Origin of the sequence: Micromonospora sp. DH14, from assembly GCF_029809455.1 — a bacterium.
GTDB lineage: Bacteria > Actinomycetota > Actinomycetes > Mycobacteriales > Micromonosporaceae > Micromonospora > Micromonospora parva.
In genome coordinates this window covers 1-55,713 of the sequence record NZ_JARVKT010000032.1, presented here as the reverse complement: position 1 = coordinate 55,713, position 55,713 = coordinate 1, and the positions used below count along the sequence as shown (strand labels likewise).

Genomic DNA, 55,713 nt, shown 5'->3' with positions numbered 1-55,713 from the left:
GCGTCCGCCGGCTGCCCGCCCACCGGTGGGCGGGCCCAGGCCGACAGCGATCGCGCCCGCCCAACAGCCACGCCCCACCGCCGTCGCGCCGGCCGTTCAGCCAGCCCGGCCGCAGGGCGCACCGAACGGCTATCCGCGCGGTGCCGCTGCCGTGCCCGCCGGGCCACCCCGGCAGGAACACCCGCCGGCGTACGTCCGACAGGCCGGCCCAGCAGTGCCGTCACCCCAGCCGCAGCGGTCCCGCCCCGGAATGGTGCTCCTCGCCATCCTGCTCGCCGTGCTGGTCCTGCTCTGCTCGGGCGTGATTTCCTACAACCTACGGAAGCAGTCGCAGGCCGGTGCATCGGCCGGGCTGGCGCCGCACACCGTGGCGTCCGGCGCGCTACGACTCGACGGAGGCGACGATCCGACCCGGACGTCGTACCGTCGGGAGGTACGACTCCAGCCGGGCGACGGCGGGACGACGACGAGCGAAGGACGACAGACGCGATGACAGCGCAGGCCCGCCTGCTCGGTGGCAGGTACCAGGTCGGCGAGCTGCTCGGCTATGGCGGTATGGCCGAGGTGCACCGCGGTCGCGACCTTCGGCTCGGTCGGGACGTCGCGATCAAGATGCTCCGCACCGACCTCGCCCGGGACGCGACGTTCCAGATGCGGTTCCGTCGGGAGGCGCAGAACGCCGCCTCACTCAACCACCCGGCGATCGTGGCGGTCTACGACACCGGTGAAGAGACCGCGCCGACCGGCGAGACGCTGCCGTTCATCGTCATGGAATTCGTCAACGGGCGGACCTTGAAGGAGGTCCTCGGAGCCGAGGGCCGGTTGCAGCCGCGCCGGGCGCTGGAGATCTGCGCCGACATGTGCGCGGCGCTGGAGTTCAGCCACCGGCACGGCATCATCCACCGGGACATCAAGCCCGGCAACGTGATGCTCACCCAGACCGGCCAGGTCAAGGTGATGGACTTCGGCATCGCCCGTGCCCTGGCCAGCGGCGCGACCACCATGACGCAGACCAGCGCGGTGATCGGCACGGCCCAGTACCTGTCTCCCGAGCAGGCCCGCGGTGAGGCCGTCGACGCGCGTTCCGACGTGTACGCGGCCGGCTGCGTGCTGTTCGAGCTGGTCTGCGGCCATCCCCCGTTCGTCGGGGACAGCCCGGTCAGCGTCGCGTACCAGCACGTACGGGAGACGCCGCCGACGCCCAGCGACATCAACCCGGACGTCACGCCGGCCGTCGACGCGATCGTGCTCAAGGCGTTGTCGAAGAACCCGCTCAACCGCTACCAGAGCGCCGGCGAGATGCGGGCCGACCTGCTCCGCGCCGCCGCCGGCCGGCCCGTGCTGGCCACCCCGGTGCTGCGTGAGGCGGAGACGGTGGCGATGGCCCCGGCCGGCGGTGGGGGCGGCTACCCGGCTTCCGGACGTGGGCCGCAGACCGGGCAGATCCCCGCCCGGGTGGGCGACCCGCGTCAGCGCAAGGCGTCCTCCTGGTTGATCGCGATGTTCAGCGCGGTCGGCGTGCTGGCGGTGATCGCCCTGGTCGCCGCCCTGCTCTGGAACATGCAGCAGGACAAGGACCTGAAGGCGGTGCCCACCCTCACCGGCAAGAGCCAGGCAGTCGCGATCGACGAGATTCGCAACGCCGGGTTCACGCCGAAGGTGGGTGACCCGGTGCTGGCCAGCGACTGCACCAAGGGCAACGTCGTCAAGCAGGATCCGGCACCGGCGAGCCGGCTGGAGCAGAACGGCACTGTCACCATCGAGGTCTGCGGCGGCGTTCCCGAGGTCCGCGTTCCGGCCGGGCTCAAGGGCAGCAAGCGGGAGAGCGCTATCGCCCGGCTCACCGAGGCGAAGCTCAAGTACGAGGTCAAGACGGTGGACGCCGAGGCGAGCGAGGACGAGGTTCTCGACGTCGACCCACCCTCGGGCGAGAGCGTCCCCGAGGGCACGAAGATCAAGCTCACGGTCTCGAAGGGCAACGTCCGCGGGGTGCCGGACGTCGTCGGGTTGAGCCAGGAGGAGGCCACCCGCGTCCTCCGCAACGCCGACTTCACTGTCGTCGTGCAGAACGGGCCGGAGGTGCCCGCCGCCGAAGCGGGGAAGGTCACCGACCAGAGCCCGAACGGCAAGGAGAAGAAGCCCGCCGGCACGAAGGTGACCATCAAGGTCAGTCAGCCGGAGCCGGAGACCGACCCGACACCGACGATCACGCCGACGGCCACTCCGACGACCACGCCGACCACTCCCGGCAACGGGGGCGGCATCGGTCTGCCGTTACCACCCCCGCCGAGCCGGCCGCAGGACTGAGCCACCCGTGGGCATCGCATGACCGAGGCTGGATCGTCCCCGGCCGAGCCGGTGCGGCGGTGGCCCCGACGCCTCCGTTGGCTGGCACTCTCGGGCCTCGTCGTGCTGGTGCTCGCCAGTTCCCCGTGGCTGTGGACGACGCTCGCCGCCCGCGGCCACCTGTACGCTGCCGCCGACGCGCCGACCGCCGACGTGGTGATCGTGCTCGGCACCGAGGTGGCCGCCGACCGACAGCGGCCCGGGGACCGTCTCGCCGGTCGCCTGGACACCGCCGCCGAGCTGGTGACCAGCGGGCGGGCCACTGTCGTTCTCGTGTCGGGTGACGGCGGTGGCGCGTCAGGTGACGAGCCGGCGGTGATGACGACGTACCTCTCCGAGCGCGGTGTGGACAGGCGTCGGGTGGTGGCCGACCCGTTCGGCCTGGACACCTACGACACCTGCGCGAGAGCGCGCGAGGTGTACGGCGTCGAGCGGGCCCTGATCGTCACCCAGTCGTACCACCTGTCCCGGGCGGTGACGCTGTGCCGCCATCTCGGCCTCGACGTCGACGGGGTGACCGCGCGCTGCGACGGTTGCGGCATTGCACTCCTCGCCGAGAAGTCGGTCCGGGACTACTTCGCCAGTGGCAAGGCGGCGTGGGACGCCGTTCGGAACCGTCCGCCCGCCGTTCGCTCGCCGGCGGATCCGGCGGTCCAGAACGCGTTGCGGAACTGACCCGGCCGGCCCGGGTGCTCACGCCACCTGGCCGAGATGAGGGCCGGGACGGTTCGGCCTCAGGTGGTGGCGAACGCGGCGCGGCGGCGGGTGTCGACCTCGGCGGCCAGCGCCGGTGCGCGCTCCAGCGCCTCCGCGTGACCGCAACCGGCCAGCCAGTTGGCCAGCATGAGGTGGCCGCCCTCGGTGAGCACCGACTCCGGGTGGAACTGGACGCCCTCGATGGGCAGCGTCCGGTGCCGCATCGCCATCACCACTCCGGAGCCGGTCCAGCCGGTGACCTCAAGCTCGTCGGGGAGCGTTTCGGGCAGAACGGCGAGGGAGTGGTACCGGGTGGCGGTGAACGGGTCGGGCAGACCGGCGAGTACGCCGACCGAGTGGTGTCGCACCTCGGAGGTCTTGCCGTGCAGCAGCTCGGGGGCCCGGGTGACGGTCGCCCCGAACGCCTCGCCGATCGCCTGGTGACCGAGGCAGACACCGAAGATCGGCAGCTCGCCCGCGTACGTCCGGATGACGTCCAGGCAGATGCCGGCCCGGTCGGGGCTGCCCGGCCCGGGTGAGAGCAGGACGCCGGCGGCGCCCACCCTGCCCACCTCGGCGACGTCGATCTCGTCGTTGCGGCGGACCTCGCAGTCCACGCCGAGCTGGCCCAGATACTGCACCAGGTTGAAGACGAACGAGTCGTAGTTGTCGATCACGAGGACGCGCATGGTCACCTGCTCGGGGAGGACGGCGCTGGGTTGTTCTGGTCGGTGTCGTACGGCAGCTCGTGATCTTCCCCGGCCGGGGTCTCCCCGGTCACCGGGTTGCCGCCGCCACCGGTCTCGGCGGGAACGCCGGACTCGACCTGCACGTCGTCGAAGGGCAGCAGGGGCTCGGCCCACGGGAAGGCGACATACCAGAGCAGCGCGACAGTGGCGGCCACCAGCAGCACCGAGCCGGTCAGCTTTCCGACCAGGCCGAAGGGGAGCTTGCGCCAGATGAACGCGTACATCGGGTCAGCCTCCCAGCTCCGCCGGGCGGCCCGCCGACTTGGGTTGGGTACGGTCCAGCTCGGCGTGGATGATCAGGCGCTGGTAGTTGTCGAACTTCGGGTTGCACGTGGTGAGGGTGAGCATCCGCTTGGTCGCCTTCTTGTTCGGCTCGCCGGGGACCGGTGCCACCACCTCCACCTGCGTCGGCTTGACGATCCGCGACTGCGACACCCGGTAGACGTACCAGTCGGTCTTGCTCTCGACCACTATCGCGTCGCCCTCGCTGAGCTCGTCCAGCCGCCAGAAAGTGGCCCGGTTGCGGTGGCCGGCGACAGAGAAGTTGCCCACCTGGCCGGGGAGCGCGCTGGCCGGGTAGTGGCCCGGGGCGTAGCGGATGTCGGCCTGGGTGACGCCCTCGACTACCACCCAGTTCTTGTCGAGCTTGGGGATGTAGAGGCCCGCGAGCGGCTTGCCGCGTACCGGAGGTGACGGTTTCACGCTCGGGCCGGCCGCCGACGGGGCGACAGTCGGGTCGTCGGTCGGGCCCCACGCCTGGACCAACTCGTTGTTGAGGTCGTTCTGGTGGGCGTCGACGATGGCCGACTTGCCCCACACCTCGTACCCGGCGAAGAGCAGCACCACCAGGCCGAAGGTGATCAGGACTTCGCCGGTGACGCGGATCCCGGTGCGCAGCCGGGAGCCGAACGACGGCCGGGTGAGCTCGGAATAGACGCTCTTGTAGCCCTCGCCGGTCTGGTGCGGCCGGAGTTGGACCACCCGCTCGCCCCGACGTGGCTGGGGAGGGTCGGCGGGGTTGCCCCCGGTCGGCTCGGCGGGGACCGCGGTGCGGGGAACGGCACCCATCAGCGCGGTCGAGTCCATGGTCGGCGGCCTGGTGGCGGGTGTGGCGGGCACGGCCGGAATCAGCGCGGTGGCGGCCGGATCCGCGCCCCGGTCACCGCCAGCGCCCGGCGGAACCCGACCAGGCCCGGTCGACGGCGCGACGCCTTCCGGCCCGGCCGCTGCCGCGCGACCGGGGGCGGCCGGTGACACGGGCATGGCCGGTGCGGCCGGGCCAGCCGGGGTGGTCGGAGGGCCGGTGGGTCGTGCGGGCCGGGCGGTGACCTGCGGAATCGGCGCGGTCGGTGAGTCGGCCAGCGGCGGCGTCGAGGGGCCGGAGGAGGCCGGCCGGCTGGGCGGGCCGGAGGTCGTCGGGCGGGTCGGCTTCGGCATCGCGCTGGGCGCGGCCGGGCGGGTCGGTGCGTTGCCGGGGGCAGCGGGCCGAACCGGGCCCTGGTTGCCGGTGGTCGGCCGGCCGGGGGTGGTCGCGGGGGGAGCCCCGGCGTTGCCGTGCGGGCCCAGCCTGGGAGCCGCGGTGCCCGGCCAGGGCGGTGGGGCTTCGACACCCGGTCGGCTCGGGGTCTCGCTCGGCTCAGGTCGGTCGGCGCTCGGTCGCGTCGGTTGGTCGGCTCGTGGAGGGTGCAGCACCGGCTCGGGCCAGTTGCCGGCCGGGGCCGGCCGGTCGGCTGCCGACCTGGGCCGGTCGACCGGGGGCAGGAAGGCGGTCGGCTCGTCGGTGTGGTCCCGGTGTCGCCCGTCGCGCCGCTCGTCCGGCCCGCTCATCTGGGCACCGTCGCCGAGCGCAGGGCGGTGGAGTCCTCGAATGCGGGAACTCGCACCGTGGAGGCCGTCTCCTTGTAGCCGAGCTGGTAGTCGTCGACCGCGTCCTTGAACAACCGGACTCCCTGAGAGCTGGCGAGGGCCTGCTGGAGGGCAGCGGGATCGCCGATTGCTACGATCTTGAACGGTGGGGAGTACACCCGGCCATGAAGTAGCAGGGTGTTACCGACGCAGCGTACCGCGCTGGTGGTGAGCACGCGGACGTTCATGATTGACATGGCCTCGGCTCCGCCGGCCCACAGCGCGTTGACCACCGCCTGTACGTCTCCCTGATGCACCACCAGGTCGTCGTTGCTGGCGTCCGACTGGGTCTGGTCGATCTGCGGCGCGTCGTTCAGCTCGACGGTGACCCCGGGGCCCGTCAGGGCGGTGAATCCGGCGTCCTGGAGGCTGCCCTGGGCGCGGTTCTGCTGCTCCTTGATCGGGACGTCGGAGCCGGCCAGTGTGTTGGTCCGCTGCTCGACCTCGCCGCGCAGCTCGGCGGCGCGGCGTTCGCTGGCCGCCACCTGTTCGCGGCGGTCCTCGATGAGCTGGTTGAGCTGGGGCCGCCGGTCCTCCCGGAGCGCGGTGCCGCCTGCGGTGGTGGCGGTGGTGGTGAAGAGCAACCCGGCCGCCGCCGCGATCAGGGGCACCCCGATCGACCAGCCCGGACGGCGCTGACGCGGTCGCCGGGGCAGCAGCCCGGCAGCGGCCCGTCGGAGGACCTTCTGCCAGGAGGTTGCGCCGGATGTGTACTCCACCGAGCGTTCCTTCCGCGTGTCGGGGATCGGTCCGTGCCGGCCGGGCCGGCGATGCGAACAGTCCCGCCTCTTTCGGTCACTCCGTGCACCGGCCTGACCCCATTCGTGGTCCAGGCGGCCAATCGGGACTACGCTAGCTCTCGAACATTATTGGCCATGGACCGTCGCCCCCGCGCCCGGTTGTCAGGCCGGACGAGGTCGTCACCCCTCTGGAGAGCGCCGTGCCCAAGTCTCAGGTCCGTAAGAAGAAGGTGTACACCCCGCCGACGGACGTCCGTCCGACGACGACGGCGTCGTCGCGCAAGCCTAGCCCGGTGTGGTTGCCGGTCACCGCGGTCGCCTTGATCGTCGTCGGGATCGGCTGGCTGGTGCTCTACTACCTGTCCGAGCAGGAGTACCCGGTCATGGCGTGGGGTTACTGGAACCTCGCCGTCGGCTTCGGCGCGATGGTCGCCTCGCTGGCGTTGCTCTCCCGCTGGCGTTGATCTGACCGGCCGTCGCGTCGGCGGTCCCACGTCACCCGTCGAGCCCCTGCCCGGCAGGATCGGGCGGGGCCCCCTATGGTGTGCGCAGGCAGCGTGGCCTACTGCGAGATGACTCACGTTACCGCTGGGTAACCTTCGCGTAGGCTGCAGTGCATGACCGAGCAGAGCGAGGTCATCAGGCAGCAGACCGGGGAGGCCAACTCGATGGGCAGCGTCCAGATCGTCACCACGATCCTCGCGGCCGCCATCACCGCCGTGGCGGTGTGGCTTGCGGTACGCGCGGTCATGAAGATGACGGCCGTCATCCGGCTCGGGCAACCCGCTCCGGAGCGGTTCTCCGACAAGGGCGCCCGTACCAGGACCATGCTGGTGGAGACCGCCGGCCACACCCGAATGCTCAAGTGGGGCGTGGTCGGTGCGGCGCACTGGTTCGTGATGGTCGGCTTCATCGTGCTGTCGCTGCTGGTGCTCGAGGCGTACTTCGAGGTGGTCACCCCGACCGGCGGGCTGCCGATCATCGGGCACTGGACCGTTTTCGGCCTGGCCACCGAGATCATCACCGTGCTGGGCCTGATCGGCATTGTGGTGCTGATGGTGATCCGGTTGCGCAACCGGCCGACCCGGCCGGGCGGGCGGTCCCGGTTCACCGGTTCGACGATGTGGCAGGGCTACTTCGTCGAGTGGATCGTGCTGCTGGTCCTGATCTTCGGTCTGCTGATCCGCGGCTTCAAGGTCGCCACCGACCACTTCGAGTACCCGCTCTGGGCCACCCCGGTCAGCCACGCGGTCGGCGCGGTGCTGCCCGACTGGTCGGACGGGGCGAGCGTCGCCGCGCTCATCAAGATCGCCATCTCGATGACCTGGCTGATCGTCATCTCGCTGAACGTCACCATGGGTGTGGCCTGGCACCGCTTCCTGGCGTTCCCCAACATCTTCTTCAAGCGGGAGCCGGCCAAGCCGGCCGGCTCCGGTCTCGGGGCGCTGCGCCCGATGACGAGCCAGGGGAAGCCGCTCGACTTCGAGGAGGCGGACCCGGAGAAGGACCAGTTCGGCGTCGCCCACGTCGAGCAGTTCAGCTGGAAGGGCCTGCTCGACTTCAGCACCTGCACCGAGTGCGGTCGCTGCCAGTCGCAGTGCCCGGCCTGGAACACCGGCAAGCCCCTGTCGCCGAAGCTGCTGGTGCTGAGCCTGCGCGACCACGCGTACGCCAAGGCGCCCTACCTGCTGGCCGGCGGCGGCAAGGATCTGACCGGCGAGGAGAAGGCCACCCAGGCCCAGCTCGCGCACCTGGACGTGCTGGCCCTCGCCGAGGCCGACAAGCCGCTGATCGGCACCGCCGAGGAGGGCGGGGTCATCGACCCGGACGTGCTCTGGTCCTGCACCACCTGCGGCGCCTGCGTCGAGCAGTGCCCGGTGGACATCGAGCACGTCGACCACATCGTCGACATGCGCCGCTACCAGGTGCTCATCGAGTCGAGCTTCCCCTCCGAGGCCGGCGTGATGCTGCGCAACCTGGAGAACAAGGGCAACCCGTGGGGCGCGCCGCAGAACACCCGCGAGGACTGGACCAAGGGCCTGGACTTCGAGGTGCCCCGGGTCGGCGAGGTGGACGACTTCGAGTACCTGTTCTGGGTCGGCTGCGCCGGCGCGTTCGAGGACCGGGCCAAGAAGACCACGCGCGCGGTGGCCACGCTGCTCAACGAGGCGGGCGTTAAGTTCGCGATCCTGGGCGAGGGCGAGACCTGCTCCGGTGACCCGGCGCGACGGATCGGCAACGAGTTCGTCTTCCAGATGCTCGCCCAGCAGAACGTGGAAACGCTGAACGAGGCGTTCGAGGGCCGGGACAGGACCAGGCGCAAGATCGTCGCGACCTGCCCGCACTGCTTCAACACCCTGGGCAACGAGTACGGGCAGCTCGGCGGCGAGTTCGAGGTGGTCCACCACACCCAGCTGCTGGCCCACCTGGTCGCCACCGGCAAGCTCACGCCGGTGCAGCCGGTCGACGGCGGGGTCACCTACCACGACCCCTGCTACCTGGGTCGGCACAACCGGGTCTTCGCGGCCCCCCGTGAGGTCCTCGGTAACGCCATCGGAGGCGGAGCCGGAGATGGCCGGGGTGACGCAGCCATCGGGTCCGGTGCAGGCCGCGACAGCGGCCTGATCGAGATGCCGCGCAACAGCGAGCGGTCCTTCTGCTGCGGTGCCGGCGGTGCCCGGATGTGGATGGAAGAGAAGATCGGCAAGCGGATCAACGTGGACCGGGTCGAGGAGGCCATGGCCACCGGGGCGAAGACCGTCGCCGTCGGCTGCCCGTTCTGCTCGACCATGCTGAGCGATGGGGTCAACGGCAAGGGCGCCGGCGAGCAGGTCGAGGTGATCGACGTGGCGAGCGTGCTGCTCCGTTCGATCAAGCCCGAGCAGCCGCAGGGCGGCAAGGAGACCGCGCCGATCGGCGGCTGAGACGCGTACCTCCGGGTTCTGAAACATCGACGGCCTACTCTTGACGACGTTGTTGCCCCTGGTCGGTTTCGTAGCGCTGACCGCGGGCAACGCGTTCTTCGTCGCGGCCGAGTTCGCCCTGGTCACTGTCGACCGCGCGGAGATCGACAGGCGGGCCGTCGCGGGCGACGAGGCCGCCCGGACGGTACGCGCGGCACTGCGCGAACTCTCCTTCCAGCTCTCCGGAGCGCAGCTCGGCATCACCATCACCGCGCTGCTCACCGGCTACCTGGCCGAGCCGGCTCTGGCCCGCCTCTTCGCCCCGTTGCTGCGCCCGATCGTCGGCGACAACACCGCGCGGATCACACCGTTCCTCGCGTTGGCCCTGGCCACGCTGATCTCCATGCTCTTCGGCGAGTTGGTGCCGAAGAACGCGGCGCTGGCCCGGCCCATGCCGGCGGCGTTGGCCACGGCCGGCCCGATGCACGCGTTCTCCCGGACGTTCGGCTGGTTGATCCGAGGGTTGAACGGCTCGGCGAACCGCCTGGTCCGGGCGCTCGGGGTGGAGCCGCAGGAGGAGTTGGCCAGCGCCCGCTCGCCGGAGGAACTGGGCCTGCTGGCGGGCATCTCGGCGCGGGCCGGCGCGCTGCCCACCGACACCGCGATGCTGCTGCGTCGCACCATCCGCTTCGGTGACAAACGGGCCGCCGAGGCGATGACTCCCCGGGTGGACGTGGTCGCGCTGCGCGTCACGGCCACCGTGGCCGAGCTGCTGGAGGCGTCGCGGCGGACCGGGCGGACCCGGTTCCCCGTGTACGAGGAGACCCTGGACCTGGTGACCGGCGTGGCCGCCGTGCCCGACGCCCTGGGTGTGCCGCTGGCCGACCGGGCGTCGACGACTGTCGGCTCGGTGGCCCGCGAGCCGGTGTACGTGCCGGAGAGCCTCAACCTGGACGGTGTGCTGGCCGCGCTCAAGGCGGCCGGGGCCGACCTGGCCATCGTGGTCGACGAGTACGGCGGCACGGACGGTGTGGTGACCGTAGAGGACCTCGTCGAGGAGTTGGTCGGGGAGATCGCCGACGAGTTCGACCCGGCGAGCGTGGACGACGACGGGTCGGCCGAGCTGACAGTGCCGGGCGGGGAGCGCACCGTGCTGGTCGACGGGGTGCTCCGCTCCGACGAGCTGGCCGAGCAGACCGGCTTCCGGTTGCCCGAGGGGCCGTACGAGACGTTGGCCGGGTACCTGATGGCTCAGCTCGGGCACATCCCGCTCGCCGGTGAGACGGTCGAGGCGGACGGGTGGGAGTTCACGGTCGTGGAGGTGGAGCGGCACCGGATCGAGCAGGTCCGGGTGGTGCGCCCGGCGGATCCGGACGACGATGACTGAGCTGCTGGTGACAGTGCTGCTGCTGCTCGGCAACGGGTTCTTCGTGGGCAGCGAGTTCGCGCTCATCGCGTCCCGTCGGACGGTGATCGAACCGTTGGCCGCCGGGTCGAAACGGGCCCGCTGGGCGTTGTCGGCGATGAACCAGATTCCGTTGATGATCGCTGGCGCGCAGCTCGGCATCACGGTCTGCTCGTTGGGGCTGGGGGCGATCGCCGAACCGGCGCTGGCGCACCTGCTGGAGCCGCCGTTCCACGCGATCGGCCTGCCGGAACGGGCGGTGCACCCGGTGGCGTTCGTGCTGGCCCTGGGTGTGGTGGTCTTTCTGCACACGGTCGTCGGTGAAATGGTGCCGAAGAACATCACACTGGCCGGTCCGGAGGTCTCCGCCCTCTGGCTGGGGCCGGCGATGCTGGCGTTCTGCGTGGCCACCAAACCGTTGCTGCTCGCGATGAAATGGGCGGCCCGGCGGGTGCTGGCGTTGTGGCGGATCGAGGCGTCCGAGGCGGTGAAGACGGTGTTCACCGCCGAGGAACTGGCCGGGTTGGTCTCCCAGGCGCGGACCGAGGGGCTGCTCGACGCGGAGCAGCACGCGCGGATCACCGGCGCGCTGGCCCTGCACGACCGCACGGCGGCGGACGCGCTGCAACCGTGGTCGACGGTGGTGACGGTGGCCGAGGACGTCTCGCCGGCGTCGCTGGAGGTGCTGGCGACCCGGACCGGCCGGTCCCGGTTCCCGGTGGTGCAGCGGTCGACCCGTCGGGTGCTCGGCTTTGTGCACGTCAAGGACGTGCTCGGGTACGCGGGGCAGGGTCGCCGGTCGCCGGTACCGGCCGACGTCTACCGGCCGCTGGCCGTGGTGCCACCGGAACGTACGCTGGCCGACCTGCTGTTGGCCATGCGTCGGGAGCGGCGGCACATGGTGCTGGTCAGCGACGGGCGACGACCTCTCGGTGTGGTCACTCTTGACGATGTATTGACCGCAATCGTTGGGTGATAGGCCAATACCCTTGGTGTGCAAGCGGTTGCACGACAGTGATGGTTACTGCGCCCGCCTTGATTACCGCTCCGCGCTTCCCTAATGTGGGGCACCGACCGCTGTGGGTCGTCTGCCTCGGCCCTTCCCTCACGCGAGGCGCCCGGCGGTCGGTTGCAAAGGAGTCGGTGCCGGTGGCAACCATGCCCCCTCATCGTCACGACCTGTTTGCGTCTGCTCGCTCCGGTGGCCTGCGCCGCGCCGCCCATCGGGTGCTGGTCCTGGTCGCTGCTGCGGCGGTCGGCGCCGGTCTGCTGACCGCGCCGGCGCATGCCGCGCCCACGGTCGACGAGATCGAGGCGCAGATCGACAAGAAGTGGGAGCAGTTGGAGCCCACCATCGAGCAGTACAACAAGGTCCGGGCGCAGCTGAAGGTCAACCGGAAGAAGTCGGCGGACCTGCAGAAGAAGATCGAGCCGCTGGCGCTGCAGAGCGAACTGGCGCTCAACCGGGTCGGCGACCTCGCCTCCCGCTACTACATCTCGGGCCCGTCGCACGACATCGGCGCGCTGCTGGTCAGCGCCAAGCCGGACACGCTCACCGAGCAGCTCACCATCCTCGACCGACTCGCCGCGCAGGAGCGCAAGGAGGTCGAGGGTGTGCTGGCCGTGCGGGCCAAGTACGACGGCGAGAAGCAGAAGCTGGACGCGCTGATCGTCACCCAGACCAAGCAGCAGAACGATCTGTCGGCCAAGAAGAAGCAGATCGACGCCGAGATCAAGCAGCTCGAGGCGTCGATGCCGAAGACCACGGTCAAGACTGCGGCCTGCCCGACCATCAACGGAGTGGTCAGCGAGGCGGCCCGTACCGCGATCAAGACCGCCTGCGGGAAGGTCGGCAAGCCGTACGTCTGGGGTGCCACCGGCCCGAACTCGTTCGACTGTTCGGGGCTGACCCAGTACGCCTACAAGGCGGCGGGGATCTACCTCACCCACCACACCGGTGACCAGTGGAACGAGGGCAAGGCCATCGCGCGGGCCGACGCCCGTCCCGGTGACCTGGTGTTCTTCTTTTCCGGCCTGAGTCATGTCGGGCTGTATCTGGGCAACAACCAGATGGTGCACGCGCCCCGCGCCGGCAAACCGGTGCAGGTGTCCAGCATCACCACCATGCCCATCGCCGGGTTCCGCAGACCCGGCTGATCCACCTGACGCGACACGACGGCCCCCGGTCACCGACCGGGGGCCGTCGTGGTTCGTCAGCGGGGCGCGCCCACCGGGGACGGCAACAGCTGCACGTCGGCGAGGTCGACGTACATGATCCGGTGGCCGAACTGGATCTGCGCGTAGCGGTTCTTGCCGCGGATCACTGTCCAGTCACCGGGCGAGGAGCCGTCGAACGTGCTGGCCCGGTAGTACTCGCCGGCCAGCACCGCGCCGACGGCGTACCGCTGCCCGGCGGCCAGGGCGTACTGCAATGGCGAGATCGTCTGGTAGGGCACCCCCTCCGGGTACGCCGCCTGCTCCGGGTACGCCCGTCCGTACACCGGGATGGTGGCCCGTCCGGGTTTCGGGGTGGCCACGACGCCGACGGTCCAGCTGGCGGTCGGCGCGGACGGCGGGTTGTGGAACCAGGCCCGCTGCCCGAGGTACCAGATCGCCGTCCAGTCGCCCTGCCGGCCGGCCAGCGCGTACGTCTGCCCGGCGGAGGCCCGGGCCCCGTGGTCGGACACGGCCATCGTGTTCGGGGTGCCGTCCGGGCGGAGCGCGACGTCGTTGACCAGCGGCGCGTCCGCGGACGGTGCGCTCCGGAGCACCACCGCCGAGGAGCCGCGTGGTGCGCACGGCACGCCGGCGGTGACGCAACCGGTGAACGCCGGCTGGTTGGTGGCGTAGTCGGGGTCGATGCGGACCAGCCCGGTGGCCGGGGTGCCGGTGTCCAGTCGGGGTGCGTGCAGCAGGTCGAAGTAGTGCGTCCAGTCCCAGTACGGCCCCGGATCCCAGTGCATTCCCCGAACCGTGGAGGCGATGGTGCCGGGCACGTTGTCGTGGCCGATGATGTGCTGGCGGTCCAGTGGGATGCCCAGCCGCAGCGCCAGGTGCCGGACCAGTTTCGCCGAGGTCCGGTACATCGCCTCGGTGTACCAGGTCCCCTGCGCCGCGAAGCCCTCGTGTTCCAGCCCGATCGACTTCGCGTTGACGTACCAGTTGCCGGCGTGCCAACCGACGTCCTTGGTCTTCACGTGCTGGGCGATGTGCCCGTCCACGGAGCGCAGCGAGTAGTGCCAGCTGACGTAGGTCGGATCCTGGACGAGTTGCAGGGTGGTCGCCCAACTCGCCTCGGTGTCGTGGATGACGATGTATTCGATCTTCTGCCGGGCGGGTCGGTCGGAGAGGTCGTGGTTGCCGTAGTCCCCGTCGCCGAACGCCTCGTAGGGTGCCGGGATCCATTCGCAGGAGATGGTGCGAGGGCACTCCACCCCGTCCGGGCGGGCCAGCCGGCGCAGGCCCAGCCGGTCCAACCAGGAACGCTCGGGCTGTACCGCGCGGGCCGGCAGGGTGATCCGCTGGCCGTCGTCGGCCACCCGGGACTCGCCCGCGCCGATGGTGGTGAAGACCTCGTCGGCGAAGGCCGCGGCGGCGTCGGCGCTGTCCGCGCCCGAGTAGCGGGCCACCGCGCCGTACCAGGCCGCCGGGTCGGTGTCGGCGCCGACGGGGGCGTCCAGCTCCCGTTGGTACGCGCTGAGCAGCGCCGCCCCACCCCGGATGTTGAGGCCCGCGTCGGTGCGCAGTGCCTCGGGGGTGACTCCGGTCAGCGTGGCGGCGGCGTCCACGGTCTGCAACGCGGCGGTGGACGGCGCGGGGGCCTCGACCGGTCGGGGCGCGGGCACCCGGGCCGGACGCGAGTCGTCGCCGCGCGGGTCCTCGGCACCGGCGTCGTGGTGACCGCGCCCGGGTAGGGCGGCCACGTGCCGGGCGTCGGTCAGGTGCATCGGGCCGTAGCCGCCACTGGTGCTCGGTGTGCCGGCGTTGGTGTCCCAGCGGGACTCCAGGTAGGAGACGCCGAGCAGCACGACTGTCGGCACCCCGTACTCGGTGGCCGCGGCGGCGTACTGCTGCTGACGGCCGGTGGTGGGCGCGGCGGCGGCCGGGCCGACGGAGAGTGGCACCGTGGTCGCGGCGGCGACCACGGCGGCGGCGAGCAGTGCGCGCCAGCCGGTCGACAGGGTTGGATGGTGCATCGAACCCCCTAGATTCTCGCGGAGTGAGGTCAGGTCACCATCGCGCCGTCCGGGAGGTCAGGTCAATACCTTTCCATCTATCGAAGCATGGGGAAAGAATTCTTCACACACGGTCGGTGACCTCGTCCAATCGGTACGGAGTGTCACGGCCGTGCGGGTTGCGGATCGGTAACGAACGTCTCTACTCTGGTCATTCGTCGGGCCGACAGCAGCTCCGCCCAGCCCGGGCGGTAACGGACCGACACCGCCGAGTCGTTTCCGAGCGAACCGGGGACCCAGGTCCCTCGGGGTGAATCCGCAGCCACTGCGGTAGGGCGCCGACTTCCCGCCCGAACCCGTCAGCTAACCCGGTAGGCGGTCAGGAAGAAGGAGTACGGAACCCCGGTGGCACTCCATGCCCCGCGGCCGTCGTCCGAGCGGTCGGCACCAGCCGGCCCGACGTCGATCGTGCCGCGCCCACGCTGGTCCCGCTTCACCACCGCACTCGCCGCCCTGGCCGGCATCGCCGTCGTCCTGACCGGCAGTGCCACGGCGGCCCACGCCGACCCGTCGGTCGCCGAGATCGAGCGCCAGATCGACGCCGACTGGAACAAGCTCGAACCGATCATCGAACGGCACAACGCCACCCGCATCGACCTCGCCGCCAAGCGCAAGCAGGCCGACGCGCTGGCCGCCCGGATCGCCCCGCTGGAGCGCCAGGTCGACGCTGCGATGGACAAGGTCGGCGCCCTCGCCGCCCGTGCCTACAAGGGTGAGAACGTGTTGACCGTCAACGCGGTGCTGGGCAGCCGGTCGCCCAGCGAGGTGGTCGGCCAGCTCGAGATGCTCGACCGCTTCGCGCACAACCAGCAGAAGGACGTACGCGAGGTCGCCGACCTGCGCGACCAGCTGGCCGCGCAGAAGGCGCCGCTGGACGAGATGGTGGCCCAGCTGACCCGCACCGAGGCTCAGCTGGCGGCGAAGAAGAAGCAGATCAACGAAGAGATCGACCGCCTGCAGAAGCTGCGCCTCAAGGTGTACGGCAACGGTGGCGGTGGCCCACTGCGCCCGGCGCCCTGCCCGGGCAGCTACCCCGGCGGCGGCGCGGGCACCGCTGTCAAGTTCGCCTGCGCCCAGATCGGCAAGCCCTACGTCTGGGGTGCCGAGGGTCCGAACTCGTACGACTGCTCCGGGCTGATGCTGGCCGCCTGGGCGAAGGCCGGCGTGTCGCTGCCGCACAACGCCGCCGCGCAGAGCCGCGTCACGAAGAACGTCAGCAGGGGCGACCTGCGCCCCGGCGACCTGGTCTTCTACTACAGCGACATCCACCACGTCGGCATGTACGTCGGCGGCGGCTGGGTGGTGCACGCCTCACAGGCCGGTCAACCGGTCAAGATGAAGAAGGTCGACGACGGCCCGATCCACAGCTACGGCCGCCCGGGCTGACCCCGGGTGACGAGAGGGCCCGCCGCGATCCGTCGCGGCGGGCCCTCGTCGTCGTGGTTCAGCGGGTGGGCCAGGTGCGCCAGTGCTGCCAGGCGCGGCTCGGCGTCGGCCCCCGCTGGCCCTGGTAGCGCGAGCCGTAGACCACCGAGCCGTACGGGTGCTCGGCCGGCGAGGAGAGCCGGAAGATGCAGAGCTGCCCGATCTTCATACCGGGCCACAGGGTGATCGGCAGGTTCGCCACGTTCGAGAGTTCCAGCGTCACGTGACCGGAGAAGCCCGGGTCGATGAAGCCGGCGGTGGAGTGGGTGAGCAGCCCGAGCCGGCCCAGGGAGCTCTTGCCCTCCAGTCGGCCGGCGAGCTGGTCACCCAGCGAGATGACCTCCAGCGTCGAGGCGAGCACGAACTCCCCGGGGTGCAGCACGAACGGCTCGCCGTCGGGGACCTCGACCGCCGAGGTCAGGTCGTCCTGCTGCATGGCGGGATCGATGTGGGTGTAGAGGTGATTGTTGAAGACCCGGAACAGCCGGTCGAGTCGGACGTCGATGCTGGACGGTTGGACCAGGGTGGGCTCGAACGGCTCCAGGCCCAGCGTGCCGGCCTTGATCTCGGAGACCAGGTCGCGGTCGGAGAGCAGCATCGGACCACCATAGCCGCGTTGCCGAAACTGCCCGGATTCGGTGCCGGTGACCAGCGCGTCGAGGTCGCTGCTCGTACATTTGTTCGATAGAATGCCCACATGGCTTCCTGGTCCGAATTCGCCGCCGACGAGCCCCGACTCGCCGACGGGATCCGCGTTCTCCTCCAGCAGTACGGGCCGGGCTTCGGCTATCTGGCCACGGTCCGTGCCGACGGCGGGCCCCGCGTCCATCCGGTCTCCCCGGTCATCACCGCCGAGGGGCTGTTCTGCTTCATCATCGACTCGCCCAAGCGCCGTGACCTCGAACGGGACGGCCGCTACGCGCTGCACTCGTTCCCGGCCGAGGAGAGCGACGACGAGGCGTACGTGGCGGGGCGGGCCCGTCCGGTGACCGATCCGGTCCGGGTGGCGCAGCTGGCGCAGAGCGCCCGCGCCGAGCCGCAGGTCGACTGGCGGCTCTTCGAGTTCACCATCGACGTGGCGATGCTCACCCGCCGTGAGCAGCACATCGCGGGCGTCCCCGGCCTCGCGCCGGGTCGGCCGGCCGTGCGGGTCTGGCTCGACCCAAACGCCCCGTCGGCGGTGGCCACCCCACTGGCCGTCCCGCCGACGCGCCCGACCCGCCTCAGCCGTGACGTCCAGTGCACGGCCGCCTGACGGGGCCGGAAGATCGTCGGTGTCGGCTCCGTCCTCACGGAGCCGACACCGGGCTGTACGTGCGCCCGCCGCCGGCACCCCGCATGATCAACTCGGTTTCCGTGAAACCGCGCTATCCCGCCGCTTCGGACGCCCCGATTTTCAGCAAGCCGAGTGGATCAACCCGGGTCGGCGCGGGTCGTGCGGTATGCGGACACCTGCGGCCGGCGGGGGTGCCTGGGTGCACGGGCTCGACGACTCGGGTACAGTGGTGCCGCTTGCGGGTGTAGTTCAATGGCAGAACATCAGCTTCCCAAGCTGACAGTGCGGGTTCGATTCCCGTCACCCGCTCCACGTGCGAAGGCCCTGGCCAGGACGAGAGTCCCAGCCAGGGCCTTCGATGCTGTTGCGGCCAGCAGCTCTCGCGCCCGACAGTGAAGACCCCGAACCCCGGCCGTTCCCGCGTTAACCTCGCCGGCCTCCCAGAGCGTTCAAGTGGTGGGAGGTACACACCATGCAGCGACCGCGGGACCTGGTGCCACCGGAAGGCTTCGCCGAGTTCGTCGCGGGGCGCTCAGATGCACTGCTGCGTTCGGCCTGGCTGCTCACCGGTGATGCCGGGCGCGCCGAGGACCTGTTGCAGACGGTCCTGGCGGACGTCTGGCGGCGCTGGGCCACGATCAACAGTGCCGGGCATCCCGAGGCGTACCTGCGTCGGGCGTTGTTCACCACCTACGTCTCCTGGTGGCGGCGGCGTTGGCGCAGTGAGGTTCCGAGCCAGCCACCGGACGAGCCCTCACGGGGCGACATGGCAGGTGAGTCCGCCGACCGCGACGCGGTACGCCGCGCCTTGGCCCGGCTCAGCCGGCAGCAGCGGGCGATCGTGGTGCTCCGCTACGTCGAGGACCTGACGGTGCAGCGGACAGCGGAAGTGCTCGGCTGCTCGCACAACACGGTCAAGGTGCAGGCCTTCCGTGCCCTACGGATTCTGCGTACCGATCCGGATCTTGAGCTGTTCGCCACCTGGAGGTCGCGAAGTGACGCGTGAAGACGAGGACATCAGGCTCCTGTTGACCAACGCCGTTCCGCCGCTGACGCCGCCACCAGATCGGGTTGTCAAGGTGGCCAGACGGGTCCGCCGGCACCGGCAGCGCCTGATCGGAAGCACCGCGCTCGCCGTGGCCCTGGCCGTCGGGCTGGGCGTCGGAGGGGCGCAGATGCTCCACCGCGTCCCTTCACCCCATACGGCTGCCGATTCCGCCGGTCAGGGGCGGTGGACTTCATGCCTGGAGGCCGCACCGGAGATGATCGCGCGTGGCTTCCGTGTCCCGACCAGTGAAGCAGCAGCCCTGCCCCGTCTCGGCGATGACTTCATCCCCACCGCGGTCGTCGTCTGCGGGGTGGAGCGTCCTCCTGTCCGGTCCGAATGGCTTTTGACGGAGCGGCGCAGCGATGACGTCGCCGCCGTCGCCACCCTCGTCGCCGCCCTCCGCCGGCCCGACGCGCCGCAGCATCCCGGCTTCCCCTGCAGAGCGATCCTGCAGGAGGCACCCTGGCTCGCGCTCATCGACGCCGACGGCCGGTGGATGCGGCCCGGCATACCACTCGATTCCTGCCACGACAATCTGCCGGACGAGTTCCGGGCAGCGCTCGATGCTCTGCCGCTGACTACCGTGGCGACCCGTGCGGTCGCCGAGAGCGATTCGGCCAGAGCGGGTTGCAGCCAGCGCGAGGTCGACATGACATCCTTGGTGGCCGACCGTGAAGCCCGTGCCCTTCCAGAGCCGTTCCCCGCCGGGCAGCAGGTCCGCCTCTGCGTCTACTACGTGCCGAAGAGCAGGCAGGGGAATGGCGAGCCACTCGGCGAGTTCGCGCACGGAACGGTGCTGCCGGAGGACAGACGAGCGGCGATCGAGGGTGCGCTGCGGGCGTCTCGACCGGCGAACCCGTGCAGCACCCGTGCGAGCCGGTTCGCTCTGCTGATCCCACTGACCACCAGCGAGCCCCGCACCTACGTGGAACTCGACGGCTGTCGCCGAATCACCGTGCGAGTCGCTCCCGACCAACGGACTATCGGGCAGGGCGACGCCGCGCTGATCGAGCTGATCGACAAGCCATGACCTGTCGGGCGAGGCTTCCGGACAGGTCGGGCCACCGACAGCGCCTCGACGTCAGGCCGAGACCGTCTGGAGACCCGTACCAGGGGCGCCCAGCGGGAACTCGCCGACGGTGCGCCACGGGCTGACGTCCGGCGTTCCGGCGATCAGCCGGACCCTGTCGACGGCCGCGTGGATCGGCAGGTACCCGGAGACGGTCTCCGCCGCGTCGGTCAGCACGGGCTTGTCGGCGTCGTGACCGATGGTCAGGTGCGGCACCACGTCGCTGTGCGCCCCGCCGTACGGGGGTGCCTCAGGAAACCGTCGCCACACTGCCTCGGTGAGGTCGCGGAAGGGCCGATCTGGCTGCGGCGCGAGCCAGAGGACCGTGTCACCGAACCAGTCGACGTGCGTCAGCGCGACGTCGAACCGTGGTATCCCGGCGATGGTGTCCCGCAGCGTGGCCAAGGCCCGCTCGTCGATCTGCTCCGGAGGCAGGAACGGGTAGAGGACTGTCACGTGGGCTGGGACGCCCCACGAGGCGGCCCGGTCGAGTGATGCCCGAAACCGGCCCACCGCCTCCTCGGCCTCGGGTATCGGCACGATGAGCGCCGTCTGTGTCGGCTCCATACCCTGCGGCTCCCTATCGATAGTCGGCGAAGATTCGCCGTTGCACGCCATCGACGGTGACCGGGCCGCCGTGGGGCAGGATCCACTGTGGTCTGGTGTGGCCGAACGGGACGCCGACACAGACCACCGCCTCGGGGTTGTAGCGGGTCACTACGTCGACGACCGTGTCCCGCTGCTGCTCACGAAGCCGTGCCCGATCGTCGGCCGCGGGTCGACGGTTGTGGTCGGAGACCGGCGGACGGGCGACCACTACCGAGTCGACGGCGCCGAGGAGACCGCGTTCACCGAGCGATCGGACGATCCAGCCGACCTCGCGGGCGGGAAGGAGTTCTTCCGACGTCTCGATGAGCAGCACCCCGCCCTGAAGGACCTCGGGGGGAAACGGGAAGCGTCCCGCCGTCAGGATCCACTGGATGACCTCCAGGCAGCCACCCCAGGTACGGCCGGTGACCGCGCGCGACGGCCCGTACCAGCTCCACGGCTCGGTCGGTTCGCGCTTGCCGAAGGACTTCAACGCCTGCGGATCTGCCCAGTCGATGCCGATGTCCTCGGACTCACCCGGATCGGTGATCTCCAGCCGTTCCCCGGTGAGCAGGGCCGCTCGCAGCGACCGGACGTGGACGTCGTCGACGGCAGGCCCGGGGCCGAGGTGCACCTGGGACGACCCGCCGTAGAAGCTGGCGATGCCGAGGCCCCAGAGCCAGTGGTGCAGGTTGGTGTTGTCGCTGGTGCCGAGGAACGGCTTCGGGTCGGCTCGGGCCAGGTCGGCGTCCAGGTGGGGGATCACGGTGATCTGGTCGTCGCCTCCGATGACGGCGAGAATGCCGCGTACCTGGGGGTCTGCGAAGGCGGCGTTGATGTCCGCCGCCCGCGCTGCCGCGCTCGCGCCCACCTGGCGGGTGGTGGGGTATTCGACCGGTACGAGGCCGGTCAGGTCGGCGAGCCGTCGCATTGCCTGTTCGTGGATCGCCGGATAGGCGCCGGCCGCGGCGAACGACGGCGAGAGGACCGCGAGGTGGTCCCCGGGGCGGGCTTTTCGAGGACGAACGAGCTCATGCGCCATGTCGAGATCCAACAGTTCTGCCCGCCGGCCCGCACCTCATTTCGGGTCGGGCCCGCGGGCCCGACGGACCCGCCGGTCGTCGAGCCAGAGTGCCAGCCCACTGCGGTTGCGGTAGGCGACGATGCCGGCGACCACCACTGTGATCAGGATCGTCCAGAACCAGAACCGGCCACCCAACCCGCCGGGCGGGTCCGCGGCGCGCGTGCGGCGCTGATCACAGTGTCGGCGACGTCGACGGCGAGGATCTGCTCCGGTGCGGTCATCACTGTTCGTGGCGCGCTGGCGCCGGGCGTCAACGCCAACACCCGTACGCTGCGCACGTTGGGGTAGGCGGTGCGTTGGTCCAGCTCCAGCGGCTGGTCGAACCGGTCCGGGCTGAGGGGTTCGGGCTGGTAGGCGACCACCAGCGCGGACCCGTCCGGGCCCCAGCCGAGCAGCCGGATGGCGGTCACGCCGGTGACGCCGGGCACTGGCAGCGGTGCGGTGTCCCGGCCGGTGGCGGGGGCGACCCGGCGCACGGCGCGCTGGCGAGGGGTGAGCACGCGTAGCGCGCGCAGCAGACTCAGCCGCAGGGCTGTCGTCTCGGAGTGGTCGTCGCCGGGCCGGTCGCTGGGCTGTGCCTCCAGGCGTTCGGTCAGCCGGCGCCGCCGCCACCAGGAGACCTGTTGGTGGTACATCACCCGCCGCACGTACGCCTCGGGGTCGCCGTCGCGGATCCGCCGCCAGTGCCGGTACGTCCGGGCCAGGGCGCTCTGCAACAGGTCCTCGGCGAGTTGGTGGTCGCCGGTGAGCAGGTAGGCCGTCCGGGACAGCGCCGGCGTGCGGTGCACCACGAACTCGTGGAACGTCTCGGTCATCCCCACCCCCTCGCCAGGTAGAACGCCACCTGTCCCGGGAATGGTTGAGGCGGTTCTGGCCGGCAGATGATGACACCTGCCGGGATCGACGGCGGAGGTTCCGGCTGGACCGCGGCAGCGGCTATGGTCCGGCGTGGAGGTGGTCCGTGTTCACCGAAGCCTTTCCGATCGTGACGACACCTGACCTGCCACGACTGATCGCGTTCTACCGGGACGTGGTCGGTTTCGAGCTGACCTACCGGTTCCCGGACGAGGGCGTCCCGGAGTTCGTCGCGCTGCGACTGGGCAGCAGCGAGCTCGGCCTGGCCGCCAACCCGGAGGCTGGCGAGCCGGCCGAGTCGCACCGCTGGGAGTTGTGCGTCTACGCCGATGACTGTGACGCGGCAGTGGGTGCGCTGCGCACCGGTGGAGCGACGGTCACCGAGGAACCGGTCGACCAGCCCTGGGGTGAGCGCTCCGCCCGGGTCATCGACCCCGACGGCAACCGGTTGCTGGTGCTGGCCCGGCTGTAGCCGACAGTGCCGGCCACGAGCGCGGTCATCGTTTCCAGAACAGCAGGTGGGTGACTCCGCTGGGGCTCGGCACCGACTCGAGGTGGAATCGGTCGAGCAGTTCGTCGGGGCTGTCCCACAACCGCTCGCCCCGGTGCAGGTCGACGGGTGCGACCGCGATGTGCATCGTGTCGACCAGGTCGGCCTCGAGGAACTCGCGGATCGTCGCCACCCCGCCACCGAGGCGGACGTCCCGACCGGCAGCTGCCTGCTTCGCCCGGGCCAGCGCTTCGGTCGGGCTGGCGTTGAGGAAGTGGAACGTGGTGTCGGCCAGTGTGAACGACGGGCGTTCGTGGTGGGTGAGCACGAAGACCGGTGTGTGGAACGGCGGGTTGTCCCCCCACCATCCCGTCCACTCGTGGTCCTTCCAGGGGCCTCGTTGGGGGCCGAACTTGTTGCGACCCATGATCTCCGCGCCGATGTTGCACTCGGCGTCGCGGGTCAGGTAGTCGTCCAGGCCGCGACTGCCGCCCGGCTCGGTGCGGTACACGAAGCTGGCGGTGGCGGCACGCCAGGAGAACAGCGGGGTGGGGTCCGCGTGACCGAAGGGGCGTTCCAGGCTCTGCCCCTCTCCGGTGCCGAACCCGTCGCGCGAAACGTTGAAACACTGCACCCGCAACAGCTGTGACATGGTGATCCTCCTTTCCGGTCGGCAGTGGTTCAGTTCGCGGTTGCCGTCGGGCCACCGCCACGGCCCCGGTCGTCGAGCACGAGCGGGGCGCGACCGCGCACCGCGTACCGGATGTGGGTCACCTGCGGGGTGGCCAGGACGCGGGTGGGCGTCAGCTCGATCCCCTCCCGGTCGCCCAGGTCGAGGTCCGCGTCGAAGACCCGCAGGCCGGTGCCGAGCACCACCGGCACGACGTGCAGCTCCAACTCGTCGAGCAGGCCGGCCTTGAGCACCTGACGCACCAGGCTGCCGCCACCGGCCACCGCGACGTCCTTGCCGCCGGCCACGGCGCGCGCCTGCTCGACGGCGCTGGCCACACCATCGGTGACGTAGGTGAAGCTGGTGCCTCCGCCCTTCACCAGCCGTTGGCGGGGGCGGTGGGTGACGACGAAGACCGGTGCGCGGAACGGCGGCTCCTCGCCCCAGGGGATCTCACCCCCGTCGGCCATCCGGCGGCCCATCACGTACGCGCCGGCCGCGCCGAACGACTCGGCGATCACCTCGGAGTTGGTGTCCCGCTCCCCGCCGCTGAAGCCCTGCCGTTCGCGCCAGGCCGCGGCGTCGGTCGCCCACCGGGTGACCCGGAAGAACTTCGCGCTCTCCGTCGAGCCCATCCAGTCGCCGTTGCCGTCGAACTGTGGGCCGGCGTAGAAGCCGTCCACCGACACCGACAGTTGTGCGGTCACCTTCGTCATCGCGCCTGGTCCTCTCTCGGTCGACACCCCGTCCGGGTGCCGCTCGCCGAGAGGTCGGAGCCGAACGTGATGTCCCTACAGGGAGTCAGTGTGACGCGTGTCACTCGTCGGCTTGCTCAGGAGCCACCTTCCGGCGTGTTCCGGGTCGCGTGACCAGCGCATCCGGGGCTTCTCCTCCGGTCGGGGCCGCCAGTCCCGGTAGGGCGCGAGGGCCGCCCGCCAGGCGATCACCGCGAAGACGTAGATGCCGGGGCCGACCAGCCAGAGCAGGGCGTCGCGGCGGCGGTAGGAGGCGTACGGCGCGAGCCAGGCGGTCGCCGCCATCGGCACCGCGACAGCGCTGAGGTCGGCCAGCGGGCCTCTGCCGAACCGGAACTCGACCAGCTCGCGGAGCACGAGAGACGGAACGACCACCCCGACCAGCATCGCCCCGGTGCGGATCACGCGGATCCGGCGATCCGGGGATACGCGGGCAGCAGCCGCTTCGGTGGCCATCCCCCGAGGGTACGGACTGGTGGCGGCGGTGGACCTAGGACTTCCGGTCGCCGCCTCGATCCGCTGCGCCAGTTGGTCCACCGCCGAACGAGAGCGAGAACCCGACCCTGGTGGTGTCCCGGCTAGGGTGGCGATCATGCGGATTGGCATCGTGATCCTGCCGGACCAGCGGTGGGCGGAGTCGCAGCGTCGTTGGCGGCAGGTCGACGAGTGGGGTTTCGACCACGCCTGGACGTACGACCATCTGGGTTGGCGTGACCTGGTCGACGGCCCGTGGTTCGACTCGATGTCCACGTTGACGGCCGCCGCCACGGTGACCTCGGGGATTCGGCTGGGCACCCTGGTGGCGTCGCCGAACTTCCGGCACCCGGCCGCGTTCGCCCGGCAGATCACCACTGTGGACGACGTCTCGGGCGGTCGGCTGCTGCTCGGCCTGGGCGCGGGCGGCATCGGCTTCGACTCGGCGGTGCTGGGTGGTGAGACGTTGCCACCGCGGCAGCGGGTCGACCGGTTCGCCGAGTTCACCGAGCTGTTGGATCTGATCCTGCGGGAGGACGGCACCACCTGGCGTGGCGACTGGTTCGCCGCGGTGGACGCCCGCAACAATCCCGGCTGCGTGCAGCAGCCCCGGGTGCCGTTCGTGGTGGCCGCCAACGGGCCACGGTCGATGCGGTTGGTGGCCCGGTTCGGGCAGGGCTGGGTGACCACCGGCACCGGTGACGACAACGACCTGGCGGGTTGGTGGGCCAGCGTGTCGGCGCTGTCCGCGCGGATGGACCGGACCCTGGCCGAGGCCGGCCGCGATCCGTCCAGCCTGGACCGCTACCTCTCGCTGGACGCGGCGCCGGTCTTCTCGCTCAGCAGCGCCCAGTTCTTCGCCGATCAGGTCGGCCGGGCCGCCGAGCTGGGCTTCACCGACGTGGTGACGCACTGGCCGCGGGCCAGCAGCTGGTACGCCGGTGACGAGGCCATCCTGGTGGACGTCGCGACCCGGCTGCTGCCACAACTACGCAGCTGAGTCGCCGCGCCCGCACCCGCCGGGTCAGGTGCCGAGGTCGCCGCCGGCCACCCCACCCTCGCCGCCGGAGACCAGGCGGAAACGGAGGCAGACGATCGGGGTGTCGTCGTCGACCGGCGTGCCGAGCCGCGCCCAGTAGGCCGAGTGCCCGCCCCGCCACTCCTCGATCGAGCGGTCACCCTCGCCTTCGGCCCGGGCGAAGTCCCAGGGCACGTCGGCGAAGCGGACCACCTCGACTCCGGTGATCTCCACGACGCCGGCCAGGGCGTCGTCGTCGTCGACCAGCGCCAGGCGTTCGCCGACGTGCTCCAACTCCTCGCCCTCGTCCGCGTACTCGGCGAGTCGGCCGGCCGTGGCGGTCTTCACCCCGGCCAGCACCAGGGTGTTGAGGGTTTCCCGCAGCTCGCCGGGGGTGCCGAGAGCGAGGGCGCGCAGTTCACCGATCCGAGGCCACATCCTGCCGAGGCTAGGCCAGCACGGGCCGGGACGCTGCCGCAATACCCGTCGCCCCACTCAGATCAACTGGCCGGCGTAGCCGGGTGCGGTGAGGAGCCGGTCGTCGCCGCTGGCCGCGTACGCGTCGAGGATCGCGTCGGCCAGCTTGACCACGTGCTCGTCGCCGTGCCGGGCCGCGCGGGCGAAGACCTCCGCCGGGGCCGCCGGGGCCACCGTCGGTGGCGCGATGCCGTCGGCCGGGGCGTACACCGAGGTCATGGCCGCCGTCGCGGCCCAGGCCGCGGTGAGGCTCGGCGCCCACAGGGCCCGGTCCAGAGCCGGCAGGGTACGCAGCACAGCGGTCGGCGCGGTCACCGCGTGCACCAGCATGACCGGGTTGGTGTGCCCGAAGCGCAGGTAGTCCAGGCCGGCCCGGTGCACCAGCGTGGTGAGCCCGCGCTGCGCCTCGGCCGGGCTCCGCGCCGGTCGCAGCGCCGCGAGCGCCGGCTCCCACCGGGGTACGTCCGGCAGCCGGCCCAGCCGGTCCCGGATGCCCCCGGTCTGGTCGTCGATCCGCGGCACCCCGGCCAGCGCGGCCGCCACGTCATCGGCGCCCGACCCTTCCGGCTCTTCCGGCTCGCCGGCGAGCAGGTGGTCGGTGCCGGGGATCGGCTGCCAGCGGGCCGCCCAGTAGCCGAGGGCCTGGCCCAACTCGGCGAGCCGCAGTGGGTTCTCGTCGGCCGAGTCGAGCGCGCGTACGGCGTGCCCGACCCGGATCACCCCGTGGGTGGCACCGGCGGCGATGCCCGGCAGCAGCCGGGGCCACCAGGTGCCGAGCACCGTACGCCACGGGTGTTCGCGCAGTTGGGTGTCGAAGTAGGTCAACCAGTCGCCGGCGCGCTTCGGGTCGCCCAGCGCTGACCGCCAGTCGTCGATCGGGTGCAGCCCCCGGGGCAGTTCGTCGAGTCGGCCGAGGTAGTCGTCGAGCCAGCGGTGCACCCGTTGCTGGTGCCCGTGCCGGACCAACGCCTCGACGGCCATCGGCCCGTGGTTGGACAACCAGCCCTCGAACTCGGGGCCGGTGCGGTGCAGTCGCTCGTACGCCTCGTCGAGAACTCCGTCACTCATCAGTCGATCGTCAATGCTGAACCTCGCTTGAGGTCAAGCGGGCAGATCGGCGGCGGCGATCAGGCCGGTGATCCGGAGGTCGGCCGCGACGTCGGGCGGGCAGTCCACCGCCACCACGGCGGTGCCCAGCACTTCGGCTCCCCGTGCGGCGCAGATGTCGTAGAGGGCGCGTAGCTGCGCGCCGGTGCGCACCCAGTCGTCCACCACCAGCACCCGGTCGTCGGGGCCGAGGTGTCGGTCCCGTACGGCGAGGTCGACGCGTCGGCCCCGGTAGTCCGGTGGGCTCTGCGCCCAGGTGAGCGGTCCGGCCGGCAGCCGTCCGTCACCGGGTTTGTGGGCGGCCACGAAGCCGACCCCGAGGGCGGTGGCGGCCAACGGCCCGAGCAGCAGCCCGGTGACGGCCGGCGCGAGCACCACTGTGGGCCGGGCGGCCCGGTAGGGCGCGACCAGGGCCGGTCCCAGTTCGGCCAGCACCGTCGCGTCCCGCCACCAACCGGAGATGTCGCTGACCAGGTGGCTGGTGCCCGGGCCGGGGTCGATCCACCGGAACAGGGCGGCCAGGCGTTCGGTCAGCTCGGTGGGCATCCGCTCATCCTGCGGTACGGACGGTGGGTCTCGCCGCACCCGGGCCGACCGGCCCACCTCGGGTCGGATGATCGGCTACACGTACCTGTGCAAATGCGGGCATAGCACCATGATCACGTTGACTTCGGAAGTGCTTCTCTCGTTACGGTCCGACCCGGTTTGTTCAGACGACGAAAGGACCGGGCCGGTGGCAGGCAGGCACTCCCGTACCCGCATCTTCTCCTCCCCGGCGGGCATCGTGGCCACCGCGGCGGTCGGCGTCGCCCTCGCGGTCGGGGGCACTGTCGGTGCCGTGCAGCTGACCTCCGGCTCCGAGCAGTCGGGGCAGGTTGCTCTCGACCTCACCCCGACCACCGCCGCGAGCAGCCTCGCCCCCAGCTCCCCCAGCGTCTCCCCGAGCGCCAGCGCCTCGCCCAGCGCGACCGCCAGCCCGTCGGCGACCCGGTCGCAGCAGGCCGCCTCCCGGAGCAAGGAGCGCACCGCGTCGCCGAAGCCCAAGCCGACCGCGAAGAAGACCACGGCCGCGGCGAAGGTGCTGGAGAGCGGTTCGTGCGGTGCCTCGTTCTACTCCGACGGGCAGCTCACCGCCAACGGTGAGTCGTTCAACCCCGACGCGCTGACCGCCGCGCACAAGACACTGCCGTTCAACACCAAGGTCCGGGTGACCAACCCGGCCAACGGCAAGTCGGTGACGGTGCGGATCAACGACCGCGGCCCGTTCGTCGACGGCCGCTGCCTGGATCTCTCCCGGGCCGCCTTCGCCACCATCGCCTCGGTCGACGTGGGCGCGCTCACCGTCCGCTACGAGGTTCTCGGCTGAGCGGCGCGGACGACGCCGATTCGGCCAGCCGACTGGGCCGGCCGGACAGAACCTGCTCGGACGACGGGTCAGGTTCATTCACCGGTTCACGCGGATCAGGCAAACTGTCAGTCGTACCCACGCGACTCCTCCAGTCGGGCCGCCGCCCGCTGAGCCCCGGATCCCGCGCCGGCCTCGGCGCGGCCCTCGTTCTGCTCGCGATCGTGTCGGCGGTGGAGGTGGCGGACGGCCGGAAGGTGCACTACGTCGCGCTCCTGGCCGCCGCACCGGTGCTCGCTGCGGCCCTGGCTTCCTGGCTGGTGGTCCTGGGGGTGGGCGTCGCGGCGACTCTGATCGGCGTCGGCTTCGCGCTGGTCGCGCCGAAGGTTTCGTTGGTCACCTCGGTCAACGTTGTCGCGGTCGCGCTCGTCACCGCGTTGGCAGTGGCGGTGGCCTGGGTTCGCCAGCGGCAGGCCGAGCGGATCGTCGAGCTGACCAAACTCGCCTCGGTGGCCCAGCAGGCGGTGTTGCGCCCGCTCGGGCCGCAGGTCGGCACGCTCTCGGTCGCGGGGCGGTACATCTCCTCCACCGCCACGGCAGAGATCGGCGGCGACCTGTACGAGGCGATCGACACCCCCTACGGCGTACGCATGATCATCGGTGACGTGCGGGGCAAGGGCCTGGACGCGGTCCGGCTGGCCAGCATCGTCCTCGGTTCCTACCGGCACGTGGCGTACGAGCGGGCCGACCTGCGGGCCGTCGTCGCCGACCTGGACCGGGCGGTGGCCCGCAACGTCGGGGACGAGGACTTCGTCACGGCGGCACTGGTCGAGGAGCGGGGCGGCACCCTGACGATCGTCAACTGCGGGCATCCGCCGCCGTTGCTGCTGCGTCGGGGCGCGGTGATCCCGCTGGAACCGCCGGCCCCGGCGCCTCCGCTCGGGTTCATGCCGGTGGTCCGCCCCCGGGTCGAACGCCTGGAGCCCGGGGACCGGTTGCTGTTGTTCACCGACGGTCTCGGCGAGGCGCGGCGGGACGGCGAGTTCTTCCCCACCGCCGACCGGGCCTGGCGGCTGCTCGGCCATGGCACTGTCGCCGACGGGCTGGCGTCGCTGGAGACCGCCCTGGTCGAGTGGGTCCACGGCCGGCTCGACGACGACATCGCGCTGGTCCTGATGGAGTACGTGGGCGCCCGTACCAGCGCGGCCGTGGCCGTCCCGAGCTGGGAGGTCGGCGCCGCCGAGAGTTGAGTCGGCCGACCGGCACCGCAGGTGTGTAATCGCCGTCACTTGGGTGATCCGCTTGTCGCTGCCTACCCGCGAGTAATACAGTCTGGGTTACTGATCGGTAACACCTGTCCGGAAGCGGGGCCAGCGAGCATGACCCACTACAAGAGCAACCTGCGGGATCTCGAGTTCAACCTGTTCGAGGTCTTCGGGGCGGACCGGGCGTTCGGCCAGGAGCCGTACTCGGAACTCGACGCCGACACGGCCCGCACCTTCCTCGCCGAGCTGGACCGCCTCGCCCGCGAGGATCTGGCCGCCAGCTACACGGACAGTGACCGCAACCCGCCGGTCTTCGACCCGGCCACGCACACCGCGCCGCTGCCGGAGTCGTTCAAGAAGTCGTACCAGGCGTTCATGGACTCCGAGTTCTGGCGCCTGGACCTGCCGCCGCACCTGGGTGGCACCACCGCGCCGCGCGCCCTCTGGTGGGCCCTCGCCGAGTTGGTGCTCGGCTCGAACGCCCCCATCTGGATGTACGCCTCGGGTCCGTCCTTCGCGCACGTGCTGGAGGTCGAGGGCACCGAGCAGCAGAAGCGGTGGGCCAAGCTCTTCATCGACAAGCAGTGGGGCTCCACCATGGTGCTCACCGAGCCGGACGCCGGCTCGGACGTCGGCGCCGGCCGCGCCCGCGCCATCCAGCAGCCGGACGGCTCGTGGCACATCGAGGGCGTGAAGCGCTTCATCACCTCCGGTGAGCACGACCTCACCGACAACATCGTGCACTACGTGCTGGCCCGCCCGGTGGGCGTGGAGGGGGTCGGTGGCCCCGGCACCAAAGGCCTGTCGCTCTTCGTGGTGCCGAAGTTCCACTTCGACGAGACCACCGGCGAGCTGGGCGAGCGCAACGGCGTCTACGCCACCAACGTCGAGCACAAGATGGGCCTGAAGGTCTCCAACACCTGCGAGCTGACCTTCGGCGAGCACGGCGTACCGGCCAAGGGTTGGCTGCTGGGCGACAAGCACGACGGCATCCGGCAGATGTTCATGATCATCGAGTACGCCCGGATGCTGGTCGGCACCAAGGCCATCGCCACCCTCTCCACCGGCTACCTCAATGCCCTGGAGTACGCGAAGAACCGGGTGCAGGGCGCCGACCTGATCCAGCAGGCGGACAAGACCGCGCCCCGGGTCACCATCACCCACCACCCGGACGTGCGCCGCTCGCTGTTGATGCAGAAGTCGTACGCCGAGGGTCTGCGCGCCCTGGTCCTCTACACCGCCACCTGGCAGGACAAGGTCGCGATCGCCGAGGCGGCCGGTGACGAGAAGGCCACCAAGCTGGCCAAGCGGGTCAACGACCTGCTGCTGCCGCTGGTCAAGGGCGTGGGTTCGGAGCGGGCGTACGAGCTGCTCGGGCACGAGGCCCTGCAGACCTTCGGCGGCTCCGGCTTCCTCCAGGACTACCCGCTGGAGCAGTACGTCCGGGACGCCAAGATCGACACCCTGTACGAGGGCACCACCGCCATCCAGAGCCTGGACCTGATCTTCCGCAAGATCGTGCGGGACAACGGCAAGGCGCTGATGGCGGTGGCCGGCGAGATCCAGGAGTTCATCTCCTCCGAGGCGGGCAACGGTCAGCTCAAGGACGAGCGGCAGGCGCTCGGCAAGGCCCTCGCCGAGGTGCAGAACATCCTCGGTGTGATGACGGGCTGGCTGGGCGAGGCGCAGGGCGGCGACACCCGTGCCCTCTACAAGGTCGGGCTGAGCAGCCGGCGGTTCCTGCTGGCGATCGGCGACCTGGTGGTCGGTTGGCTGCTGCAGCGGCAGGCCGACGTGGCGCTGAAGGCGCTGGCCGGCGAGGTCTCCGCCAGTGACAAGGCGTTCTACACCGGCAAGGTGGCCGCCTCCCGCTTCTTCGCCCGTGAGGTGCTGCCCCGCATCGGTGCCGACCGGCGGATCATCGAGGGTGCGGACCTCGACATCATGGACCTCCCGGAGGAGGCCTTCTGAGCGTGCCACGGCACGTCTGACGGTTTCGGGTCGCACCACCCGGCGCCGCAACGGCCGGCGGGGCTTTCTGCCTCGCCGGCCGTCGCCATCCCACCCCGGCGGCGGGCACGTATTGGGCGAGCCCGGTCGGGTATGCCGGTGGCGTGGCGGGTAACCGTCGCGTGACCTCGAAAGGGAACGCCCAGAGCCACCGCACGGGGGAGTGCAGCGCACATGGGTGTAGGTAGCGGCATTTTTCTCATCGCGATCGGCGCGATCCTGACCTTCGCGCTGAGAGCAAACGTCTGGTGGATCGACGTACGCGCGGTCGGCTGGGTGTTCATCCTGGCCGGGCTGGCCGTCCTGCTGACCACCCTCTGGTTCTGGCAGGACCGGCGCAAGCGGGCCCGAACCCTCATCGTGGAGGAGAACCGGCTGTCTCATCCGACGGCGATGATGCCGCCACCGCCGGACCCGCCGCCACCAACCGCGCCGCCGTCCTGATCCCCACACAGGCTGGACGCGTACCGCTGAGCCACCCGCCGACTGTCGGCGGGTGGCTCAGTCGCGTGCGGCGTGGCGGGCCATGAGCGGCGCTCCCGCCCTGCTCCACTGCGACCAGCCGACCGGGCAGCGGTGCACCGCCAGCTCGGCGGTGCGCAACCCGCCGTCGTCGACGCCCTCCGGGTCGAAGAGCGCCGAGAGCAGCGAGATGCCTGGATTGTGGGCGATGAGCAGTGCCGTACGGGCCGCCGGATCCACCGTGCGGACCAGCGACAACAACTCCTCGGGGTGCGCGTCGTACGCGCCCGGCTCATAACGGACGGTCGGGCGGGGACCGGTCGGGCCACCCTCCGGCGGTGAACCGGTCATCCCCATCGCCACGCCGTGCCAGGTCTGCCGGGTGCGGCGGGCCGTCGAGCAGATCACCACGTCGGGCAGCAGCCCGTGGTGCGCCAACCAGGCTCCCGCCGCGGCCGCGTCGGCGGTCCCGCGCGCGCTCAGCGGCCGCTCGGCGTCGTCCGTCGCGTCGTTGCCCTGCTCGGCCTTCGCGTGCCGCAGCAACACCAGTGTCCGTGTGTCGGGGTCGGCGTCCGTCATGGCCCCAGCTTGCCCGATTGGCGATCTCCGTGCCGGGGTAAGTCGATGGATGCCGCACCCCTACCGACGGCCGCGGCGCGAGGTACGCCAGGTTAGAGCCGAGGAGCGAGACATGGGCATTGGTGGCAGCATCTTCTTGATCGCGTTAGGCGCGATCTTCGCGTTCGCAGTGGAGGCCGACCTGGGCTGGCTCGACCTGTCCGTGGTCGGCTGGGTGCTGATGCTGGCCGGCGTCGCCGGCCTGCTCGTCACCCTCTACTTCTGGAGCAGCCGCCGCCGCGCGGTGGTCGCCGCGCCGGTGCGCGATGAGCGCGTGGTGGCCGACCGGGTCGTTCCGGTCCAGAACGACCAGGTCGTGCAGGAGTACCGCGAGGTGCGTAGGCCGGGCCGACCGGTCTGATCCTCGCTCACACACTCCGGGGTCCCGCAGCGTGGCGGGGCCCCGGCTCGCGTGTGCGCCCGTTAGTGCGCTGCGCCTGGCCCGTTTGCAGGCCGACGGGTCGCCGTCAGCCGGCTACCCCTGCCAAGATCCGAGCAAGTTCGGTGAAACTGCTGTCTGGCGGCGCGTTGAGACAGCAGTTTCAGCGAAGTTGCGCAGATCTTGAGGTGAGGGCTCGATGTCTGGAGCCTCAGTCGACTGAAGATCGTGCTGGATCCAGGAAAGAGGGCCCTCGGGCGCGATCGCGCTGGGTGCACTCTGGCTATCCGGGTCAGGCGAACAGCGCGAAGTAGATGGCGATGTGGTGACAGAGCGCCGCCAGCAGCGTGCAGGCGTGGAAGAACTCGTGGTGGCCGAAGACGGTCGGCCACGGATTGGGCCGCCGCAACGCGTAGAAGACCGCGCCCACGCTGTAGATCGCGCCGCCGACGATCAGCAGCACCAGCGCCGCGACGCCGCCGCCGTGCAGGATCTCCGGCAGCATGGCCACCGCCACCCAGCCCAGCGCCAGGTAGAGCGGCGCGGACACCCAGCGCGGGGCGTGCGGCCAGACCACCTTGACCGCCACGCCGGCCAGCGCGCCACCCCAGACCAGGGCCAGCATCACCGTGGCAGGCCGGGGCGCGAGCAGCATCACGCAGAGCGGTGTGTACGTGCCGGCGATGAACACGAAGATCATCGAGTGGTCCATCCGGCGCATCAGCTGGTAGCCGCGCTCCGACCACACCCGACGGTGGTACAACGCGCTGGTGCCGAAGAGCCCGCAGACCGTCAGGCTGTAGATGAGGCAACTCACCAGTGGCGCCCACCCAGGCCTGGTGGCGGCGATCGAGCAGAGCACGATGCCGCAGACCAGGGCGACGAAGAAGGCGTACGTGTGGAGCCAGCCGCGCATCCGAGGCTTACCGATGTCGACCGGCTTCAGGCGAAGCGGGGCGGAGGTGGTCACCCAGTCAGGTTACGACACCGTAGGTTACTTGTAAGTAGTGGCGTTGGTGACACCGGGCACCATCACCGTGAACACCGGATCGGCGGCACATCGGCGAGGATGAGCGGATGCGGATCCGACCGGTCGGGGCGCACGCCCTGCTCCTCGACTGCACCACGCCCACCGACATCCCCGAGGCCGCGCTCGTCGAAGCATGGCGCAGCGAGCTGTGGCGGCGTCGGGACCGGGGCGACCTGATCGCCGTCGAGATCGTGCCGGCGGCCCGGACCGTGCTGCTCGACGGCCTGCCCGACCCGACCGCCACCGCCCGGCAGCTGACCCGATGGGCGTCCGCCGTCACCGCCGCGGCCACCGGCCCCGAGCACACCGGAGCCGCAGACCACAACGCAGCCGCCTACGCGGCGGACGTGGTCGTGCCCGTCTCCTTCGACGGGCCGGACCTGCCGGCGGTGGCCGACCACTGGGGGGTGGACGTGTCAACGGTGCGGCACCGGATCACCAGCACCAGGTTCCGGGTCGCGTTCTGCGGCTTCGCCCCCGGTTTTCCCTACCTGACCGGGCTGCCCGCCGAGTTGGCGCTGCCCCGGCTGGCCACGCCCCGACCCCGGGTCCCGGCCGGCTCGGTCGCGCTGGCCGGCCCGTACGCCGGCATCTATCCGAGCGCGTCACCCGGCGGCTGGCAGTTGGTCGGCCGGACCGACCTGGTGCTGTTCGACGTCGCCACCGATCCGCCGGCCCGCCTCAACCCGGGCACCACCGTCCGGATGGTGGCGGCGTGACCCACCCGGGCACCATCGAGGTGCTCCGCGCCGGCGCGCTCACCACGGTGCAGGACCTCGGCCGACCCGGCTGGGCCCACCTGGGCGTACCCCGCTCCGGCGCCCTCGACCCGGCCGCCCTGCGGCTGGCCAACCGGCTGGTCGGCAACCCGGAGCACGCGGCCGGCCTGGAGATCACCCTGACCGGCTGCACAGTGCGGCTGACCCGCGCCACCACTGTCGCGGTCACCGGTGCCGAGGTCCCGGTCCAGGCGGGCGTTCGACCCGGCGACACCGGACGCCCGCTCAGCGTGCCGGCCGGCACGGTGCTGCGAATCGGCCCCGCCCGACGGGGCGTACGCAGCTGGCTGGCGGTCGCGGGCGGCATCGACGTGCCACCGGTGCTCGGCAGCCGGGCCACCGACACCCTCTCCGGGCTCGGCCCACCTCCGCTGCGGGACGGCGACCGGCTGCCACTGGGCGAACCGGTCGCCGCACCCGCGCCGGTCGACTCGACCAGCTGCGCCCACCCCGAGCCGGAGCTGCACCTGACGCTCGGCCCCGGCCCCCGCGCGGACTGGTTCACAGCTACCGCGTTCGACCGGCTCTTCGGCAACGCGTACACCATCAGCCCGGTGAGCAACCGGGTCGGCGCGCGGCTCGCCGGCGCGGCGCTGCCCCGCGCGGTCGCCGGTGAACTCCCCAGCGAGGGCATCGTGCTCGGCGCGGTGCAGGTGCCGGCGGACGGACAACCCCTGATCTTCCTCGCGGACCATCCGACCACCGGCGGATACCCCGTCATCGGGGTGGTCACCGACGTGACAGCGCTCGCGCAGGCACGGCCAGGTACTACCGTCAGATTCCATGGACCTCAACGCTGACCTGGGCGAGGGATTCGGCATCTGGCGACTCGGCGACGACGACGCGCTGCTGGACCTGGTCACCTCCGCCAACGTCGCCTGCGGCTTCCACGGCGGCGACCCGTCCACGATGCGGCGGGTCTGCGAGGGCGCCGCGCACCGTGGGGTGGCGGTGGGCGCGCAGGTCGGCTACCGCGACCTGGCCGGCTTCGGCCGGCGGCACATCGCGTACGACTTCGCCGAGCTCCGCGACGAGGTGACCTACCAGCTCGGGGCGCTGGACGCGTTCTGCCGGCTGTTCCGCACCCGGGTCCGCTACCTCAAGCCGCACGGCGCGCTCTACCACGCGGCCAGCATCGACGAATCCCAGGCGGCGGCGGTGGTCGCGGCGGTCACCGGCTACGACCCCGAGCTGCCCGTGCTCTGCCTGCCCGGGTCGACCCTCGCCCAACTGGCCGTCGGCGCCGGTCTGCCAGTGGTGGCCGAGGCCTTCGCCGACCGTGCCTACCTGCCCAACGGGGCACTGGTGCCACGCGGCACCCCGGGCGCGGTGATCACCGACCCCGAGCAGGTCGCCGAACGGGCGGTGCGGATGGCCACGCACCGCAGCGTGGTGGCTGTCGACGGCACCGTCATTCCCTGCTCGGTCGACTCGATCTGCGTGCACGGCGACACCCCGGGCGCGGTCTCCGCCGCCGAACTCGTCCGCGCCACCCTGATCGACGCCGACATCACGCTCGCCCCGTTCGCCTGACCGGAGGGGCCCCGTGGGCCCCTCCGACCACGTCAGGCGTCCAGGCCGCGGAGCACCAGCGGCAGCCGCGTCACGGCACCGTCGACCACCCGGACCGGTACGCCCCAGTCCTGCCGGGTCAGGTGGCACGCCGCGTGCTCCACGTCCGCGTCACAGGTCGCCGCCTGAGCCGTCACCTGAAGCACGCCAGCGGTGACCTCGCCGTTGAGCACCAGCCGACGGGACAGCTCGGTGCTCGTCCCGGCACCCTCCACCAGCAGTTCCGGCGGGGACGCCGACACCACCAACCGGGTCGACGGCCCGTACGTCTCGTCCAGTTTCTGCCCCGGCGCCGGGGTGAAGACGATGTCCAGGGTGACCTCGCCGGCCGCGACATCGGTCGGCTTGCGCTCGGTGCGGTGCCGGGGACCGTCCACCGTGCTGGCCCCCGCCGCCGACAGGGCACCCGGCGCGAGCCGGGTCAACCGGTGCGCGGCCGACTCCACCACCAGCACCTCACCGGACGGGGTGAGCACCAGGTCGCTCGGCTCCGCCAACCCGTCCGCCACGGTGGAGACCTGGTTGCTGCCCGGGTCGAAGCGGCGCACCGCGCCGTTGTACGTGTCAGCGATCAGCACCGAGCCGTCCGGCAGCGCGCACACGCCCAGCGGGTGCTGCAGCAGCGCCGACTCCGCCGGACCGTCCACGTGCCCGAAGTCGAACAGGCCCTGCCCGACGGCGGTGCCCAGCACGCCGTTCTCCACGTACCGGATCGCACTGGTCTCGCTGTCGGCCACCCAGAGCCGGGTGCCGTCGACGGAGACGGAGAGCCCCGACGGCTGGGCCATCCACGCCTCGGCCAGCGGGCCGTCCCGCAGCGCCTCCACTGTGGTGCCGGCGTACATGCCGGCGGTCCGCTTGATCGGGTCGAACCACCACAGCTGGTGGATACCGGCCATCGCGATGATCAGCTTGTCGTCGTACCAGGCCAGATCCCACGGCGAGGAAAGGTCGACGGCGAGCGCGTCGTGGGCGTGGTCGTCGACCTCGGCGCGCCACTGCCGGCCGCTGCCGGCCACCGTGACCACCTCGCCGGACTCCACTCGTACGCCGCGCAGCAGGTGGTTGACGGTGTCGGCCACCACCAGGTCGTAACCGGCCACCTCGGCGACGTGGGTGGGCAGCACGCACACCCCCTGCGGCTCGGAGAACGTCGCGGTGGCCGCCGGCCCGTCCGCCCGACCCCGCTCACCCGAGCCGATCCGCCGCACCGGCGTCTCGCCGTCCGGGGCGACCTCGACCAGGGAGTGCCGGGCCGAGTCCGAGACCAGCAGGTTGCCGTTCGGCAGCAGCGTCGCCTTGCCCGGGAAGCGCAGCGCGGTCTCCGGTGCCGGCGGCGGGACATACGGGCCGTCCCCCCGGTGCAGGGTGCCCTTGGCCTCGTGGGTGACGACCAACTCGTCGATCAGCCGGGCCAGCCCTTCGGCGTGCCCCTCGCCGGCCATGGTGGCCACCACGTAACCCTCGGGGTCGATCACCGACAGGGTCGGCCAGGCCCGGGCCGCGTACTGCTGCCACATGTCCAGCTCAGGATCGTCGAGGACGGGGTGGTGCACCCCGTACCGCTCCACGGCGGCGGCGAGCGCGTCGGCGTCCTTCTCGTGCTCGAACTTCGGCGAGTGCACGCCGATCACAACGAGCACGTCGCCGTACTTCTCCTCCAGCGGGCGCAGCTCGTCGAGCACGTGCAGGCAGTTGATACAGCAGAACGTCCAAAAATCCGCGATGACGATCTTGCCGCGAAGGTCGGCGAGCTTGAGGTCGCGTCCACCGGTGTTCAGCCAGCCCCGACCGCGCAGTTCGGGAGCCCGTACTCGTGCTGTCGTTCCCATGCCTGCCAGCCTGCCACGCGCTGTAGGCCGGATCGCCGTGACCCACCCAACACCCGCCGCCGCACGATCTTGCACTTTCTGTCCCGACCAAAAGGGCGCACCATGCCAAAAGGGCAACAGAAACTGCAAGATCGGCGCAGAAAGACGGCGGGGCCACGGTTGCCCGTGACCCCGCCGTCGGTGCGGCTACTTCGCGGCCGGCTTCAGGCAGAGCACCCGGTTGCTGCCGTCACCCGGCAGCACCACGTGGGGCTGCGTCGGGTCGGTGCACTTCTCCTTGGCGTCCACCTTCGAGACGATCGTGAACGCGCCCGCCTCGCCACAGTCCGCCGCCGAGGCGCCGCCCTCCCCGGACTGCTTCACACAGGTGCCGACAGCCGGCGCGTCGTCCCCGCCGACCTTGCCGAGCAGCAGCAGCAGACCGAGCGGCACCGCCAGGATGAGCACCGCGGCGATCAGCACCGCGGCCAGCACCCGGCCGTTGCGCACCTTCGGCGCCGGCGCTTCCACCTTCGGCTCGTCGGCGTCCGGCTTGAACGCGTCGAACCGGCCCTGGTCCGTCGGGCTGGCCTCCTGGCCCCAGGACGGCGCGGACTGCGACGGCGGCGGGAACGACGGCGGGAAGCCGCTGCCCGACACCGGCTCGGTCGCCGGCGCGCCGAAGTCGGGCCCGCCGGAACCGGGGCCACCGAAGGTCGGCGCACCGAAGGTCGAGGTCCCGTTCACGGTGCCGGCAGCGGCGGCCGGCGGGCCGCCGAACTGGTCCGCCGGCTGGTCGGCACCGGCGTGCGGCCGAACGCCGTTCACCGGCCTGTTGTTACCCGGGGCGTCGACGAAGGACGGCACACCGGGCGGGAACGCCGGCGGTGCCGACGGGGCCTCGTTGAACGGGTTCGGTGCGGGCTGCCGGTCGTCGAAGCGCGGCTCGGCCGGGGAATCGCCGCCCCAGCCGGACCCCGCCTGCCGTTGCGCGTCGTGCTGCCAGTCGGGCGCGATCTGCCGCTGGCCCTCGTTCTGCCAGTCGGGCGTGGCCGGCTGCGGCGCGTCGTTCTGCCACTCCGGGGCACCCTGACGGTCGCCGCCCGGGTTGCCCTGGAACGCCTCCGGCTCGGGCTCGGGCTCGGCCTCCGGCTCCGGTCGAGCCGGGCGACCGTACACCCGGGGTTGCGGTGCGCCAGTGCCGGTCGGTCGGATCGCCTGGTCGGTCGGGGGCATCACCCGGCTGGCCAGCGGCACCGAAGCGCTCGCCGTGGCCCGGGCCGCCGCGCCGGCTGCCGACTCGGCGTCCGACACCGGTACCGCGGCACGGCCCGCTCCGGACTCCGGTGAGGTACGCGGGGCGGGCACCACCGCGGCGCTCGCGGCGGAGTCCTCGGGGCGGCCACCGTACTGCGCGGCGGCGTCCGGGGTCTCCCGCTCGGCGTAGGCGGGCTGCTCGGGGATCGGCGCGAACTGGCCCTGGGGCGCGTAGTCGGCCGGTGGGGCGGCAGCCAGGCTGGCGCCCGGCACGCGCTGCTCCTGCGGAGGCAGCGGCACCGCGTTCGCCGGTGAGATGCCCGGCGCGGGACCGGGCTGGTAGGCCGGTGCCTCGTCGGCCCGGTCCGCCTCCCAGCCGCCACGGGCCTGGGCGGAAGCCTCGGCCTCCGCGCGGCCCCACACCTCACCGGGCGCCCACGGCTCGACCTCCGCCACAGCGCCGGAGTTGCCCTGCGCGGCGTTGTCCGGGCTGGCGGCCCAGTTGGGCGCGCCGCCGCTGGTGGGCACGCTGGCGCTGGCCCGGGCGGGCAGGTTGCTCGGCTCCGGCGGGGTCCACGCTGCCTGCTCCGGCCGCTCGCTCGGCTGCTCGGGCTGGGACAGCACCCAGTCGGGCTGTTGCGGGCGGCTCTCGGCACCGCCCCAGGCGGCCGGCTGCCCAGGGGCCGGCTGCGCGGGCTGGTCCTGCCGCGCGTCGTTGCCGTCGTTCCACGCTGCGGGCTGCGCCTGCTGCTGCGCGGCCCACCCGCCGGAGTTGGCCGGGTCGTCCTGTGCGGGCCAGGCCGTCGTCGGGGCCGGGACCTGGGCGGCGCCACGGGCCGCGTTCGGCTGGGCGGCCTGACCCCAGGCGGGGGCGGGCTGCTCGGGTGCTTCGGCGGGCTGGCCCCAGGCCGGTGGCGACTGCTCGGCCGGCGTCCACACCGGCTGGTCGTCCCGGGCGGCGCCGCCAGCGGGCCAGCCGCCGTTGCCGGTGGCCTGTTCCTGCTGAGCGCCGCCGGGCCAGGCGGCGGCCTGCGGTGCGTCGGACTGGGTGGACTCGCCCCCGCGCCAGTCGGCGGCGGGCGGGTTGGTCTGCTGCGCCGCGCCACCCCAGCCAGCGGCCGGGTCCTCCTGGGCGGGCCAGGCGGCGGTGGCCGGCGGAACCTGTGCGGCACCCCGCGCGGCCGGCTGGACCTGCACCCAGTCCGGTTGCTCGGCGGGGGCGTTCGGGGTCCAGGCCGGCGCGGGCGCGCTCTGCTCGGCGGGCGTCCAACCCTGCTGCTGCGCCGCCCAGGGGTCGGGCTGCGCCGGAGCCGGGGCACCGTCGTTGCCGGGCCACGCACCGGGCTGCTGCTGCGGCGGTTCGCTCCCGCCACCGCCGGCGGCCCAGGCGGGCTGCGCCGGGTCGTTGGACTGTGGAGCAGCGGCGGCACCCCAGGCGGGGGCGGGTGGCTGCTCGGGCTGGGTCGCCCATGCCGGCGCCGACGGGTTGGGCCGTGTCGGGGGCGGGGGTGCCCAGCCCAGGTCGGGGCCGGCGGCGTTCTGGCCGTTGTCCGGCTGCGCCGGGCGGTCGCCGTACGGCGCCGGTCCGCCGGCGCCCGGTGACACCTCGTCCGGCTCTTGGCCGGAACGGTGCGGGCCCTCGGACGTCATGGGTGCGCCTCCTCCATCACATGTCGGCTCGCCGGTGCCGATCGGTCTCCTCGGCGTGGCTGCCGGCGTCACCGGCGTACCGCTGTGCCGGCTCCCCGCACGGTATCGGGTGGTGGCACGACACGTCCAAGGAGCACTGGCCGTCACTCACCGTGGCCGGTTGGTGTCGAGCAGCTTCTGTCGGCTCGGCCTCTGCCGGGTCGGCGGGCGGTGACCGAAGCCCACCGTACCGGGCGCTGCGGCAGGGCGGAATCCCGGTGGTGGGTGGCGGCTGAACGCCGATGGCCCACCCGGTGGGCCGGGTGGGCCATCGATCTGGAGGAGGTGAGGAATGTCGTGGAGCGTCAGCTCATGTGACGCTGGGCGATGACGAGGATCTCCTCGCGGACCGCCGGCGAGTTCGCCGAGCGCAGCGCGTGCTCGATGGCACGGGCGCGGCGGGTGGCGTCGCGGTGGTTGCGGATTCGCTCGATCATGCTCATTGGTGGGTCCCCCTAGCTATTCGGTTGTCAGCCCCTGATGCATCTATTCAACAGCAGAAGCCGGCGAAATTCCATCGATTATTAGGTGAGCTGAGACACCTGCCTAACAATCAAAGGTCAACAGGTCGTCTGACCGACGGTTCCGTCGCCCAACGGACACGGCCGGTGTGCCGGGCGTTAACCCGTGGCACACCGGCCGTGGCTGGTGACTCGTACGGTCAGGTCCAGGCGAGCAGCGCCGCCTCCGGATCAGTGAGGAAATCGCCGACGTCCCGCAGGAACTTCGAACCCAGCTCACCGTCGATGATCCGGTGATCGAAGCTCAACCCCAACGTGGTGACCTGGCGAACCTTGACCTTGCCCTTGTGCACCCAGGGCATCTCCCGCACCGCGCCGAACGCCAGGATCGCGGACTCACCCGGCGGCAGGATCGGTGTGCCGGTGTCCACCCCGAACACGCCGACGTTGGTGATGGTCAGGGTGCCGCCGGACATGGCCGCCGGCGAGGTACGGCCGGACTTCGCCGTCTGCACCAGATCGGTCAGCGCGTCCGCCAACTCCCGCAGCGAGAGTCGGCCGGCGTCCTTGACGTTCGGCACGATCAGACCGCGCTCGGTGGCTGCCGCGATGCCGAGGTTGACGTACTCCTTGACCATGATCTCGTCGCCCGCCCAGGTCGAGTTGACCATCGGGTGCCGTTGCACAGCGAGCAGCACCGCCTTCGCCACCAGCAGCAGCGGCGAGACCCGTACGTCACGCCACTCCCGCCGGCCGCGCAGCCGGTCCAGGGCCTTCATCGCCCGGGTCACGTCGACGGTCAGGAACTCCGTCACGTGCGGGGCGGTGAACGCCGAGCGGGACATGTTCTCGGCGGTCAGCTTGCGGACCCCCTTGACCGGGATGCGCTGCTCCCGGTCCGCGCCGAAGCTGGGCGCGGTCGTCGCCGCGACCGGCTCGGCCACGACGGTGGTCGCACCGCTCGCCGCCTGCTGCACGTCATCCCGGGTGATCGAGCCGAGCGGCCCCGACCCGGTCAACGTGCCGAGGTCGACCCCGAGATCCTTGGCGAGCTTGCGCACCGGCGGCTTGGCCAGCACGCCACCGCCGGTCGGCGCGGCCTGCCCGTTGCGGGCCGGAGCCACCACCGGCGGCGGAGTCGGCGCAGCCGGTGCGGGAGCCGCCACGGCCTGCGCGGGAACCGCGCCCTTGCGGGGGCGGCGCTTCGCGGCAGTGGTACGCGGGCCGTAGCCGACCAGCACCGCCGTCCGACCACCAGGGGCCGCACCGCCGATCAGACCGGGCTCGACCATGCCCTCGGCCGGTGCCACCTCCACCGCCGCCAGCGAAGCCGCCGACGGGGTGGGCAGGTCACCACTGGGCGTGGCGGTGGTCGACGGCGTCTCCAGCGGGCCGGCCCCCGGGTCGGTGTCGATCGCGATGATCGGCGTACCGACCTCGACAGTGCTGCCCTCCGGGTGGTGGATCGCCTGCACCTGCCCGGCCCACTTCGCCGGGATCTCCACCGCAGCCTTCGCGGTCTCCACCTCGACGATCGGCTGGTTCAACTCGATGGTGTCGCCGACCTTGACCAACCAGGCCAGGATCTCGCCCTCGGTCAACCCCTCACCCAGGTCGGGCAGGTTGAACGTCTTGATCCGGGACATGCCGCTCACCAGCCGAAGGTGCGGTCGACGGCGTCGAGCACCCGGTCGAGGTCGGGCAGGTACTCCTCCTCCACCCGGGCGGCCGGGTAGGGGGTGTCGAAACCGGTCACCCGCAGCACCGGCGACTCCAGGGAGTAGAAGCACTCCTCGGTGATCCGCGCGGCCAACTCGGCGCCGAGGCCGATGTTGGACGGTGCCTCGTGCACCACTACCGCACGGCCGGTGCGCTTCACCGACTCGTACGCCGCCCGCAGGTCCAGCGGCGAGAGCGAACGCAGGTCGATGACCTCCAGCTCGCGGCCGTCCTCGGCGGCGGCGGTCGCCGCGTCCAGGCAGGTCCGCACCATCGGGCCGTAGGCCAGCACGGTGGCGTCGGTGCCGGGCCGCACCACCCGGGCGGAGTGCAGGGGGTACGCGTCGGACAGCGGCGCGTCCAGGTCGACCTGACCCTTCTCCCAGTAGCGCCGCTTGGGCTCCAGGAAGACGATCGGGTCGTCCGAGGCGATGGCCTGCTGGATCATCACGTACGCGTCCTGCGGGTTGGCGCAGGTCACCACCTTCAGGCCGGCGGTGTGCGCGAAGTACGCCTCCGGCGACTCGGAGTGGTGCTCGACCGCGCCGATACCGCCACCGAACGGGATCCGGATGACCATCGGGATGTTGAGCTTGCCGCCCGAGCGGTAGTGCATCTTCGCCACCTGCGACACGATCTGGTCGTACGCGGGGTAGACGAAGCCGTCGAACTGGATCTCGCAGACCGGCCGGTAGCCGCGGATGGCCAGACCGACAGCGGTGCCGATGATGCCGGACTCGGCCAACGGGGTGTCGATGACCCGCTGGTCGCCGAAGTCCTTCTGGAGCCCGTCGGTGATCCGGAAGACGCCGCCGAGCTTGCCGACGTCCTCGCCCATGATGATGACCTTGGGGTCGTTCTCCAGGGCGCGGCGCAGACCCGTGTTGAGGGCCTTGCCGATGGTGAGCGTCTCCGTGGCCATCAGTGGGCGCTCCCCTCGAACGACTCCATGTAGCGGCTGAACTGCGCGCGCTGCTCGTCGAGCAGCGGAGACCCGTTGGGGTAGACGTGATCGAACATCGTCACCGGCTCCGGGTTCGGCATCTCCAGCACCCGCTCGCGCAGGTGCACCGACTCGCGGCGGGCCTGCTCGTCGACCTCGGCGAAGAAGCCGGCGTCGGCGATCTGCTGCTTTTCCAGGAAGGCCTTGACCCGGGCGATCGGGTCCTTGGCCTGCCACGCCTCGACCTCGCTGGCGATCCGGTAGCGGGTCGGGTCGTCGGAGGTGGTGTGCGCGCCCATCCGGTAGGTGTACGCCTCGATGAGGCTCGGCCCCTGCCCGAGCCGCGCGTTGTCCAGCGCGGTGCGGGTGACCGCGTACGAGGCCAGCACGTCGTTGCCGTCCACCCGTACGCCGGGGAAGCCGAAGCCGGCCGCCCGCTGGTAGAGCGGGACCCGGGTCTGCCGCTCCAGCGGCTCGGAGATCGCGTACTGGTTGTTCTGGCAGAAGAAGACCAGCGGCGCGTTGAACACGCTGGCCCAGACGAACGCCTCGTTCACGTCGCCCTGGCTGGTGGCGCCGTCGCCGAAGTAGGCGATCGCCGCCTCGCCGTCGTCGGTGCCGGTCTTGCCGTCGATGGTGATGCCCATCGCGTAGCCGGTGGCGTGCAGGGTCTGCGCGCCGATGACGATCGTGTACATGTTGAACTTGAACTCGTTCGGGTCCCAGCCGCCCTGGTCGACGCCGCGGAACAGGCCGAGCGGCATGATCGGGTCGATGCCCCGGCAGTAGAGGACGCCGTGCTCCCGATAGGTCGGGAAGGCCATGTCCTGGGCACGCAGCGCCCGTCCGGAGCCGACCTGGGCGGCCTCCTGGCCGAGCAGGCTGGCCCAGAGGCCCAGCTCGCCCTGGCGCTGGAGGGCGGTCGCCTCGGCGTCCAGCTTCCGGACCAGCACCAGGTCACGGTAGAGCCCGCGGTACTCCTCGTCGGTGAAGTCGACGCGGTACTCGGTGCCGTCCGGCCCGGTGGCGCTGTCGATCCGCTCGCCGTCGGGGGTGAGTAGCTGCACCAGCGCGGGGTCGCCGGCCGTGCCCTTCCTGGAGCGGGGTGCGGCCCGCCTGCTGCGGGTGGTGCCCCCGGGGTCGCCCTTTGCCATCGGTCTCTCCCTGTCGTGTCTGCGTCGGCACCGGGGGGTCACCCGGCCACGCAACTCGTGCGCCTGCCCGGCTGCTGCCGGACCGGTTCCTGGCGGCCGCGCCTAGCCCCGGTGGGGGTTGCCGCACGGCGTGAACCGGGTTCTGGCCGAACCCGGATCGGGGAGCGCCGGCGCCGGGCCGCGCCTGCCGCGGGGGTGCGCGGAGGTCACGGCTGCGTTGCCGTCGTGCTCCATATTCGCAGAGCAGGTGAGCGCGCCCACAGTACGCCTGCCCCGCATTCCGACCGACCCCGCTTTGACGCTGTTTGTCGCCATCGTGACGGCCCGCGTCTCCCAGGCGTTGCGGCATGAATCGTCACCGTTCGGCCAGCACCGCGTGTCGACACGCGGTGGAGGTTGGCTGACCGAGGGTGACTGCGCGAGGCTGATTCCCGCAGGATCGCGCCTATCGGGTGAATTGTCGGGTTTTCTCCGACGGTTTCCGTCCGCGTCCGCCAGCGACCCGACGACCCGACGACAAGGAGTGTGCGGTGTACGAGCCAGGTGACGGTCCCGGCGCACCAGCACTTGGTCGGCACCGGTCGGTCGGCGGCTACCGCGGGGTGGTCGGCGTTCACCGTGCCCCCAGCGCCGGTGGCCCCACCCGTGGTTACCTGCTCACCGTCGCGCTGCTGGCCGGCACCGCGTCGATGCCCATCCTCGCCGCGATCAGCGCGGGCTCGGCCACCCCGGGCAGCACCGCCCTGCCGGACAGCAGCACCCCGTTCATCCCGACCCCCTCCGTCGGGCCGGTGGTGATCCCGCTGCCGATGGCCAGCCAACCGCCGCCTCCGCCGCTCGGCACGCCCAGCGTCGGCCCGACCAGCGGCTGGCTGACCGCCGCCCCACGACCTCCAGCGCACGGACCCGCCGCCGATCCCGGGCCGGCCCTGCGCACCAGCGCTCCGCCGGTCGCGCCGAAACCCACGCGAGGCACCTCGCCGCCCGTACCCCCGCCCGTCGCTCCGCCGCCCCACGACCCCGACCCGCCGGACCCGCCGGACCCGCCGGACCCGGACCCCACCGACTCCACCGATCCGCCGGACCCGGACCCGACCGATCCCACCGATCCGCCCGACCCGGACCCCACCGACCCTGGCCCGACCGGCTCGGCCGACCCCGATCCGACCCCGACCCTGACGGTGGACCCGACGCCGGACCCGACACCCCCGCCGACCGACGACGCGACCGCGACCGCCGTGCCGACCAGCACCCGGTCCGTGCCGGCCCCCACCCCCACGCCACCCGCGGTACCGACCCGCCGGCCCGGCCCGGCGAACCCGTCGCCGTCGGCCGTCGCCCCGACCCCCCACGTCAGTCCGGCTCCGCTGCCCGGACCGACACACCCCCTGGCTTCACCGACGGTACGGTGACGATCAGGCGCGGCCCGTCCGGCGTCGGTGCTGATCGGCAATAGGCGCGTACCGGAGGGGGTGCCGTGGGCGGCGGTGCGGAACTCCGCCCGGTCACGCCCCGACCCGGGGCGGGGCTGCGGATCGCCCGGCTGGTCACCGAGGTGACCGCACCGGCGGTGCTCGTGTCGCTGCTGATCCTCACGGTGAGCTGGCACAGCGCGCACCGCCCCGGTCAGGGTCTCGTCTGGGGGCTGCTCGCCACGCTCTTCGTCACCGGCATTCCGTTCGCCTACATCGTCGGCGGGGTACGCCGTGGCCGGCTCACCGACCACCACGTCGGCCGCCGGGAGCAGCGCCGCGCGCCGCTACTCGTCGGGCTCGGCTCGGTCACCGCAGGGCTCGCCCTGCTCGCCGTGTTCGGCGCGCCCCGCCCGGTGCTGGCGCTGGCGGTGGCCGGGCTGGTCGGCCTCGTCGTCGCGGTGTCGGTCAGCCACTGGTGGAAGATGTCGATCCACTCGGCGGTGGCCGCCGGCACGCTGGTGATCCTGATGTTGACCTTCGGGACACGCCTGGTCGCGGCCGCACCGCTGCTGGCGGTGGTCGGCTGGTCCCGGGTACGGCTGCGCGACCACACGGTGCCGCAGGTGCTGGCCGGTGGTGTGCTCGGCGCGCTGATCGCCGCTGTGGTCTTCGGCCCGTTGCGCTGACGGCACCAGCGACCGGGGCGGGTCGCTCAGCGACCGGGGCGGGGTCGCGGGCCGCCGCGAGGGCGGGCGGCGCGGAGCCGCCCACCCCCGGGACGCGGTCAGGCGCCGTCGTCGGCGAGCCGGTGCCGGTTCGCCTCGATCCAGGCGTCCAACGCGGCCGGATCGTCCGGGTCCACCCCGTCGGCCATCAGCTGCGCCACCGCCGCGGTGGCCGGGCTGCGCCGCTCACCTGTCGAGTAGAGCCGGGCGAACTCCGGCACCATCTCCTCGATCGCCTCGTCGGTGCGCGTCACCGCCGCCTCGGGCAGCCCGCGCTGGCGCGACGCGTACCGCGCCCAGGCCCGCAGCACCCGGGGCAGCATCGCCGCGTCGTCCATGTCCAGCACGGCACGGCGGTGCACCCAGTCGAGCAGGAAGAGCCCGGACACCGCCGGGCTCCAGCGCATCGGATCGGCGTCCGGGAAGCTCGCCGAGTGGTCCAGCAGCAGGCTCAGACAGAAGTGCAGGGAGGCCAACTCGGGGCCGTCGACGGCGTCCAGCCCGAACCGGACGGCTTCCGGCGCGGCGAGGAACCGTCGGACCAGGTCGGTGCGCTCGGCGGCGGAGAGCGGCTCGACCTCCGCCGGGCCGGTCGGGCCGGCCGCGGTGGGCAGCATCGCCAGCCGGGCACCGACCAACGCCCGGTCGGTGGCGAGCGAGCCCTCACCGGGCAACTCGCCCAGGTCGTCGGTGACCGCCAGATGTCGCGCCACCTCGCCCCGGAGCCGGGCCGGATCTTCGGTACGGAACCAGGTCAACTCGTCGTCGGCGCACATCTGCCGGACCTGGTCCAGGATCCGTTCGGCCGGCCCGCCCACGAAGATGTCCTTGGTGATGCCGATGTTGTGGTCCACCAGGGCCACCAGCGCGTGCTCCGAGCCGCCGGACTCGTCGTCGTAGGCGAAGGTCGCCAGATAGGAGGTCTGGTCGCCGTACACGTCGCCGTACGCCCAGCTGCCGGTGAGGTGCACCCGGCCCAGCTGCGCTGTCCAGCTGGGCGCCTGGCTGCCCGGACGGACCCGCTCGGTGCCCTCGGCGGTGGGGACGAGCGTGGCGAACACCTGCCGGATGGTGGTCGCCGCCGCAACCCGGCGGCGGCTGGTGGCGGCGAGGAAGCCGGTGACGAACTCCCGTACGGCGGCGTCGCGGTCGGTCTCCGCGATCGCGTAGACACTGCCGAGCAGGGCGCTGCCCAGCATCTCGGCGTCCAGGGCGGACTCCAGCTTGGTCACGTCGCGTGCGGCGTGCAGCACCGCGTCGTAGGGGGTCTGAGGCGTGGCCATGCTCCGACCCTACGCCGCTGCGGGCGTACGGAGAGCGGTAGCGCACCGTGCGGAGCGTCAGCCGCGTGCGGCGTCCCGCAGCGCGTCGCGGGCCTGCGCGTACGAGCCCAGCACGATCCGTACCGGGGTCAGCACGTACTCGTCGCCCACCTGGGCCACCCGCGCCGTCAGCCGCTGTTCGGCGCGGGCCCGGGCGCGTCGGGCGGCCCACCGCACCACCGGTCGGGTCAGCGCCGCCACCAGCAGCCCGGCCAGCAGGCCACCGAGCAGCAGCGCTGTCGGCAGCGGCACCGCGCCGACCATCGGGTTGTCCAGCGCGGGCAGGCCGAGAATCCGCAACGCGTAGCCGAGCACCAACCAGCCCAGCCCGACCACGGCGGCGAGGGTGACCAACCACTGCACACCGCCGACGGCCCGCCACCACACCGGTCGACGGTCGAGGCCGAGGTCGGTGCCGGCGATCGTGCGGTCCAGGGCGTCCGGCAGGTCGCCGAGGCGGGACCGGGCGGCGGACGTCACCGCGCCGGGCCAGGCGGCGGGCAGGTCGGCGGCGGCCCGGTCGGCCACCGCGCGGATGGCGAGGCCGAGCGCCGAGCGCTGGGCGGCCGTCGGGTCCGGTACCGAGGTGGCCGCGACCAGGCTCTCCGCCGGGTCGCTCTGGTCGCCGGGCGGGCCCGGCAGGTGCAGCCGGCGCAGCGGGTCGGGTCGCAGCCGCCGCCAGCCCCGGACCACGGGCCAGCCGGTGGCCGCGCCGGCCCGGTGCCGGTACGCCCGCTCCACGGCCTCGGTCACCGCGGGCACCCCGGCCGCCCCGGCCAACGCCCGGTTCAGCCCGTTGACGGCGGTGTCGTCCGGCCCACCCGCAGGCCGGGCCGAACCGACAAGTTGGTCCAGGCCGGCGACGACCGTGTCCACGTCACCGGCGAGGCGGCGCAACGCGGCCTGCCGTTCGGCCACCGTGCGCTCCATGGTGTCGCGCAGCCCGACCATCCCGGCCGGATCGACGGCGGTGGTGGCCAGCAGGGGAACCCCGGTCAGCCCGTCCGTGTCGAGCAGCCGGCGCAGGTCGTCCAGGACCCGCGGCACCTCGGCCGGGGACAGCCGGTCGGCCTGGTTGAGCACGACCACCGTGACGTCGCGGTGCCGGTGGAACTCGCGCAGGTAGCTGTCGTGGATGACCCGGTCGGCGTACTTCTGCGGATCGACCACCCAGACCACCTGGTCGACGAGGCCGAGGAGCCGGTCCACCTCAAGCCGGTGCGATCGCTGCACCGAGTCGAAGTCGGGCAGGTCGAGCAGGACCAGCCCGTGCAGGGCCGTCTCGTCGTCGGCGTCCAGGGCGCTCTCCCGGACGAAGCGGTGCCGGGGCAGTACGCCGATCCAGTCGAGCAGATGGTTGGCGCCCTCCAACGGCCCCCACACGCAGGCATGGGTGACGCCGGTGGTCGGCCGGCGGACCCCGACCGGCGAGAGTTCCAGCCGCGCCAACGCGTTGAAGAGGCTGGACTTGCCGCTGCCCGTGGCACCGGCGAGGGCGACCACGGTGTGGTCCCGGGACAGCGCGAGCCGGGCGCCGGCCCGCTCGACCAGTGTGTGCGCGGGCACAAGGTCGCCGTCCGGCAGCAGACCGTCAACGGCGGTCAGGAACCGGCGTACCGCGTCCAGTCGGGCGATCAGCGCGTCGGCATCGACCCGCTGGTCCCCGCGGAACACCTCGCGTACCCGGCCGGCGATGTTGCTCACCGGGAACCCTCCTCGTCGCCGGCCGACAGGCCACTGCGGTGCCGGGCCAGCTCGACCCGGCCGGCGGCCCGGCGCAGCTCGTCGCCGGCGTCCGCGGCGGGACGGGCGTCGGCGGTGCGGCTCAGGAAGCGCTCGGCCTCCGCGTCGAGCAGCGTCCGCACCCGCTCCAGCAGGTCGGTGCGGGCCTTGTCGGCGAGGGTACGCACCGCCTGGTCGCCGAAGATCGCCTGGAGCACGGCCTGCGCGGCGACAGTGGTGCCGGCACCGGTGGCCACCTCCAGCCCGGTCGGGATGAAAGCGGTGGAGGCGAAGACGGCGATCATCACGGCCAGCCCGGTGGCGTTCACCGCGTACGCGGCGGTGCGGGCCACGAACCGCTTGTCACCGCCCTCCACCCGGACCAGCTCCAGCACCCCGCGCTGCCAGTCCCGGACCATCCGTTCGGCGCGTTCGGGCAGGTCGTCGCTCGGGTGGGCGAGCGAAGGGTCGAGCAGCCCGGCGCCGGCCGGGTGTGCCTTCCACCCGGTGTACGCGGACTCGGCGGCCTCGGAGGCCACCCCGCGCAGCAGCGTCACCAGCTGGGACTCGATGGCGTTGCGCAGCTCGACGGCGGGTGCCGGGCGACCGGTGACGGCGGCCACGACCCGGTCCCGTAGGCGGCCGATCCGGGCCTCCAGCGTGCGGAACAGCTCGCCGGTGCCGACGAACTCCTGCCAGCGGGCGAGCACCTCGCCACGCAGCAGCCGGCCGTCCTGAAGCCCCTGCTCGACGGTGCGCTCGGCACCCCGGTACGCGGCCCGTACCCGTTCGTCCAGCCCGTCGGCGGCGGCGAGTTGCTCGTCGGCGGCGTCGGCCAGGTCCTCAACTGTGGGATGCAGCGCGGCCAGCGCCCCGTCGAGGGTCTGGCGGACCACCGCGGCCCGCGCGTCAGCGTCGGCGGCCAGCCGGGCGAACCAGTCGGCCAGCGGCGCTGTCACCCCCTCGGGCAGCAGCCCCTGACCGTCGACCCAGGTTTCCGGCAACACGAACAGCGGCGCCCGGTCGAGGTCCTGCTCGGCGAGCATCTCGGTCAGGTGCGCGGCGATCTCGTCGGTCGCCTCGGCGGGCACCCGGTCCAGCACCATGGCGATCACCGCGCCGCGCGCCCGGGCGCTGCGCAGCAGCTCCCACGGCACCGCGTCGGCGTACCGGGCGGCGGTGGTGACGAAGAGCCACAGGTCGGCGGCGGCCAGCAGTTGGGTGGCGAGCGCCCGGTTGGCGTCGACGACCGAGTCGATGTCGGGCGCGTCGAGGAAGGCCAGCCCGGCGGGCAGGGCCGGGGCGGTGACGAGGTGCAGGGCGCGCGGATCGTCGCTCGGCTCGGTGGTGCGGGTCAGCCCGGGTAGGAGGTCACCCTGCCGGAACCACGCCGCGTCGGACGGGTTGCAGACCAGCACCGGGGAGCGGGTGGTCGGCCGGAGCACGCCGGCCGCGCTGACCCGGGCCTTGACCAGGCTGTTGACCAGTGTCGACTTGCCCGCGCCGGTGGAGCCGCCGACCACCACGAGAAGGGGGGCGTCCAGCCGGGCGAGCCGGGGCAGCAGGTAGTCGTCGAGCTGGTCGGTGAGGGCGGTCGCGGTGTGCCGGGCGGAGCTGGCAGAGGGCAGCGCGAGGGGATACCGGGTCGCGCCGATCGCCTCCCGGAGGCCCGACAGTGCGCCGGGGAGGCTGTCGTCCCCGGTGGTGGCGGGCGGCTCCTCCGCGGTGTCCGGCGGGGCGGTGCGGGCTGCGACGGCGGGCGCGCCGGAACGGGTGGCGGGATCGCCGTGCGTCGTCACCGCTAAAGCGTGCCCGACCGATGCAAGGGAAGACAACCGGACGGTAATAACGGCTGGGTTGCGTCGGGTTGACTCAAGTCGACTTGACGATTGGCCAACGCGTGGCACTATTGAGTCAAGTTCACTCAACTTGTGGTGGGGCCCGCTGCGGGCGGTGCTCGCCAGCAGCCCACGGGCGACGCCCGTCACCTGCACAACCTTACGAAGCGAGGAAGCGAACATGGCACGTGCGGTCGGTATCGACCTCGGCACGACGAACTCCTGCGTCAGCGTTCTCGAGGGCGGTGAACCCACCGTCATCGCCAACGCTGAGGGGTCGCGGACGACTCCGTCGATCGTCGCGTTCGCCCGCAACGGCGAGGTGCTCGTCGGTGAGGTCGCCAAGCGCCAGGCGGTGACCAACCCGGACCGGACGATCCGGTCGGTCAAGCGCGAGGTCGGCACGAACTGGTCCGTCGACATCGACGGCAAGAAGTACACCCCGCAGGAGATCTCCGCCCGGACGCTGATGAAGCTCAAGCGGGACGCCGAGGCGTACCTGGGCGAGCAGATCACCGACGCGGTGATCACCGTTCCGGCCTACTTCAACGACAGCCAGCGGCAGGCCACCAAGGAGGCCGGTGAGATCGCCGGCTTCAACGTGCTGCGGATCGTCAACGAGCCGACCGCGGCCGCCCTGGCGTACGGGCTGGACAAGGGCTCCAAGGAGCAGACCGTCCTGGTCTTCGACCTCGGCGGCGGCACCTTCGACGTGTCGCTGCTGGAGCTGGCCGAGGGCGTCATCGAGGTCAAGTCGACCAGCGGTGACAACCACCTCGGCGGCGACGACTGGGACCAGCGGATCATCGACCACCTGGTCAAGACGTTCCGCGGTGAGCACGGCATCGACCTCGGCCAGGACAAGATGGCCCTCCAGCGGCTCCGTGAGGCCGCCGAGAAGGCCAAGATCGAGCTGTCCGCCGCCACCACCACCAACATCAACCTGCCGTACATCACCGCTGGCGCGGCCGGCCCGCTGCACCTGGACGTGACGCTCAGCCGCGCCGAGTTCCAGCGGATGACGCAGGACCTGCTGGACCGTTGCAAGGGCCCGTTCGAGCAGGCCGTGAAGGACGCCGGGATCAAGATCTCCGACGTCGAGCACGTCATCCTGGTCGGCGGTTCGACCCGGATGCCCGCCGTGACCGACCTGGTCAAGCAGCTCACCGGCCGCGACCCCAACAAGGGCGTCAACCCGGACGAGGTCGTCGCCGTCGGCGCCGCCCTCCAGGCCGGTGTGCTCAAGGGTGAGGTCAAGGACGTCCTGCTGCTCGACGTGACCCCGCTGAGCCTGGGCATCGAGACCAAGGGCGGCATCTTCACCAAGCTGATCGAGCGCAACACCACCATCCCGACCAAGCGCTCCGAGGTCTTCACCACGGCTGACGACAACCAGCCGTCGGTGCTGATCCAGGTGTTCCAGGGCGAGCGGGAGATCGCGGCCTACAACAAGAAGCTCGGCACCTTCGAGCTGACCGGCCTCCCGCCGGCGCCGCGCGGCGTGCCGCAGATCGAGGTCGCCTTCGACATCGACGCCAACGGCATCGTCAACGTGCACGCCAAGGACCTGGGCACCGGCAAGGAACAGAAGATGACGATCACCGGCGGCTCGTCGCTGCCGAAGGACGACATCGAGCGGATGCGCCGCGACGCCGAGGAGCACGCGGAGGAGGACAAGCGCCGCCGCGACGACGCCGAGACCCGCAACGTGGCCGAGGCGCTGCAGTGGCAGACCGAGAAGTTCCTCGCCGAGAGCGGTGACAAGCTGCCCAGCGAGAACCGTGAGCAGCTCAACGAGGCGCTCGGCGAGCTGCGCGGCGCGCTCGGCGGGCAGGATGTCGAGAAGATCAAGTCCGCGCACGAGAAGCTGGCGCAGGTCTCCCAGCAGGCCGGCTCGCTGCTCTACTCGCAGCAGGCCGAGCAGGGTCAGCAGCCGGGTGGCGAGCCCGGCCCGGGTGCGACCGGCGCGACCGGCGCGCAGGCCGCCGGCGCCGACGACGTGGTCGACGCGGAAATCGTGGACGAGGACGGCAAGAAGTGACCGTCGGCCTCCGACACGTGTCCACCGCGAAGGGGATGAGGTAGCCGCATGACGCAGAAGCCACGAGCCGCCGACCCGGGCGAGACCGGGTCGACGCCGGGTGGCTCCGCGCCCACGGAGCAGACCACCGGCGACGGGGAGCGGGTCGTCATCCGTAACAACCGCAAGCTCGTCGACACCGCCGAGCCGGAGGGCACCGCCGCGGACGCGGAGGCCGGCGTCCCGGCCGAGGGACTGGTCGAGGACGCCGAGGTCGTGGTCGACGAGATCGAGGTCGAGGTCAACGCCACCGACGGGCCGGAACCGTCCGGCCCGCCGGTGGTGGACGCCCCGGCGCAGCCGGTGGACGGCGGCGGCACGGGCACCTCGCTCGGTGCCGAGCTGGAGGCGCTCCGGGCCGAGCTCGACGAGCGGACCAGGGACCTGCAGCGAGTGTCGGCGGAGTACGCCAACTACCGCAAGCGGGTCGACCGTGACCGCAGCCTCGTGCAGGAGCAGGCGACCGGCTCGGTGCTGGCCGCGCTGCTGCCGATCCTGGACGACCTGGACCGGGCACGGGAACACGGCGACCTGGTCGGGCCGTTCGGCACGGTGGCGGAACAGCTCACCACCGCGCTGGGCAAGTTCGGCCTGAACGCCTTCGGCGAGCAGGGCGACCCGTTCGACCCGACCCGGCACGAGGCGGTCGCGCACCAGACCTCGGCCGACGTCAGCGAGCCGACCTGCGTGCAGGTCATGCGACGCGGCTACCAGCTCGGTGAGCGGCTGCTGCGCCCCGCGCTGGTAGCGGTCGCGGATCCGGAATAGTGCCAGCCAGTGACCCGGCCGTGCCGCCCCCCCC

At 71.9% G+C, this 55,713-nt stretch carries 51 protein-coding genes, 1 tRNA gene, 1 pseudogene and 1 riboswitch (1 of these 54 only partly in view); of the genes and pseudogenes, 27 read left to right on the top strand and 26 right to left on the bottom strand.

All coding sequences use genetic code 11. The features are described 5' to 3' along the window. The 3 genes in view from QCZ28_RS28675 to QCZ28_RS28665 are tightly spaced (at most 18 nt apart) and all read left to right on the top strand, a layout consistent with a single transcriptional unit that may run on beyond the window. Window positions 1–493 carry the final stretch of a serine/threonine-protein kinase gene (locus QCZ28_RS28675; protein WP_279519531.1) on the top strand. Its footprint begins 917 nt before the window's first position, so 493 of the gene's 1,410 nt are visible here — the last part of the coding sequence; its start codon lies off the left edge, out of view; its stop codon occupies window positions 491–493. After that, window positions 490–2,307: a Stk1 family PASTA domain-containing Ser/Thr kinase gene (gene pknB / locus QCZ28_RS28670; RefSeq protein ID WP_279519530.1), complete on the top strand. Its 1,818-nt coding sequence runs from the start codon at window positions 490–492 to the stop codon at window positions 2,305–2,307. Before QCZ28_RS28675 ends, pknB begins: the two co-directional genes overlap by 4 nt. 18 nt (window positions 2,308–2,325) lie before the next feature. Then, window positions 2,326–3,021 (top strand): ElyC/SanA/YdcF family protein, encoded by a 696-nt coding sequence (locus QCZ28_RS28665; RefSeq protein WP_279519529.1) that lies wholly within the window; start codon window positions 2,326–2,328, stop codon window positions 3,019–3,021. Between the two features lie 59 nt (window positions 3,022–3,080). Here QCZ28_RS28665 and QCZ28_RS28660 read toward each other — a convergent pair whose 3' ends face one another. The 4 genes from QCZ28_RS28660 to QCZ28_RS28645 are packed head-to-tail and all read right to left on the bottom strand — an operon-like array spanning window position 3,081 to window position 6,415. Continuing rightward, window positions 3,081–3,731 (bottom strand): aminodeoxychorismate/anthranilate synthase component II, encoded by a 651-nt coding sequence (locus QCZ28_RS28660; protein WP_210857867.1) that lies wholly within the window; start codon window positions 3,729–3,731, stop codon window positions 3,081–3,083. 2 nt (window positions 3,732–3,733) lie between these two features. Beyond that, window positions 3,734–4,015: a hypothetical protein gene (locus QCZ28_RS28655; protein WP_279519528.1), complete on the bottom strand. Its 282-nt coding sequence runs from the start codon at window positions 4,013–4,015 to the stop codon at window positions 3,734–3,736. Window positions 4,016–4,019: 4 nt separating this feature from the next. Next, window positions 4,020–5,618: a class E sortase gene (locus tag QCZ28_RS28650; protein WP_279519527.1), complete on the bottom strand. Its 1,599-nt coding sequence runs from the start codon at window positions 5,616–5,618 to the stop codon at window positions 4,020–4,022. After that, window positions 5,615–6,415 (bottom strand): DUF881 domain-containing protein, encoded by an 801-nt coding sequence (locus tag QCZ28_RS28645; RefSeq protein WP_279519526.1) that lies wholly within the window; start codon window positions 6,413–6,415, stop codon window positions 5,615–5,617. Before QCZ28_RS28645 ends, QCZ28_RS28650 begins: the two co-directional genes overlap by 4 nt. Before the next feature lie 221 nt (window positions 6,416–6,636). On the opposite strand from QCZ28_RS28645, the gene QCZ28_RS28640 reads away from it, so the two are divergent. From QCZ28_RS28640 to QCZ28_RS28620, 5 genes are all read left to right on the top strand, one after another. Next, entirely contained in the window at window positions 6,637–6,900 is a 264-nt protein-coding gene (locus QCZ28_RS28640) for a cell division protein CrgA (RefSeq protein ID WP_030331997.1), read from the top strand. Window positions 6,901–7,104: 204 nt separating this feature from the next. Beyond that, window positions 7,105–9,360, top strand: a complete 2,256-nt coding sequence (locus tag QCZ28_RS28635; RefSeq protein WP_279519549.1) for a (Fe-S)-binding protein — start codon at window positions 7,105–7,107, stop codon at window positions 9,358–9,360. Between the two features lie 40 nt (window positions 9,361–9,400). Next, complete coding sequence (locus QCZ28_RS28630; protein ID WP_279519525.1) at window positions 9,401–10,726, top strand: hemolysin family protein; 1,326 nt, start codon at window positions 9,401–9,403, stop codon at window positions 10,724–10,726. After that, window positions 10,719–11,720: a hemolysin family protein gene (locus QCZ28_RS28625; RefSeq protein WP_279519524.1), complete on the top strand. Its 1,002-nt coding sequence runs from the start codon at window positions 10,719–10,721 to the stop codon at window positions 11,718–11,720. Before QCZ28_RS28630 ends, QCZ28_RS28625 begins: the two co-directional genes overlap by 8 nt. 167 nt (window positions 11,721–11,887) lie before the next feature. Continuing rightward, on the top strand, window positions 11,888–12,901 hold the full coding sequence (locus QCZ28_RS28620; protein WP_279519523.1) for a C40 family peptidase: 1,014 nt from the start codon (window positions 11,888–11,890) through the stop codon (window positions 12,899–12,901). A 56-nt stretch (window positions 12,902–12,957) separates the two neighbouring features. Here QCZ28_RS28620 and QCZ28_RS28615 read toward each other — a convergent pair whose 3' ends face one another. After that, entirely contained in the window at window positions 12,958–14,940 is a 1,983-nt protein-coding gene (locus QCZ28_RS28615) for a peptidoglycan recognition family protein (protein ID WP_279519522.1), read from the bottom strand. A gap of 235 nt (window positions 14,941–15,175) precedes the next feature. Further along, window positions 15,176–15,311, top strand: a riboswitch (cyclic di-AMP (ydaO/yuaA leader). 13 nt (window positions 15,312–15,324) lie between these two features. On the opposite strand from QCZ28_RS28615, the gene QCZ28_RS28610 reads away from it, so the two are divergent. Next, on the top strand, window positions 15,325–16,365 hold the full coding sequence (locus QCZ28_RS28610) for an NlpC/P60 family protein (protein ID WP_279519521.1): 1,041 nt from the start codon (window positions 15,325–15,327) through the stop codon (window positions 16,363–16,365). A 58-nt stretch (window positions 16,366–16,423) separates the two neighbouring features. Here the strand turns inward: QCZ28_RS28610 and dcd are convergent, their stop codons facing one another. Next, on the bottom strand, window positions 16,424–17,002 hold the full coding sequence (gene dcd, locus QCZ28_RS28605) for a dCTP deaminase (protein WP_030332009.1): 579 nt from the start codon (window positions 17,000–17,002) through the stop codon (window positions 16,424–16,426). A 99-nt stretch (window positions 17,003–17,101) separates the two neighbouring features. On the opposite strand from dcd, the gene QCZ28_RS28600 reads away from it, so the two are divergent. The 4 genes from QCZ28_RS28600 (at window position 17,102) to QCZ28_RS28585 (ending at window position 19,758) form a co-directional block, all read left to right on the top strand. Then, window positions 17,102–17,659: a pyridoxamine 5'-phosphate oxidase family protein gene (locus tag QCZ28_RS28600; protein WP_030332010.1), complete on the top strand. Its 558-nt coding sequence runs from the start codon at window positions 17,102–17,104 to the stop codon at window positions 17,657–17,659. Between the two features lie 259 nt (window positions 17,660–17,918). Further along, window positions 17,919–17,992 (top strand) — tRNA-Gly (locus QCZ28_RS28595). Window positions 17,993–18,152: 160 nt separating this feature from the next. Further along, window positions 18,153–18,686 (top strand): SigE family RNA polymerase sigma factor, encoded by a 534-nt coding sequence (locus QCZ28_RS28590; RefSeq protein WP_279519520.1) that lies wholly within the window; start codon window positions 18,153–18,155, stop codon window positions 18,684–18,686. After that, entirely contained in the window at window positions 18,676–19,758 is a 1,083-nt protein-coding gene (locus tag QCZ28_RS28585; RefSeq protein ID WP_279519519.1) for a hypothetical protein, read from the top strand. Before QCZ28_RS28590 ends, QCZ28_RS28585 begins: the two co-directional genes overlap by 11 nt. A 51-nt stretch (window positions 19,759–19,809) precedes the next feature. Here the strand turns inward: QCZ28_RS28585 and QCZ28_RS28580 are convergent, their stop codons facing one another. The 3 genes and pseudogenes from QCZ28_RS28580 to QCZ28_RS28570 all read right to left on the bottom strand — a co-directional run. Beyond that, window positions 19,810–20,364, bottom strand: coding sequence for a 2'-5' RNA ligase family protein (locus QCZ28_RS28580; RefSeq protein WP_279519518.1), 555 nt, complete (start codon window positions 20,362–20,364; stop codon window positions 19,810–19,812). Between the two features lie 13 nt (window positions 20,365–20,377). Continuing rightward, complete coding sequence (locus tag QCZ28_RS28575; protein WP_279519548.1) at window positions 20,378–21,316, bottom strand: LD-carboxypeptidase; 939 nt, start codon at window positions 21,314–21,316, stop codon at window positions 20,378–20,380. A 626-nt stretch (window positions 21,317–21,942) separates the two neighbouring features. Continuing rightward, a pseudogene (locus QCZ28_RS28570) lies at window positions 21,943–22,284 on the bottom strand (sigma factor); the annotation flags it as partial. Between the two features lie 170 nt (window positions 22,285–22,454). Between QCZ28_RS28570 and QCZ28_RS28565 the strand changes: the two are divergent. Continuing rightward, window positions 22,455–22,796, top strand: coding sequence for a VOC family protein (locus tag QCZ28_RS28565; RefSeq protein ID WP_279519517.1), 342 nt, complete (start codon window positions 22,455–22,457; stop codon window positions 22,794–22,796). Between the two features lie 25 nt (window positions 22,797–22,821). Here QCZ28_RS28565 and QCZ28_RS28560 read toward each other — a convergent pair whose 3' ends face one another. The 3 genes from QCZ28_RS28560 to QCZ28_RS28550 all read right to left on the bottom strand — a co-directional run bounded on the left by QCZ28_RS28560 (window position 22,822) and on the right by QCZ28_RS28550 (window position 24,695). Next, window positions 22,822–23,466 carry a dihydrofolate reductase family protein gene (locus QCZ28_RS28560; RefSeq protein WP_030332036.1) on the bottom strand — a complete coding sequence of 215 codons (645 nt, stop codon included), beginning with the start codon at window positions 23,464–23,466 and terminating at the stop codon, window positions 22,822–22,824. 29 nt (window positions 23,467–23,495) lie between these two features. After that, the gene (locus QCZ28_RS28555) at window positions 23,496–24,200 is read right to left on the bottom strand and encodes a dihydrofolate reductase family protein (RefSeq protein ID WP_279519516.1); all 705 of its coding nucleotides are present in this window, start codon (window positions 24,198–24,200) and stop codon (window positions 23,496–23,498) included. Window positions 24,201–24,275: 75 nt separating this feature from the next. Beyond that, entirely contained in the window at window positions 24,276–24,695 is a 420-nt protein-coding gene (locus QCZ28_RS28550) for a hypothetical protein (protein ID WP_279519515.1), read from the bottom strand. A 136-nt stretch (window positions 24,696–24,831) separates the two neighbouring features. Between QCZ28_RS28550 and QCZ28_RS28545 the strand changes: the two genes are divergently transcribed. Next, a complete protein-coding gene (locus tag QCZ28_RS28545) occupies window positions 24,832–25,713 on the top strand; it encodes an LLM class flavin-dependent oxidoreductase (protein WP_279519514.1) in 882 nt (293 codons plus the stop codon). 24 nt (window positions 25,714–25,737) lie between these two features. Here QCZ28_RS28545 and QCZ28_RS28540 read toward each other — a convergent pair whose 3' ends face one another. From QCZ28_RS28540 to QCZ28_RS28530, 3 genes are read right to left on the bottom strand one after another with little or no spacing between them, the layout of a single operon-like run. After that, window positions 25,738–26,169, bottom strand: coding sequence for an ASCH domain-containing protein (locus QCZ28_RS28540; protein WP_279519513.1), 432 nt, complete (start codon window positions 26,167–26,169; stop codon window positions 25,738–25,740). Window positions 26,170–26,226: 57 nt separating this feature from the next. Further along, window positions 26,227–27,276, bottom strand: a complete 1,050-nt coding sequence (locus tag QCZ28_RS28535; RefSeq protein ID WP_279519512.1) for a questin oxidase family protein — start codon at window positions 27,274–27,276, stop codon at window positions 26,227–26,229. A 33-nt stretch (window positions 27,277–27,309) separates the two neighbouring features. Beyond that, window positions 27,310–27,861, bottom strand: a complete 552-nt coding sequence (locus QCZ28_RS28530) for a phosphoribosyltransferase family protein (protein WP_279519511.1) — start codon at window positions 27,859–27,861, stop codon at window positions 27,310–27,312. A gap of 187 nt (window positions 27,862–28,048) precedes the next feature. Here QCZ28_RS28530 and QCZ28_RS28525 point away from each other — a divergent pair, with 187 nt between their 5' ends. The 4 genes from QCZ28_RS28525 (at window position 28,049) to QCZ28_RS28510 (ending at window position 32,379) form a co-directional block, all read left to right on the top strand. After that, entirely contained in the window at window positions 28,049–28,681 is a 633-nt protein-coding gene (locus QCZ28_RS28525) for a septal ring lytic transglycosylase RlpA family protein (protein WP_279519510.1), read from the top strand. A 104-nt stretch (window positions 28,682–28,785) separates the two neighbouring features. Next, the gene (locus QCZ28_RS28520) at window positions 28,786–29,910 is read left to right on the top strand and encodes a PP2C family protein-serine/threonine phosphatase (protein ID WP_279519547.1); all 1,125 of its coding nucleotides are present in this window, start codon (window positions 28,786–28,788) and stop codon (window positions 29,908–29,910) included. Window positions 29,911–30,039: 129 nt separating this feature from the next. After that, window positions 30,040–31,896 carry an acyl-CoA dehydrogenase gene (locus QCZ28_RS28515; protein ID WP_279519509.1) on the top strand — a complete coding sequence of 619 codons (1,857 nt, stop codon included), beginning with the start codon at window positions 30,040–30,042 and terminating at the stop codon, window positions 31,894–31,896. 213 nt (window positions 31,897–32,109) lie between these two features. Then, window positions 32,110–32,379 (top strand): DUF6458 family protein, encoded by a 270-nt coding sequence (locus QCZ28_RS28510; RefSeq protein WP_030332052.1) that lies wholly within the window; start codon window positions 32,110–32,112, stop codon window positions 32,377–32,379. A 57-nt stretch (window positions 32,380–32,436) separates the two neighbouring features. Here QCZ28_RS28510 and QCZ28_RS28505 read toward each other — a convergent pair whose 3' ends face one another. Beyond that, entirely contained in the window at window positions 32,437–32,976 is a 540-nt protein-coding gene (locus QCZ28_RS28505; protein WP_279519508.1) for a histidine phosphatase family protein, read from the bottom strand. 112 nt (window positions 32,977–33,088) lie between these two features. Between QCZ28_RS28505 and QCZ28_RS28500 the strand changes: the two genes are divergently transcribed. Continuing rightward, entirely contained in the window at window positions 33,089–33,376 is a 288-nt protein-coding gene (locus QCZ28_RS28500) for a DUF6458 family protein (RefSeq protein ID WP_279519507.1), read from the top strand. 310 nt (window positions 33,377–33,686) lie between these two features. Here the strand turns inward: QCZ28_RS28500 and QCZ28_RS28495 are convergent, their stop codons facing one another. Beyond that, the gene (locus QCZ28_RS28495) at window positions 33,687–34,364 is read right to left on the bottom strand and encodes a hemolysin III family protein (RefSeq protein WP_279519506.1); all 678 of its coding nucleotides are present in this window, start codon (window positions 34,362–34,364) and stop codon (window positions 33,687–33,689) included. A 107-nt stretch (window positions 34,365–34,471) separates the two neighbouring features. Here QCZ28_RS28495 and QCZ28_RS28490 point away from each other — a divergent pair, with 107 nt between their 5' ends. Genes QCZ28_RS28490 through QCZ28_RS28480 form a run of 3 tightly spaced genes read left to right on the top strand, consistent with a single transcriptional unit; the run spans window position 34,472 to window position 36,736 of the window. Then, entirely contained in the window at window positions 34,472–35,143 is a 672-nt protein-coding gene (locus tag QCZ28_RS28490; RefSeq protein ID WP_279519505.1) for an allophanate hydrolase subunit 1, read from the top strand. Further along, window positions 35,140–36,003 (top strand): biotin-dependent carboxyltransferase family protein, encoded by an 864-nt coding sequence (locus tag QCZ28_RS28485; protein ID WP_279519504.1) that lies wholly within the window; start codon window positions 35,140–35,142, stop codon window positions 36,001–36,003. The genes QCZ28_RS28490 and QCZ28_RS28485 overlap by 4 nt, the downstream gene beginning before the upstream one ends. Continuing rightward, window positions 35,987–36,736, top strand: a complete 750-nt coding sequence (locus QCZ28_RS28480; protein ID WP_279519503.1) for a LamB/YcsF family protein — start codon at window positions 35,987–35,989, stop codon at window positions 36,734–36,736. Before QCZ28_RS28485 ends, QCZ28_RS28480 begins: the two co-directional genes overlap by 17 nt. A gap of 32 nt (window positions 36,737–36,768) precedes the next feature. Here QCZ28_RS28480 and QCZ28_RS28475 read toward each other — a convergent pair whose 3' ends face one another. The 6 genes from QCZ28_RS28475 to pdhA all read right to left on the bottom strand — a co-directional run bounded on the left by QCZ28_RS28475 (window position 36,769) and on the right by pdhA (window position 45,809). After that, window positions 36,769–38,607: an NHL domain-containing thioredoxin family protein gene (locus QCZ28_RS28475; protein ID WP_279519502.1), complete on the bottom strand. Its 1,839-nt coding sequence runs from the start codon at window positions 38,605–38,607 to the stop codon at window positions 36,769–36,771. 186 nt (window positions 38,608–38,793) lie between these two features. Continuing rightward, window positions 38,794–41,493, bottom strand: coding sequence for a hypothetical protein (locus QCZ28_RS28470; RefSeq protein ID WP_279519501.1), 2,700 nt, complete (start codon window positions 41,491–41,493; stop codon window positions 38,794–38,796). 344 nt (window positions 41,494–41,837) lie between these two features. Continuing rightward, complete coding sequence (locus QCZ28_RS28465) at window positions 41,838–41,975, bottom strand: hypothetical protein (RefSeq protein ID WP_165435866.1); 138 nt, start codon at window positions 41,973–41,975, stop codon at window positions 41,838–41,840. Window positions 41,976–42,193: 218 nt separating this feature from the next. Then, window positions 42,194–43,639 (bottom strand): dihydrolipoamide acetyltransferase family protein, encoded by a 1,446-nt coding sequence (locus QCZ28_RS28460; protein ID WP_279519546.1) that lies wholly within the window; start codon window positions 43,637–43,639, stop codon window positions 42,194–42,196. A gap of 5 nt (window positions 43,640–43,644) precedes the next feature. Further along, a complete protein-coding gene (locus tag QCZ28_RS28455) occupies window positions 43,645–44,634 on the bottom strand; it encodes an alpha-ketoacid dehydrogenase subunit beta (protein ID WP_279519500.1) in 990 nt (329 codons plus the stop codon). Then, window positions 44,634–45,809: a pyruvate dehydrogenase (acetyl-transferring) E1 component subunit alpha gene (gene pdhA, locus QCZ28_RS28450; RefSeq protein ID WP_030332072.1), complete on the bottom strand. Its 1,176-nt coding sequence runs from the start codon at window positions 45,807–45,809 to the stop codon at window positions 44,634–44,636. Before pdhA ends, QCZ28_RS28455 begins: the two co-directional genes overlap by 1 nt. 530 nt (window positions 45,810–46,339) lie before the next feature. Here pdhA and QCZ28_RS28445 point away from each other — a divergent pair. Both QCZ28_RS28445 and QCZ28_RS28440 read left to right on the top strand, forming a co-directional pair. After that, the gene (locus QCZ28_RS28445) at window positions 46,340–47,221 is read left to right on the top strand and encodes a hypothetical protein (protein ID WP_279519499.1); all 882 of its coding nucleotides are present in this window, start codon (window positions 46,340–46,342) and stop codon (window positions 47,219–47,221) included. A gap of 65 nt (window positions 47,222–47,286) precedes the next feature. Next, a complete protein-coding gene (locus tag QCZ28_RS28440) occupies window positions 47,287–47,910 on the top strand; it encodes a phosphatase PAP2 family protein (protein WP_279519498.1) in 624 nt (207 codons plus the stop codon). Window positions 47,911–48,008: 98 nt separating this feature from the next. Here QCZ28_RS28440 and QCZ28_RS28435 read toward each other — a convergent pair whose 3' ends face one another. The 3 genes from QCZ28_RS28435 to QCZ28_RS28425 are packed head-to-tail and all read right to left on the bottom strand — an operon-like array spanning window position 48,009 to window position 52,792. After that, window positions 48,009–49,232 (bottom strand): hypothetical protein, encoded by a 1,224-nt coding sequence (locus QCZ28_RS28435; RefSeq protein WP_030332077.1) that lies wholly within the window; start codon window positions 49,230–49,232, stop codon window positions 48,009–48,011. Between the two features lie 57 nt (window positions 49,233–49,289). Next, the gene (locus QCZ28_RS28430) at window positions 49,290–50,975 is read right to left on the bottom strand and encodes a GTPase (RefSeq protein ID WP_279519497.1); all 1,686 of its coding nucleotides are present in this window, start codon (window positions 50,973–50,975) and stop codon (window positions 49,290–49,292) included. Beyond that, window positions 50,972–52,792: an ABC transporter gene (locus QCZ28_RS28425; protein ID WP_279519496.1), complete on the bottom strand. Its 1,821-nt coding sequence runs from the start codon at window positions 52,790–52,792 to the stop codon at window positions 50,972–50,974. The genes QCZ28_RS28430 and QCZ28_RS28425 overlap by 4 nt, the downstream gene beginning before the upstream one ends. 220 nt (window positions 52,793–53,012) lie before the next feature. On the opposite strand from QCZ28_RS28425, the gene dnaK reads away from it, so the two are divergent. Then, a complete protein-coding gene (gene dnaK, locus QCZ28_RS28420; RefSeq protein WP_279519495.1) occupies window positions 53,013–54,872 on the top strand; it encodes a molecular chaperone DnaK in 1,860 nt (619 codons plus the stop codon). A 48-nt stretch (window positions 54,873–54,920) separates the two neighbouring features. Then, a complete protein-coding gene (grpE, locus tag QCZ28_RS28415; RefSeq protein ID WP_210866380.1) occupies window positions 54,921–55,679 on the top strand; it encodes a nucleotide exchange factor GrpE in 759 nt (252 codons plus the stop codon). Window positions 55,680–55,713 lie beyond the last annotated feature (34 nt).

What these genes read in the sequence shown, in the direction of transcription:
- pknB (WP_279519530.1), top strand. Translation starts at nt 490, where the DNA reads ATGACAGCGCAGGCCCGCCTGCTCGGTGGCAGGTACCAGGTCGGCGAG.
- QCZ28_RS28665 (WP_279519529.1), top strand. Translation starts at nt 2,326, where the DNA reads ATGACCGAGGCTGGATCGTCCCCGGCCGAGCCGGTGCGGCGGTGGCCC.
- QCZ28_RS28660 (WP_210857867.1), bottom strand. Translation starts at nt 3,731, where the DNA reads ATGCGCGTCCTCGTGATCGACAACTACGACTCGTTCGTCTTCAACCTG.
- QCZ28_RS28655 (WP_279519528.1), bottom strand. Translation starts at nt 4,015, where the DNA reads ATGTACGCGTTCATCTGGCGCAAGCTCCCCTTCGGCCTGGTCGGAAAG.
- QCZ28_RS28650 (WP_279519527.1), bottom strand. Translation starts at nt 5,618, where the DNA reads ATGAGCGGGCCGGACGAGCGGCGCGACGGGCGACACCGGGACCACACC.
- QCZ28_RS28635 (WP_279519549.1), top strand. Translation starts at nt 7,105, where the DNA reads ATGGGCAGCGTCCAGATCGTCACCACGATCCTCGCGGCCGCCATCACC.
- QCZ28_RS28625 (WP_279519524.1), top strand. Translation starts at nt 10,719, where the DNA reads ATGACTGAGCTGCTGGTGACAGTGCTGCTGCTGCTCGGCAACGGGTTC.
- QCZ28_RS28615 (WP_279519522.1), bottom strand. Translation starts at nt 14,940, where the DNA reads ATGCACCATCCAACCCTGTCGACCGGCTGGCGCGCACTGCTCGCCGCC.
- dcd (WP_030332009.1), bottom strand. Translation starts at nt 17,002, where the DNA reads ATGCTGCTCTCCGACCGCGACCTGGTCTCCGAGATCAAGGCCGGCACG.
- QCZ28_RS28600 (WP_030332010.1), top strand. Translation starts at nt 17,102, where the DNA reads ATGGCTTCCTGGTCCGAATTCGCCGCCGACGAGCCCCGACTCGCCGAC.
- QCZ28_RS28590 (WP_279519520.1), top strand. Translation starts at nt 18,153, where the DNA reads ATGCAGCGACCGCGGGACCTGGTGCCACCGGAAGGCTTCGCCGAGTTC.
- QCZ28_RS28580 (WP_279519518.1), bottom strand. Translation starts at nt 20,364, where the DNA reads ATGGAGCCGACACAGACGGCGCTCATCGTGCCGATACCCGAGGCCGAG.
- QCZ28_RS28575 (WP_279519548.1), bottom strand. Translation starts at nt 21,316, where the DNA reads ATGCGACGGCTCGCCGACCTGACCGGCCTCGTACCGGTCGAATACCCC.
- QCZ28_RS28560 (WP_030332036.1), bottom strand. Translation starts at nt 23,466, where the DNA reads ATGTCACAGCTGTTGCGGGTGCAGTGTTTCAACGTTTCGCGCGACGGG.
- QCZ28_RS28555 (WP_279519516.1), bottom strand. Translation starts at nt 24,200, where the DNA reads ATGACGAAGGTGACCGCACAACTGTCGGTGTCGGTGGACGGCTTCTAC.
- QCZ28_RS28550 (WP_279519515.1), bottom strand. Translation starts at nt 24,695, where the DNA reads ATGGCCACCGAAGCGGCTGCTGCCCGCGTATCCCCGGATCGCCGGATC.
- QCZ28_RS28545 (WP_279519514.1), top strand. Translation starts at nt 24,832, where the DNA reads ATGCGGATTGGCATCGTGATCCTGCCGGACCAGCGGTGGGCGGAGTCG.
- QCZ28_RS28540 (WP_279519513.1), bottom strand. Translation starts at nt 26,169, where the DNA reads ATGTGGCCTCGGATCGGTGAACTGCGCGCCCTCGCTCTCGGCACCCCC.
- QCZ28_RS28535 (WP_279519512.1), bottom strand. Translation starts at nt 27,276, where the DNA reads ATGAGTGACGGAGTTCTCGACGAGGCGTACGAGCGACTGCACCGCACC.
- QCZ28_RS28530 (WP_279519511.1), bottom strand. Translation starts at nt 27,861, where the DNA reads ATGCCCACCGAGCTGACCGAACGCCTGGCCGCCCTGTTCCGGTGGATC.
- QCZ28_RS28515 (WP_279519509.1), top strand. Translation starts at nt 30,040, where the DNA reads ATGACCCACTACAAGAGCAACCTGCGGGATCTCGAGTTCAACCTGTTC.
- QCZ28_RS28510 (WP_030332052.1), top strand. Translation starts at nt 32,110, where the DNA reads ATGGGTGTAGGTAGCGGCATTTTTCTCATCGCGATCGGCGCGATCCTG.
- QCZ28_RS28505 (WP_279519508.1), bottom strand. Translation starts at nt 32,976, where the DNA reads ATGACGGACGCCGACCCCGACACACGGACACTGGTGTTGCTGCGGCAC.
- QCZ28_RS28500 (WP_279519507.1), top strand. Translation starts at nt 33,089, where the DNA reads ATGGGCATTGGTGGCAGCATCTTCTTGATCGCGTTAGGCGCGATCTTC.
- QCZ28_RS28490 (WP_279519505.1), top strand. Translation starts at nt 34,472, where the DNA reads ATGCGGATCCGACCGGTCGGGGCGCACGCCCTGCTCCTCGACTGCACC.
- QCZ28_RS28480 (WP_279519503.1), top strand. Translation starts at nt 35,987, where the DNA reads ATGGACCTCAACGCTGACCTGGGCGAGGGATTCGGCATCTGGCGACTC.
- QCZ28_RS28475 (WP_279519502.1), bottom strand. Translation starts at nt 38,607, where the DNA reads ATGGGAACGACAGCACGAGTACGGGCTCCCGAACTGCGCGGTCGGGGC.
- QCZ28_RS28470 (WP_279519501.1), bottom strand. Translation starts at nt 41,493, where the DNA reads ATGACGTCCGAGGGCCCGCACCGTTCCGGCCAAGAGCCGGACGAGGTG.
- QCZ28_RS28465 (WP_165435866.1), bottom strand. Translation starts at nt 41,975, where the DNA reads ATGAGCATGATCGAGCGAATCCGCAACCACCGCGACGCCACCCGCCGC.
- QCZ28_RS28460 (WP_279519546.1), bottom strand. Translation starts at nt 43,639, where the DNA reads ATGTCCCGGATCAAGACGTTCAACCTGCCCGACCTGGGTGAGGGGTTG.
- QCZ28_RS28455 (WP_279519500.1), bottom strand. Translation starts at nt 44,634, where the DNA reads ATGGCCACGGAGACGCTCACCATCGGCAAGGCCCTCAACACGGGTCTG.
- pdhA (WP_030332072.1), bottom strand. Translation starts at nt 45,809, where the DNA reads ATGGCAAAGGGCGACCCCGGGGGCACCACCCGCAGCAGGCGGGCCGCA.
- QCZ28_RS28435 (WP_030332077.1), bottom strand. Translation starts at nt 49,232, where the DNA reads ATGGCCACGCCTCAGACCCCCTACGACGCGGTGCTGCACGCCGCACGC.
- dnaK (WP_279519495.1), top strand. Translation starts at nt 53,013, where the DNA reads ATGGCACGTGCGGTCGGTATCGACCTCGGCACGACGAACTCCTGCGTC.
- grpE (WP_210866380.1), top strand. Translation starts at nt 54,921, where the DNA reads ATGACGCAGAAGCCACGAGCCGCCGACCCGGGCGAGACCGGGTCGACG.